Origin of the sequence: Halomonas sp. AOP25-F1-15 (assembly GCF_052378675.1) — a bacterium.
Taxonomy (GTDB): Bacteria; Pseudomonadota; Gammaproteobacteria; order Pseudomonadales; family Halomonadaceae; genus Vreelandella; species Vreelandella casei.
Map to the genome: position 1 here is coordinate 57672 of NZ_JBQSXV010000004.1, position 57671 is coordinate 115342.

General features: G+C 54.2%; 52 protein-coding genes and 1 pseudogene (2 of these 53 cut by a window edge). 30 read left to right on the forward strand and 23 right to left on the reverse strand.

Annotated elements, in window-relative coordinates:
* Both ACT3TF_RS08625 and ACT3TF_RS08630 read right to left on the reverse strand, forming a co-directional pair.
* A protein-coding gene (locus ACT3TF_RS08625; protein ID WP_444624525.1) for a DUF4401 domain-containing protein crosses the window boundary here: on the reverse strand, window positions 1-402 show its beginning. Its footprint begins 726 nt before the window's first position; only the first 402 of its 1128 coding nucleotides appear in the window; its start codon is at window positions 400-402; the stop codon falls past the left edge of the window.
* Window positions 366-1340: a DUF2157 domain-containing protein gene (locus ACT3TF_RS08630; RefSeq protein WP_444624524.1), complete on the reverse strand. Its 975-nt coding sequence runs from the start codon at window positions 1338-1340 to the stop codon at window positions 366-368. The genes ACT3TF_RS08625 and ACT3TF_RS08630 overlap by 37 nt, the downstream gene beginning before the upstream one ends.
* 230 nt (window positions 1341-1570) lie before the next feature.
* On the opposite strand from ACT3TF_RS08630, the gene ACT3TF_RS08635 reads away from it, so the two are divergent.
* Window positions 1571-2425, forward strand: coding sequence for a sulfurtransferase (locus ACT3TF_RS08635; RefSeq protein WP_096281881.1), 855 nt, complete (start codon window positions 1571-1573; stop codon window positions 2423-2425).
* Window positions 2426-2483: 58 nt separating this feature from the next.
* On the opposite strand, the gene ACT3TF_RS08640 is transcribed toward ACT3TF_RS08635, so the two are convergent.
* On the reverse strand, window positions 2484-4139 hold the full coding sequence (locus tag ACT3TF_RS08640) for an FMN-binding glutamate synthase family protein (RefSeq protein WP_096281882.1): 1656 nt from the start codon (window positions 4137-4139) through the stop codon (window positions 2484-2486).
* Between the two features lie 208 nt (window positions 4140-4347).
* Here ACT3TF_RS08640 and msrP point away from each other — a divergent pair, with 208 nt between their 5' ends.
* From msrP to ACT3TF_RS08655, 3 genes are all read left to right on the forward strand, one after another.
* Complete coding sequence (gene msrP / locus ACT3TF_RS08645; protein WP_096281883.1) at window positions 4348-5370, forward strand: protein-methionine-sulfoxide reductase catalytic subunit MsrP; 1023 nt, start codon at window positions 4348-4350, stop codon at window positions 5368-5370.
* Window positions 5370-5987, forward strand: a complete 618-nt coding sequence (gene msrQ / locus ACT3TF_RS08650) for a protein-methionine-sulfoxide reductase heme-binding subunit MsrQ (protein WP_096281884.1) — start codon at window positions 5370-5372, stop codon at window positions 5985-5987. The genes msrP and msrQ overlap by 1 nt, the downstream gene beginning before the upstream one ends.
* 104 nt (window positions 5988-6091) lie before the next feature.
* Entirely contained in the window at window positions 6092-7879 is a 1788-nt protein-coding gene (locus tag ACT3TF_RS08655) for a S8/S53 family peptidase (protein ID WP_096281885.1), read from the forward strand.
* A gap of 79 nt (window positions 7880-7958) precedes the next feature.
* Here the strand turns inward: ACT3TF_RS08655 and ACT3TF_RS08660 are convergent, their stop codons facing one another.
* Window positions 7959-8537 carry an NAD(P)H-dependent oxidoreductase gene (locus tag ACT3TF_RS08660; protein ID WP_096281886.1) on the reverse strand — a complete coding sequence of 193 codons (579 nt, stop codon included), beginning with the start codon at window positions 8535-8537 and terminating at the stop codon, window positions 7959-7961.
* A gap of 223 nt (window positions 8538-8760) precedes the next feature.
* On the opposite strand from ACT3TF_RS08660, the gene ACT3TF_RS08665 reads away from it, so the two are divergent.
* Window positions 8761-9663, forward strand: a complete 903-nt coding sequence (locus ACT3TF_RS08665) for a LysR substrate-binding domain-containing protein (RefSeq protein WP_096281887.1) — start codon at window positions 8761-8763, stop codon at window positions 9661-9663.
* 27 nt (window positions 9664-9690) lie between these two features.
* On the opposite strand, the gene ACT3TF_RS08670 is transcribed toward ACT3TF_RS08665, so the two are convergent.
* Window positions 9691-10428 carry a YoaK family protein gene (locus tag ACT3TF_RS08670; RefSeq protein ID WP_096281888.1) on the reverse strand — a complete coding sequence of 246 codons (738 nt, stop codon included), beginning with the start codon at window positions 10426-10428 and terminating at the stop codon, window positions 9691-9693.
* A gap of 281 nt (window positions 10429-10709) precedes the next feature.
* On the opposite strand from ACT3TF_RS08670, the gene ACT3TF_RS08675 reads away from it, so the two are divergent.
* The 3 genes from ACT3TF_RS08675 to ACT3TF_RS08685 are packed head-to-tail and all read left to right on the forward strand — an operon-like array spanning window position 10710 to window position 13885.
* Entirely contained in the window at window positions 10710-10928 is a 219-nt protein-coding gene (locus ACT3TF_RS08675) for a DUF1656 domain-containing protein (protein WP_096281889.1), read from the forward strand.
* Window positions 10928-11800, forward strand: coding sequence for an efflux RND transporter periplasmic adaptor subunit (locus ACT3TF_RS08680; RefSeq protein WP_096281890.1), 873 nt, complete (start codon window positions 10928-10930; stop codon window positions 11798-11800). Before ACT3TF_RS08675 ends, ACT3TF_RS08680 begins: the two co-directional genes overlap by 1 nt.
* 3 nt (window positions 11801-11803) lie before the next feature.
* A complete protein-coding gene (locus ACT3TF_RS08685; protein WP_444624519.1) occupies window positions 11804-13885 on the forward strand; it encodes an FUSC family protein in 2082 nt (693 codons plus the stop codon).
* Window positions 13886-13895: 10 nt separating this feature from the next.
* Here ACT3TF_RS08685 and ACT3TF_RS08690 read toward each other — a convergent pair whose 3' ends face one another.
* The 3 genes from ACT3TF_RS08690 to ACT3TF_RS08700 all read right to left on the reverse strand — a co-directional run bounded on the left by ACT3TF_RS08690 (window position 13896) and on the right by ACT3TF_RS08700 (window position 17264).
* The gene (locus ACT3TF_RS08690) at window positions 13896-14657 is read right to left on the reverse strand and encodes an ion transporter (protein ID WP_444672044.1); all 762 of its coding nucleotides are present in this window, start codon (window positions 14655-14657) and stop codon (window positions 13896-13898) included.
* Window positions 14658-14948: 291 nt separating this feature from the next.
* Window positions 14949-16454, reverse strand: coding sequence for a glycerol kinase GlpK (glpK, locus tag ACT3TF_RS08695; protein WP_096281893.1), 1506 nt, complete (start codon window positions 16452-16454; stop codon window positions 14949-14951).
* 87 nt (window positions 16455-16541) lie between these two features.
* A complete protein-coding gene (locus tag ACT3TF_RS08700) occupies window positions 16542-17264 on the reverse strand; it encodes an MIP/aquaporin family protein (RefSeq protein WP_096281894.1) in 723 nt (240 codons plus the stop codon).
* 524 nt (window positions 17265-17788) lie between these two features.
* On the opposite strand from ACT3TF_RS08700, the gene fhuE reads away from it, so the two are divergent.
* The 5 genes from fhuE to ACT3TF_RS08725 all read left to right on the forward strand — a co-directional run bounded on the left by fhuE (window position 17789) and on the right by ACT3TF_RS08725 (window position 23947).
* A complete protein-coding gene (fhuE, locus tag ACT3TF_RS08705) occupies window positions 17789-19966 on the forward strand; it encodes a ferric-rhodotorulic acid/ferric-coprogen receptor FhuE (RefSeq protein WP_255249113.1) in 2178 nt (725 codons plus the stop codon).
* A gap of 85 nt (window positions 19967-20051) precedes the next feature.
* Window positions 20052-21047: an iron-siderophore ABC transporter substrate-binding protein gene (locus tag ACT3TF_RS08710; protein ID WP_427046946.1), complete on the forward strand. Its 996-nt coding sequence runs from the start codon at window positions 20052-20054 to the stop codon at window positions 21045-21047.
* A 25-nt stretch (window positions 21048-21072) separates the two neighbouring features.
* Complete coding sequence (locus ACT3TF_RS08715) at window positions 21073-22101, forward strand: FecCD family ABC transporter permease (protein ID WP_255249114.1); 1029 nt, start codon at window positions 21073-21075, stop codon at window positions 22099-22101.
* Complete coding sequence (locus ACT3TF_RS08720; RefSeq protein ID WP_096281898.1) at window positions 22098-23141, forward strand: FecCD family ABC transporter permease; 1044 nt, start codon at window positions 22098-22100, stop codon at window positions 23139-23141. Before ACT3TF_RS08715 ends, ACT3TF_RS08720 begins: the two co-directional genes overlap by 4 nt.
* Window positions 23138-23947 (forward strand): ABC transporter ATP-binding protein, encoded by an 810-nt coding sequence (locus ACT3TF_RS08725; RefSeq protein WP_096281899.1) that lies wholly within the window; start codon window positions 23138-23140, stop codon window positions 23945-23947. The genes ACT3TF_RS08720 and ACT3TF_RS08725 overlap by 4 nt, the downstream gene beginning before the upstream one ends.
* A 15-nt stretch (window positions 23948-23962) precedes the next feature.
* Here ACT3TF_RS08725 and ACT3TF_RS08730 read toward each other — a convergent pair whose 3' ends face one another.
* Window positions 23963-25357, reverse strand: coding sequence for a YfcC family protein (locus ACT3TF_RS08730; RefSeq protein ID WP_217990295.1), 1395 nt, complete (start codon window positions 25355-25357; stop codon window positions 23963-23965).
* Window positions 25358-25430: 73 nt separating this feature from the next.
* The gene (locus tag ACT3TF_RS08735; protein ID WP_193063447.1) at window positions 25431-26555 is read right to left on the reverse strand and encodes a M20 family metallopeptidase; all 1125 of its coding nucleotides are present in this window, start codon (window positions 26553-26555) and stop codon (window positions 25431-25433) included.
* A gap of 180 nt (window positions 26556-26735) precedes the next feature.
* Here ACT3TF_RS08735 and ACT3TF_RS08740 point away from each other — a divergent pair, with 180 nt between their 5' ends.
* Window positions 26736-27671: a LysR family transcriptional regulator gene (locus ACT3TF_RS08740; RefSeq protein ID WP_441686605.1), complete on the forward strand. Its 936-nt coding sequence runs from the start codon at window positions 26736-26738 to the stop codon at window positions 27669-27671.
* Window positions 27672-27682: 11 nt separating this feature from the next.
* Here the strand turns inward: ACT3TF_RS08740 and ACT3TF_RS08745 are convergent, their stop codons facing one another.
* Together ACT3TF_RS08745 and ACT3TF_RS08750 are read right to left on the reverse strand one after the other, a co-directional pair.
* Window positions 27683-28009 carry a LysR substrate-binding domain-containing protein gene (locus tag ACT3TF_RS08745; protein ID WP_444672045.1) on the reverse strand — a complete coding sequence of 109 codons (327 nt, stop codon included), beginning with the start codon at window positions 28007-28009 and terminating at the stop codon, window positions 27683-27685.
* A gap of 58 nt (window positions 28010-28067) precedes the next feature.
* A pseudogene (locus ACT3TF_RS08750) lies at window positions 28068-28271 on the reverse strand (transposase); the annotation flags it as partial.
* A gap of 148 nt (window positions 28272-28419) precedes the next feature.
* Between ACT3TF_RS08750 and ACT3TF_RS08755 the strand changes: the two are divergent.
* Window positions 28420-29316, forward strand: coding sequence for a LysR family transcriptional regulator (locus ACT3TF_RS08755; protein WP_444672046.1), 897 nt, complete (start codon window positions 28420-28422; stop codon window positions 29314-29316).
* Window positions 29317-29335: 19 nt separating this feature from the next.
* On the opposite strand, the gene ACT3TF_RS08760 is transcribed toward ACT3TF_RS08755, so the two are convergent.
* Both ACT3TF_RS08760 and ACT3TF_RS08765 read right to left on the reverse strand, forming a co-directional pair.
* The gene (locus ACT3TF_RS08760; protein WP_444624511.1) at window positions 29336-30751 is read right to left on the reverse strand and encodes a YfcC family protein; all 1416 of its coding nucleotides are present in this window, start codon (window positions 30749-30751) and stop codon (window positions 29336-29338) included.
* A gap of 52 nt (window positions 30752-30803) precedes the next feature.
* A complete protein-coding gene (locus tag ACT3TF_RS08765; RefSeq protein ID WP_096281909.1) occupies window positions 30804-31985 on the reverse strand; it encodes a M24 family metallopeptidase in 1182 nt (393 codons plus the stop codon).
* 314 nt (window positions 31986-32299) lie between these two features.
* On the opposite strand from ACT3TF_RS08765, the gene ACT3TF_RS08770 reads away from it, so the two are divergent.
* The 4 genes from ACT3TF_RS08770 (at window position 32300) to ACT3TF_RS08785 (ending at window position 34974) form a co-directional block, all read left to right on the forward strand.
* Window positions 32300-32728, forward strand: coding sequence for a DUF2231 domain-containing protein (locus tag ACT3TF_RS08770; RefSeq protein WP_444672047.1), 429 nt, complete (start codon window positions 32300-32302; stop codon window positions 32726-32728).
* Window positions 32725-34029, forward strand: a complete 1305-nt coding sequence (locus ACT3TF_RS08775; RefSeq protein WP_441686788.1) for a PQQ-dependent sugar dehydrogenase — start codon at window positions 32725-32727, stop codon at window positions 34027-34029. Before ACT3TF_RS08770 ends, ACT3TF_RS08775 begins: the two co-directional genes overlap by 4 nt.
* Before the next feature lie 117 nt (window positions 34030-34146).
* Window positions 34147-34656 (forward strand): hypothetical protein, encoded by a 510-nt coding sequence (locus ACT3TF_RS08780; protein WP_193063439.1) that lies wholly within the window; start codon window positions 34147-34149, stop codon window positions 34654-34656.
* Window positions 34657-34677: 21 nt separating this feature from the next.
* Complete coding sequence (locus ACT3TF_RS08785; RefSeq protein ID WP_441686789.1) at window positions 34678-34974, forward strand: DUF1330 domain-containing protein; 297 nt, start codon at window positions 34678-34680, stop codon at window positions 34972-34974.
* 181 nt (window positions 34975-35155) lie between these two features.
* Here ACT3TF_RS08785 and ACT3TF_RS08790 read toward each other — a convergent pair whose 3' ends face one another.
* A complete protein-coding gene (locus ACT3TF_RS08790) occupies window positions 35156-35839 on the reverse strand; it encodes an IclR family transcriptional regulator (RefSeq protein WP_096281914.1) in 684 nt (227 codons plus the stop codon).
* Between the two features lie 168 nt (window positions 35840-36007).
* On the opposite strand from ACT3TF_RS08790, the gene ACT3TF_RS08795 reads away from it, so the two are divergent.
* The 7 genes from ACT3TF_RS08795 (at window position 36008) to ACT3TF_RS08825 (ending at window position 42778) form a co-directional block, all read left to right on the forward strand.
* Complete coding sequence (locus tag ACT3TF_RS08795) at window positions 36008-37225, forward strand: CaiB/BaiF CoA transferase family protein (RefSeq protein ID WP_441686491.1); 1218 nt, start codon at window positions 36008-36010, stop codon at window positions 37223-37225.
* Window positions 37222-38058, forward strand: coding sequence for a citryl-CoA lyase (locus ACT3TF_RS08800; protein WP_096281916.1), 837 nt, complete (start codon window positions 37222-37224; stop codon window positions 38056-38058). The genes ACT3TF_RS08795 and ACT3TF_RS08800 overlap by 4 nt, the downstream gene beginning before the upstream one ends.
* A complete protein-coding gene (locus tag ACT3TF_RS08805; protein WP_096281917.1) occupies window positions 38055-39026 on the forward strand; it encodes a hydroxyacid dehydrogenase in 972 nt (323 codons plus the stop codon). The genes ACT3TF_RS08800 and ACT3TF_RS08805 overlap by 4 nt, the downstream gene beginning before the upstream one ends.
* The gene (locus tag ACT3TF_RS08810) at window positions 39023-39724 is read left to right on the forward strand and encodes an RraA family protein (protein WP_444672048.1); all 702 of its coding nucleotides are present in this window, start codon (window positions 39023-39025) and stop codon (window positions 39722-39724) included. The genes ACT3TF_RS08805 and ACT3TF_RS08810 overlap by 4 nt, the downstream gene beginning before the upstream one ends.
* A 74-nt stretch (window positions 39725-39798) precedes the next feature.
* The gene (locus ACT3TF_RS08815; RefSeq protein ID WP_096281919.1) at window positions 39799-40770 is read left to right on the forward strand and encodes a Bug family tripartite tricarboxylate transporter substrate binding protein; all 972 of its coding nucleotides are present in this window, start codon (window positions 39799-39801) and stop codon (window positions 40768-40770) included.
* A gap of 53 nt (window positions 40771-40823) precedes the next feature.
* Window positions 40824-41276 carry a tripartite tricarboxylate transporter TctB family protein gene (locus ACT3TF_RS08820; protein ID WP_176483417.1) on the forward strand — a complete coding sequence of 151 codons (453 nt, stop codon included), beginning with the start codon at window positions 40824-40826 and terminating at the stop codon, window positions 41274-41276.
* Window positions 41276-42778 (forward strand): tripartite tricarboxylate transporter permease, encoded by a 1503-nt coding sequence (locus ACT3TF_RS08825; RefSeq protein ID WP_444672049.1) that lies wholly within the window; start codon window positions 41276-41278, stop codon window positions 42776-42778. Before ACT3TF_RS08820 ends, ACT3TF_RS08825 begins: the two co-directional genes overlap by 1 nt.
* Before the next feature lie 125 nt (window positions 42779-42903).
* On the opposite strand, the gene ACT3TF_RS08830 is transcribed toward ACT3TF_RS08825, so the two are convergent.
* The 4 genes from ACT3TF_RS08830 to ACT3TF_RS08845 form a co-directional block, all read right to left on the reverse strand.
* Entirely contained in the window at window positions 42904-44103 is a 1200-nt protein-coding gene (locus ACT3TF_RS08830; RefSeq protein WP_096281922.1) for a Bcr/CflA family efflux MFS transporter, read from the reverse strand.
* A gap of 294 nt (window positions 44104-44397) precedes the next feature.
* The gene (locus ACT3TF_RS08835) at window positions 44398-45912 is read right to left on the reverse strand and encodes an MFS transporter (protein WP_441686501.1); all 1515 of its coding nucleotides are present in this window, start codon (window positions 45910-45912) and stop codon (window positions 44398-44400) included.
* Between the two features lie 119 nt (window positions 45913-46031).
* Entirely contained in the window at window positions 46032-49151 is a 3120-nt protein-coding gene (locus ACT3TF_RS08840) for a multidrug efflux RND transporter permease subunit (protein ID WP_444672050.1), read from the reverse strand.
* 18 nt (window positions 49152-49169) lie between these two features.
* Window positions 49170-50330: an efflux RND transporter periplasmic adaptor subunit gene (locus tag ACT3TF_RS08845; RefSeq protein ID WP_444672051.1), complete on the reverse strand. Its 1161-nt coding sequence runs from the start codon at window positions 50328-50330 to the stop codon at window positions 49170-49172.
* 172 nt (window positions 50331-50502) lie between these two features.
* Between ACT3TF_RS08845 and ACT3TF_RS08850 the strand changes: the two genes are divergently transcribed.
* Window positions 50503-51261: a response regulator gene (locus ACT3TF_RS08850; RefSeq protein ID WP_444672052.1), complete on the forward strand. Its 759-nt coding sequence runs from the start codon at window positions 50503-50505 to the stop codon at window positions 51259-51261.
* A complete protein-coding gene (locus ACT3TF_RS08855; RefSeq protein WP_096281926.1) occupies window positions 51258-52337 on the forward strand; it encodes an ATP-binding protein in 1080 nt (359 codons plus the stop codon). Before ACT3TF_RS08850 ends, ACT3TF_RS08855 begins: the two co-directional genes overlap by 4 nt.
* Before the next feature lie 89 nt (window positions 52338-52426).
* Here the strand turns inward: ACT3TF_RS08855 and ACT3TF_RS08860 are convergent, their stop codons facing one another.
* A complete protein-coding gene (locus ACT3TF_RS08860; protein WP_096281927.1) occupies window positions 52427-53236 on the reverse strand; it encodes a sulfite exporter TauE/SafE family protein in 810 nt (269 codons plus the stop codon).
* A 50-nt stretch (window positions 53237-53286) separates the two neighbouring features.
* Between ACT3TF_RS08860 and ACT3TF_RS08865 the strand changes: the two genes are divergently transcribed.
* Complete coding sequence (locus tag ACT3TF_RS08865; RefSeq protein ID WP_444672053.1) at window positions 53287-54129, forward strand: AraC family transcriptional regulator; 843 nt, start codon at window positions 53287-53289, stop codon at window positions 54127-54129.
* A gap of 419 nt (window positions 54130-54548) precedes the next feature.
* Here the strand turns inward: ACT3TF_RS08865 and ACT3TF_RS08870 are convergent, their stop codons facing one another.
* The 3 genes from ACT3TF_RS08870 to ACT3TF_RS08880 all read right to left on the reverse strand — a co-directional run bounded on the left by ACT3TF_RS08870 (window position 54549) and on the right by ACT3TF_RS08880 (window position 57323).
* Window positions 54549-55499 carry a DUF808 domain-containing protein gene (locus ACT3TF_RS08870; protein ID WP_193063435.1) on the reverse strand — a complete coding sequence of 317 codons (951 nt, stop codon included), beginning with the start codon at window positions 55497-55499 and terminating at the stop codon, window positions 54549-54551.
* Window positions 55500-55594: 95 nt separating this feature from the next.
* Window positions 55595-56512, reverse strand: a complete 918-nt coding sequence (locus tag ACT3TF_RS08875) for a nucleotidyl transferase AbiEii/AbiGii toxin family protein (protein WP_096281930.1) — start codon at window positions 56510-56512, stop codon at window positions 55595-55597.
* Window positions 56502-57323 carry a type IV toxin-antitoxin system AbiEi family antitoxin domain-containing protein gene (locus ACT3TF_RS08880; protein ID WP_096281931.1) on the reverse strand — a complete coding sequence of 274 codons (822 nt, stop codon included), beginning with the start codon at window positions 57321-57323 and terminating at the stop codon, window positions 56502-56504. Before ACT3TF_RS08880 ends, ACT3TF_RS08875 begins: the two co-directional genes overlap by 11 nt.
* Window positions 57324-57629: 306 nt before the next feature.
* On the opposite strand from ACT3TF_RS08880, the gene ACT3TF_RS08885 reads away from it, so the two are divergent.
* A protein-coding gene (locus ACT3TF_RS08885; RefSeq protein WP_442347253.1) for a GFA family protein crosses the window boundary here: on the forward strand, window positions 57630-57671 show its beginning. The gene runs 219 nt beyond the window's last position; 42 of the gene's 261 nt are visible here — the first part of the coding sequence; it begins with the start codon at window positions 57630-57632; its stop codon lies off the right edge, out of view.

Consider the following 57671-nt stretch of genomic DNA (forward strand, 5'->3'; position numbering starts at 1 on the left):
ATAGGCAGCGTTATTCCAATGCTCGATGGCGGCCCAGCCCACTAGTAGCTGCCCGGCTAAGCTAATGGCGAGCGCCAGATGTTCGAGCACATCACTGTGAACTGCCCGCAGTAGCGCAAAAGCAGCGCCGATCAAAACGAGCCCCAGGCCCAACGATGCAGCGGCGCTCTCGACAATAAACACTCCGCCAATGGCGATAAAGCCCAGTAAAAAAAATGCCGCCAGCCAACCGGAAAAAGCCTGCAACACGCGCACAAACCACGGCGTTTCTAGCGTCGCCGGCAGCGTAGAAGCGTTTAACACAATGCCTGACTGGGTCAGCTTGGCTTTTAAACTATTTGTTTGAGCATCGTCGGCTCTGCGCATCATTGCCATGTCTCCCGGTGTAGCCGTTTCAGCCATATGACAGCCCCGGCGCCCATCGCTAGCACCGCGACGGCCATAAGCAACAAACTTCCTGCCTGCCACTCACCTTCCCACAGCCAGTATCGAGCAAGCAGCCACGTGGCCACGGCAATCACTGAGACGCAGCCGCCTGCGATCATGAACAGATCCGGCTGCCAGTGGCGATAACCGGTATACAGCGCCACAAGCCAGAGAGGATAAATCACCAGCACTGACGACCACATCGGCTGCATCTCGGCAATCAGGGACATCAATAGCAGCGTGATCGGTACCCCGCTGCCCACCGCGAGCAAGCGAGCGGCCCAACGACCTTCACCCCAACGCCCGGAATAAGCGCCCCACTCCCAGAAGATCAATGCAAGGGTATTGATCCCCAACAACCCCCACAGCGCAGCGTCACTGTTTGCCAGGGCGCCAAACGGCCCACCCCAAGTACGAAAATAAAGCCCGATGGCAAGATTGAGCAGCCCTAACCACAGAACCCAAAGTAGCTCAAAACGTGCCACCCAGACCCAGGGCAACGTTAGCAACGCCCAGGTAAAGAACAGCTGCCAGGGGTCAGCACCGGTTTGGTACACCTGACCAAACAGCGCTAGCAGTACACCCACTAACAAAGTGGCCGACGTTAGCGCCACACGCTGTAAGGTCAGGCGAGTCTTGGCCCACACGGCGATACCTACCGCCAGCAACACCGCGGCTTGCACCACGCCAAAGCGCAGCCAACGCTCCATCTCGAGCCAGTTATAAGCAATAAAAAACAACACCGCAAAGGCTAGCGCCAGCCCGCCTAGCCACAGCAGTAATCGATCAACAAAGATCGCCCAGTCACGGGGCGATGGCCTCAACCCAGCAGCCTCAATAGCGTGTGTCACCTGCTCTGGCGGTATGACGCTCTGCTCAATTAACGACACCAGTTCACGGCGTGAAGAAGCCATGGCATTCCTTGGGAAGGTAGAGAAGTTAGCACTCAACAATGCCGATCGGTCAGCATAGCCTGACCATAGACGCTAACGCGCGCGAGCGAAAGAGGCCGTCAGTGCCATTGATGCGTACTTAGGATTAACAATGAAAGAAGGAAGCACTATAAGGTTTTACGTCTTCCAGGCCCACGCCTTATAAGAAATGCAGTAGGATCAATGTTCGACTTATTTTTCAGGAGCCCGCTATGTCCCTCGCACAGCTAATTAGCCCACTTGCTCTAGGCCAAAAGCAACAGCAGCCCGGCCTGGTGATTCTGGATTGCCGCTTTGCTTTGGAAAACCCGGGCTATGGGCAGCAAAGTTATGCCGCGGGGCATATCGCCGGGGCGCATTTCGCTGACCTGAACCGCGACCTGAGCTCGCCGGTTATCCCGGGAGTGACCGGCCGTCATCCCTTACCGGACCCCGCACAGCTGGTTGATCGCCTGCGAGACTGGGGCATTGATAACGACGCTACCATCGTGCTTTATGACGATGGCACCGGTGCCTATGCCGCCCGGGCGTGGTGGCTGCTGGCGTGGCTGGGTAAGCGAGATGGCGTGTTCATTCTTGATGGCGGCTTGAACGCCTGGCTCGCCGTCGGCCTGCCCTTGAGCCAGGATTCACCGCAGAGTGTTCCCGGGCATTTCAGCGGTCAGCCAGATAACCGCCTGCTGCTGGAGGCCAAGCAACTACAGCAGCGCCTTGGCCAGCCGAACCTCACCTTACTGGATGCCCGAGGCTTGCCACGCTTTCGAGGTGATGTAGAGCCTATCGACCCGGTAGCCGGGCATATCCCCGGCGCGCAATGCGCGGCGTTTACCGACAACCTGGGCAGCGACGGACGTTTTTTGCCCGTGCCGCAGCTCAAGCAGCGTTTTGCCGAGAAGCTTGGCGGGCGCTCACCGGAAGCGTTGGTGGCCTATTGCGGCTCTGGCGTAACCGCCTGCCATAACCTGTTTGCCCTTTGCCTGGCAGGTTACCCTCTGGCCAGCCTGTACGCAGGTTCCTGGAGCGAATGGATCACCGACCCTCAACGGGCTATCGCTACCGGCGACTAAATCCTCACTCCCAACGCTAAACGCAGGTGAGCACTCGGAAACCCAGTAGCCATAGCTGTCACTCCAACTTAGTAAAGCGCAGCCGCTCTATCGCCGGGGGCGGCAAGAAAGAGTCCGCTCGGGCATCTTCCCAATAGTGCTTAAACACGGTGTGCTCACATTTAGAATGCAGTAGCTCATTGGGTTTCAAGAACGTAAAGACCTGATCGTAGGACTGAATCTCATTTTCCGATACGCGGCGGATGATATGTTCTGGCCCCAGCTCACTCGGGTGGGTGAGCCCTGCCGCCCCTAGCATTTCCGCCAGCGCTTTTAGCGTATTGCGGTGGAAGTGATATACCCGCTCCGTTTTGTCAGCAATATCCAAATGACGGCTGCGCTTAGGATCCTGGGTTGCCACGCCGCTTGGGCACTTATCGGAGTGACAGTTGAGCGCCTGAATACAGCCCAGTGAAAACATAAAGCCCCTGGCGGCATTGCACCAGTCGGCCCCCAGCGCCAACGTGCGGGCAATATTAAAACCCGATGTGATTTTGCCAGCAGCACCGATGCGAATTTCCTCGCGCAGCCCAGCCCCAACAAGCGTGTTGTGCACTAGCGTCACGGCTTCGGTGAGCGGCACGCCCATACGGTTAATAAATTCTAACGGCGCGGCACCGGTTCCCCCTTCGCCGCCATCCACCACAATAAAATCAGGCCGCTCACCGGTCTCCAGCATGGCCTTTACAATCGCAAACCACTCCCAGGGGTGGCCAATTGCCAGCTTAAACCCAACCGGCTTGCCGCCGGAAAGCGCACGTAGGCGGGCAATAAATTCCATCAGCTCTAGCGGTGAAGAGAAGGCGGTGTGAGCGGCGGGAGAAATCACATCCTGGCCCATGGGCACTTCCCTGGCCTCGGCAATTTCTGCGGTCACTTTAGCCGCCGGCAGTATGCCACCATGGCCGGGCTTGGCTCCCTGCGACAGCTTTATTTCGATCATTTTGACCTGATCATCGCTGGCGTTGGCGGCAAACCGTTCCTCGTTAAACGAGCCATCGTCGTGGCGGCAGCCGAAATAGCCGGAGCCGATTTCCCAGACTAAATCGCCACCGTGAATGCGATGATAGCGGGAAATCGACCCTTCACCGGTGTCGTGATAGAAGCCCCCTTTGCAGGCGCCCGCATTCAGCGCTTCGATGGCATTGCCTGAAAGCGAGCCAAAGCTCATCGCCGAAATATTAAGCACGCTAGCAAAATAAGGCTGACTACAGCGGCTACCGCCTACTCGAACCCGAAAGTCAGCGTCTTCAATTGCATAGGGCAGCAGCGAATGATTGATCCACTCATGGCCCGGTTTATACATATCCAACAGTGAGCCGAAAGGCTTCTTATCGCTCTCATTTTTAGAGCGCTGATACACCACGGCACGCTGCTCGCGGGAGAACGGGCGTTCGTCCAAATCCGACTGAATAAAGTACTGGCGTATTTCAGGGCCAATGGATTCCAAGGTATATCGAATGTGGGCCAAGATTGGGTAATTACGGCTGACCGTTCGCCGTGTTTGGCGCATGTCGTGCAAGCCTAGCCAAGCAAGAAGGCCAAAAAGTGCCACGCCCACTAGCCATACAAGCGAAAATACTAAGCCAATCAGCGAGATGACCAGTAGGATCACGCATGCAACAAAGGCGGCATTGCGCAAAGGAATGCGGGTTAATCCCCGAGCTTCTATCATGAGAACACAAACTCCTTATCAACCGTCTGCAAAAGGGTATGACGGCCTAGGTAGCATATCGGAGCAAGGTAGCGGCTCACCAGCCCAACTCGCTCTATTTAATGGAGAGGATTAGTATAAGTTTTGGTGAACTTACCACACTAAGTAATATCCAATGCAGCATTCACTACCCACGCTGTGCGCAAGCTTTTCCTAGCGGAGGCATCATATGCTTATAAAAATTGCCAAACCCAGTGATTTACACGAATCCGATGTAACGCCGGAGTCTATTTACCTTTCACGTCGTCGCTTTATGGGTGGCATGGCGGGCCTAGGCGCGGGGATTGCTCTGGCGGGACAAAAAGCTTACGCCAATGCCGCTGACTATTCTGATGTGCCCGACGGCAGTGCACCGCCCTGGTTAAGCGAAAAGATTAGCCAAACTGAGTGGCGCGCAGTCACCCCAAGCGATCCTGAAAAAGACATTATCGCCCCCTTTGAGGATGTCAGCAGCTATAACAATTTTTTCGAATTCGGTTCGGGAAAAAGTGACCCAGCCCGTCATGCAGGCAGCTTAGAAACTCAGCCCTGGAGCGTGGTGGTCGACGGTGAAGTTAACAACGGCGGGCGCTTTACGCTTGAAGACTTCGCCAAGCCGTCGCAGTTTGAAGAGCGTATTTACCGCCTGCGCTGCGTCGAGGCGTGGTCGATGGTCATTCCCTGGTTAGGCATTCCCCTAGCCGAGATAATCAAGCGCGCCGATCCTACCAGCAAAGCAAAATACGTGCGTTTTGAAACGCTGGTAGACCCGGATCAGATGCCAGGGCAGCGCTCGTCGTTCTCGCTGATTGACTGGCCCTACGTGGAAGGTCTGCGTTTAGACGAGGCCATGAACCCGCTCACGTTACTGGCGATGGGCATGTATGGCCGCGAACTGCCTAATCAAAACGGCGCCCCCTTACGATTAGTGGTGCCATGGAAATATGGCTTTAAGAGCATCAAATCGATTGTGCGCATTTCGTTAGTTGAAGAGCAGCCGGTCAACTCCTGGCAGGAGATTGCCGCCAACGAATACGGCTTCTACGCTAACGTGAACCCACAGGTTGACCACCCACGCTGGAGCCAAGCCTCCGAACGGCGGCTGCCCAACAGCCTGTTCAGCCCGAACCATATTGATACGCTTATGTTTAACGGCTACGCGGACGAAGTTGCCGAGATGTATGCGGGATTGGATTTAAGGGCTAATTACTGATGGCAGCACCGCGCATATGGCTTGTTTGGCGCATTGGCGTTTTCTTGGCGGCATTAACACCGCTACTGTTTTGGGGCTGGCAAGTCGCCAATAACGCTGCTGGCCCTGAGCCCGGGCGTTACCTGCTACTCAACATCGGCATTGGCGCACTGTGGATGCTGCTGCTCACGCTAAGCCTCACGCCTCTCACCAAGCTGACCCGTTGGAAAGGCTTTGCACTCATTCGGCGCCAGCTAGGCTTATGGACACTGGCCTACGCCACGCTGCATTTGCTCAGCTATGCGCTATTTATTCTGGGGCTTAACTGGGCGCTGCTAGGCAGCGAAATTGTCAAACGGCCCTACATTATTGTGGGCATGATCGCGCTAACCGGCCTTGCCGTGCTGGGTGCGACTTCCAACCGCTGGGCGATGAAACGCCTAGGCAAGCGCTGGAAACCATTGCACAAATTCTCTTACGCTATTTTAGCATTGGCACTGCTGCACTTCTTTTGGATAGTGCGCGCCGATCTGCGCGAATGGGCCATCTATGCCGCCGTTGCTGCATTGATAATGGCCACCCGCCTACCGCCTGTTGCTCGCACCCTGCCTAAGTTTCGTCAGCGGTTTAGCCGTTAAATACCCTTGACAAGGTAAGCTCTTGCAGGCTGGGTTCATGTTCAGTTCACCTAATGCCGTTATGCTATGGGCAGACAGTCTAATACCGTATTGGAGTAGTAATAATGGCCGTAAAATATTTAGGCGCTACCCGTCGGGTAATAGCGTTAGGATCGCTATTGCTCGCAGCTGACGCAAGCGCGGAGCAGTCTATAGGTGATGAACAACCTTTGCGCGTTGAACAACTGCAGCGCTGTGGCGATCTTTTACAGCAAGATATTCAAGAGTTCTGCCTGAACGTCAGCGGGCTTGATAACAGCGATTTTCAGGTAAAGCTGAACGGAATACCGCTTCAGGCCGAAAACCTTGATCACACGGATGAAAATATACGTGTCCGCATCACCAGCGCCGACACACAAAGCGGCCCGCTGTGGTTTGAGCAACACGACCAAGCGAGCAACCCGGTATGGATAAGCCTCAAAGGCAGTCACGTGGTAGCGGCCACGGACCAAGAGCTGGCGGAGAACATGGATGGCCTGACCACCTACGTGGATCTGGTCAGCGTGATTATTGAAGAAAGCTACGAAGGTGCCGAAGAAGCCCAGCGATTAGCAGAAAAGTACGGTGCAGAGGTGGTCGGTATAATCCCGCCGCTTAACACCTACCAGCTGCGCCTTCCGGTCAGCAACTTAGATGCACGCGATGCGCTAGTACTCAGGCTAGGCAGTGAAGTCAGCGTCGATGCGGTGGTGGTCGAAGAATCAGGCGCAGAAGAAAGCGTTGAGAGCGAGACCGATGAGCTGCCCGCAGCCGACGACCAGGACTGGGCGTCAAATCGCTTTTTAGACGCGGTAAATTATTATAAGCGGCGCCTGCCACGTCAGGGCGGCGATATCGAGACTCAGCCCATTCGCATTGGCGTCATCGAGCGGGAAGTAGACTTCGACGCACCGGATTTTGCCGACTACCTGGGCGACTGTCGCACGGACTCTCTTAGAACCTGTGTCTATGCACGCGATGCCGTCGCGCCCGACGGGCATGGCACAACGGTTGCCGGCGTCTTTGCCGCCGCCTGGAATGAAGGCGGCAATAGCGGCTTTCTACGCGGGCTAGACTCGGTAGGCCCAGGCTTCGATGTGATTGTTGACCGCAATTCGGATGCGGGCATTACCGCCAATATCGCCGCGTCGGTCAATCTGGTGGAAGACGGTGTACGCGTACTCAACTGGAGCTGGGGCATTCATCGAGTGGGGGCCATCGATATTGACGGAGAAGAAGTCGACTCGCTGGTGCGTTCCGGTATCGCCATGAGCGGCTATGAGGAGCTACTCGAAGAATTCTTCTTATGGCTACGCCGCGAACATCCCGACGTGGTAGTCGTCAACTCAGCGGGTAACGCCTCGTCGTTTTCTGGAAGTGATGATTATCGTCTACCGTCCTCTTTCGTGACCGACCAGCTGTTTGTGGTGGGTGGTCATCAGCAAGGCGATCAAGAACTGCAGGTTGACGACCCTGGTTACGTGGTCAAACGCGACGCGTCGAATATTGATATGCGCGTCGACATAACGGCAGCCGCCTGCGTTAGAGGCTCTTCTCTGATAGAGGGAGAGCAAGGCCCTGCCCATTGCGGCACCTCTTACGCAACGCCCCTGGTGGCCGGTTTATTGGCAGCCATGATGTCGATAGACCCCGCTCTTACACCGGCGCAATTGCGCATGCTATTGCGTCGTAGCGCTATGACCATCGGTGAAGAGTACGATTTCGAACCGACCGATGCCGATGACCTCACCGCGCCGATACTGCCATCGGAACGTGCTAATGAACTCGATCACCCGGATATCGGCCTGTCAGCCAGGTTAGACATGTACAAAGCGCTAGACCTCACCGTTCAGAGCTTGGACCGAGAGCGCTGAGCTGAGCTAGTCAAGAGGAGGCAAGACAAGCCACACGATCCAGACAAGCCCACCTTACGAGGTGGGCTTTAACTTATGTTTAGCCAAAAACTGTGCGCAGATGGCGGCGATAAGCATCGGTATCACGCTCAACGTTAGGCACTTTCATCACATCGTTGGCAATAAACGTCGGCAGCGCCGCTAAGCCGATAAACTCCTGCGATTTATGAAACGGAAAGTACACCCCATCCACTCCTCGCCCTTCAAAGAAGTTACCCGGCGCTTCGAATGCTTCCAAAGGCGCGTTCCAGGTCAACGACAGCATATAGCGGCGCCCCTGCAGTAAGCCTCCGCTGCCGTACTGCTTGCTAGGATCTTGGCGCGAACGGCCATCGCTGGCGTAGAGTGAACCGTGCCCCGCAGTAAACACTTCATCAATATAGCGCTTGACGATCCAGGGGGCGCCCATCCACCAGCCAGGCATTTGATACACAATCGTATCGGCCCACAAATAGCTCTGCACCTCGGCATCTGCATTATAACCTTGGTCAATCACTGTCTCGCGCACCTCATGCCCCAACGCCTGCAATGTACTCACTGCCACGCTTTGCAGCGTATTATTGAGTTCACCGCCAGAGTGAGCGAACGCTTTTCCGCCATTAATCAGTAAAATCTTCATTGCTTGAATTCCTAAATAATTACCTAGCAACTTGGCTATATAATATAGCTAAGCAGCATAGCTAGAGCTGCATATGGCGCGTATTGTGAGATCAAAAGAGATGGAAAAGAAGCCGTGCTGGGTCAAAATACTTTTGATTTAAAATCAACAATACTGATAACGTTATCGACTCATCTCAAAACAACAGATAAAGATCGAGATGCCTGATTAATGAGCCTCCCATATGAAAAGCACCCTTGAAGAACAGCAGGCATTTGTCACAGTGGTCGAAAGCGGCTCAATCACTAACGCCGCGGAACGGCTCGGCATTACGGTCTCTGGCGTTAGCCGTGCGCTTAATCGCCTAGAGCGAAAGCTCGGCACTACCTTGCTGCGCCGAACCACGCGTCGTTTGGAGCTCACAGAGGAAGGCGAGACGTTCTTGGGGCACTGCCGCCACATTCTGGCGGCCGTGGACGAGGCTGAAGAAGCAATGCTGGATCGCCATAGCCAGCCCAAGGGCAGGCTGAGGATCAACGCAGCCCCTAGCTTTATGCAGTTCGTGATTGTGCCGGTGATTGGCAAGTTTCGTGCTCGCTATCCTGGTATTACACTAGCGCTCGACACTCATGACCGGTTTGTCGACCTGCTAGAACAACGGGTTGATCTGGCCATCCGTATCGGCGAGTTGGAAGATTCCTCGCTTCATGCACGCTTACTCGGCTACAGCCCACTGCGCATTCTGGCAAGCCCCGCCTACCTTGAATACCATGGCGCACCGCAAAGCATTGATGATCTCAAACAGCACAGCCTGCTGGGCTTTAATCAGCTCGATCATCTCAATCGCTGGCCGCTGCGTCACGCCGATGGGGCACTCTTGGCTATTACCCCAACGCTTGCGGCCTCTAGCGGCAGCACGTTAGTGGAGCTGGCCGTAGCGGGCGAAGGCATCGTGTGTTTAGCCGACTTTATGACCATTACGCCGCGCCAGAAAGGCACCCTCGTTGAAGTGCTTCCCAACCACATTGAGCTACAGACCCAAACCGTCAATGCCGTTTACTACCGCCAAGCCACGCTTTCACAGCGTACGCGGCTGTTTATGGACTTCTTAGCAGAGCAATTACCGGGGACGTATTTACAGCGCTGAACGCAACAATTGCGATGCCATTTAACGTTAAGCTTTTCTGGCGACCATCAGCTTGCTGGCCATACGCACCGTCATAACAATGGCGCTCAAGGCAACGACGATCAAAAAAACACCTAGCGCCAACATCGCGTGGAAGCCGAATAAATCAAACAACACTAATCCGGCCAGACACCCGCTAAGGAATGAAAAAATCGTCGTTAAATGCGTGTGCAGCTGCTTTTGAAAAAAACGCCGGTCGAGCCCCTTATCGCGTGAAACAAATGACGACAAGAACGAGCCTAGTGCAATGCCAACATCCGTCAACGTGCCGGTCACGTGAGTGGATCTCACTCGCCCATTCGACAGCTGAGTTGAGGTGGAGTTGTGTACTCCCATCAGAAAGCCCAGGGTTATCAGTATTTCCCCATTGAAGCGTACCGAGTAAAACAAAATTTCAAACACCGACACTGCGGTTAATGCCACACCTTCCGCCAGGAGAATCAAGCAAAAGATTGTTCTGAATTTTTGCCCAGCAATCACGGCAACCCGCGCAAGGCCACCGCCTATCACAAATGCCAGAAGCAGAGCGGCTAGAAACAAAAAGCCATACGTATCTGAGCTAGCCACCTCACTCGATATTTGCGAGGCATTGCCACTCATATGCGAAGGGAGAAAACCAAAGGCGCCCAAGGCCATGGCGTTGAGAATACCGGCGGCCGTCGCTAACACCAGTGCCAGATAACGATCTTCGGTATGGGATCGAGCTTTCTTCTTTTTAATCAGCACAAATCTTTTCCACCATTTTGAAGTAGACAAAATAAGACGTTAAGACTAAAGCATAACTCTTAAAACGTTAATGAAACTTGAACGATTCTCTAACGCCCTACGCTGATGGTTATTGTGCTTCCCAAGCGTGCAGTGGAAAACTCAGCTTATGCTCTATCACGCTAAGGGAAAAATTGGTGTAATCTTTCTATACTGGCAGGTGGAAAAACCGCCCAACGTGCGTGATTCACCTCGCTACACTCATCGCTATTTATGTTGCTTCCAGGCCATTTAAGGATGTTATGGGTCTTCAAGAAATCGCTTTTGGTGGCATTTACCTCAGCCCACTGCTGATTTACGCATTGATTGGGTTTGTCGCAACGCTAGTGACACGCTCCCTGCTCCACTGGGCAGTCGGGCAGTATGCGCTGTGGTACGAGGCCTGGTTCGATATCTCGCTTTTTGTCATCTTTACGGCAGCCACCACCTTCATTTTTACCATTTTGCTTGAGAGCCCTTAATGCGCCCTTCGCTTCGTATTCTGCTGACCCTTATTATTGTCGCGATTGCCATTGCCGCCGGTGCCTGGCTATGGCGCTACTATCTGTACACTCCCTGGACCCGCGACGCCCGCGTACACGCCGAAGTGATCACCATTGCCCCCGATGTTTCCGGCTGGGTGCGTACCCTTGACGTTGCGGACACCGATTACGTAGCGCAAGGCGATGCGCTGTTTGATATCGATGAAACGCGCTATCAGTCTGCCGTCGACAGCGCCCAAGCCACGGTGGACCATCGCCAGGCAACGCTTGAGTTAAACCGCGCGGAAGAGGGCCGACGCAACCAATTAAGCAATAGCCGGGCGATTAGTGCCGAAAATCAGCAGATTGCACAAATTAATTCGCGTATTGCCGCCGCTGACTTAGAACAAGCCCAGGCGCAATTAGCCAGCGCCCAGCTTGATTTAGCACGCACAAAGCTTACAGCCCCCGTCAGCGGGCACGTACTTAACGTACATCTCACCACAGGCAACTACGTGAATCGCGGCACGCCGGTGATGGCACTGATAGCCGACAACTCTTACTACGTCGTCGGTTACTTCGAAGAAACCAAAATGACATCGATCAACGTTGGCGATCCGGTCAATGTCATCCTGATGAACGGTGATACTCATTTAGACGGTCGGGTTGCGGGCATTGGCCGCGGCATTGCCGATAGCAACACCAGCCTTAACCCGCAGTTGCTACCCCAGGTAGCGCCGACGTTTAACTGGGTGCGCCTGGCGCAGCGTATCCCCGTTCGCATTACGTTAAACGAAGTGCCTGATGAGATGCTGCTGAGCGTGGGTATGACGGCAACCGTGCGCGTTCGCCCTGCCGCGCAGCCTGAGTAAGTCATGTCGCCGTTTCTGCAAACCTACCTGACGCCCAACGCCACGGCGGTGAAGTTCGCCATCAAGACCACGCTTGCAATGATGCTTGCGCTCTACATTGCGCTATTGTTCGATTTAGAACGCCCCTACTGGGCGCTAATTTCCGCGGCCTTTCTGCAAATTCGTCCGATGAGCGGCATGGTGGTCGAAAAAGGCATCTGCCAGCTTGTCGGCACTTTTATTGGTGCTGTAGCGGGCATTGTAATCATGGCATTCTTCGCTCAAGCCCGCATACCCGCACTTATCACGTTGACTAGCTGGATTATGCTATGCACCTATGTTGGCTCGCTATGGCGTAATAACTATACCTATGGCTGCCTGATGGCGGCCGTCACCGCGATGCTGATCGTAGTTATTTCCAGCGGTAGCACGCCCGCGGGAATTTTCGATATCGCGGTGGCGCGCCTATCCGAGCTAGGGCTGGGCGCGGTCTGCGCCATGTTAGTTAGCTCGCTGCTATGGCCATCCCATGTGGGAACGCATCTTGCCACCCAGGCCGACAGCGTGATCAACGAAGCCTTTGAGCATGCCGCCCTGCGCCTGGAAGCTAGCGACGATATTTCCGCCATGCAGAAGGCTCTTCGAGGTAGCTTAGGCCCGTTAACCTTACTAGAAACCGATAGCCAAGCTGCGCGTTTTGAAGGCCCTATTGGCCCGGGGCGGGTACGCGCGACCCATGTGCTAACGCGCCGCACCCTGCGCTTTTTCGCCAATTTACAGGCACTCCATCAACTTATGCACGACCACGCCGACCGGCTTGACCCACAAAGCCTTCAGTTGGCATGTCGCGTTGCGCAGGGTTTTCGTGATGCAGAACACGTCAAAGGCGTCATTGAGGCCAGAAAAGCGCTTCAAGCGCTGCGTCATGAGGTCCATGAAAGCGATGATGAAAGCAGCTTAGCACCGCTAGACCGCCGCCTTCGATTAGGGCTACGTGAATCAATTGGCCACGCTATGGTCATGCTCGATGCCCGTGAAGCCATAGCCTCGCCAGGACGCTATAAATTACGTTCATCGCAGCTAGCCTGGCACCGCGATCACCTTGCCGCTAGCATTAATGCCATACGCTCAGGGCTGGTGTTTTCGCTGCTGGCGACCTTTTGGATTGTCACTGCCTGGCAGAGCGCGATGATTGCGATGATGCTAGGCACTCTGTTTTCGGCTTTCTTCGCCAGTCGTGACAACCCGATAGCGATTACCATGATGTTTTATAAGGGCATGCTGGCCGCCATTCCCAGCGCTTTTCTATTTGGCCATGTGCTGCTTTCTCAGGCCAATAGCTTTCCGTTACTCGCACTCATTTTCGGAACACCGCTATTTTTAGGCCTGTTAGGGGCCACGAATATGGCGACCATGGGGTACTGCCTCGCCTTTACTATTTTCAACATCCTATTGACGATGCCCGGCAATGGTATGGACTTCTCGTTTGATAGTTTTGCCAACCGAGCCATCTCGGTGATTATCGGCCTTAGCTGCGTCGTCATGGCCTTTCGTCTGCTCCCAGGCCTGGGCACTCAGCTGAGACGACGACGCCTGATAAAAGCGATCTCCAAAGATATCCATGCGCTGAGACGAAACTCCATTCGCGACGCCGAAACCCGCTTCAGCGGCCACATGGCGGACCGTCTACTGCATCTAGCACAGCACGATGACATGCTGCCCGAAGAGCAGCGCCACCTATTCATTCTTGGCCTTACCGGGCTCGATCTCGGCACCGCCACGCTAAGGCTGCGCGACCGGCTAGACGATGCCCCGCATCCGCAGATCCGCCAAGCGCATCAAAACCTTCTGCGCACACTCGCTACCGGTTTTGAGCACAGCGCTACCGGCCACCAGCCACAAGGCATTCGCGAGGCAGGAAAAGAGCTGGATGCAGCGATTACAACCTACGGCAATGTACCCGCCGACCGCCGCATCCTGCTGGAAGGCCTGATTGAACGGTTGGAGCTCTCGCTTGAGCGTCTGGCGCGCATCATGGCAGAGCGGCCGCATCTTAAGCGTGATAACAGCTTACAAACGAAGACGACACAGGCGGCTCAAAAGTAGCTGTGTGTAGCTATTTTTTGGCATCTGATGATTTTTTCTGCAATGCATCGCTAAACGCGGCGGCTAGAATACCGGTGGGCATGGCGATGATACCGATGCCTGCCACGGCGGTTAGGCCCGCAAAGAACTTCCCAAGCGCCGTGATAGGCGTTACGTCGCCATAGCCAACGGTGGTTAGCGTGGCGATGCTCCACCACAATGCGCGCGGCACGCTGCCAAACGCCTCGGGCTGCGCGGCGGCTTCCACCACGTAAAGACAGCAGGATGAAAATAGTAGCAGCAACCCCGCCACGCCCGCGCTTAGCAAAAGCTCATGAGAACGGGACTTTAACGCGTCAGCCAATGACACCCAAGCCTGGCTAAACCGCCCCAGCCGGGCGAGACGCAGCATGCGCGCTAAGCGTAAGAGCCGCAGCAGGAAGGCGTTGTTGTGGGTCATAAAACCCAAGAAGTAAGGCAAGATGGCGATTAGGTCCACCAGCGCCCAGAACGTAAACATATAGCGAAGCCGACCACCGAATCCGCGATAGCGCGGGTCTTCACCCATGGCATAAAGCCGTAACAGATACTCAACCGTAAAGATCACAACAAACGCGGTCTCAAGTACAGAGAATAGCCCCGGTGCTCGTTGGCGAAGTGTGGGTTCGGTCTCTAAAATGGCCGCGAAAGAGGCAGCCAAAATCAGCGCGCAAATCACCTTATTGAGCAGCGACAGCCCAAGCTGCTGACGGGCTTCCGCCGCCAACTGACGGTATAAAATAGCTCTATTCATACCTTCGCTCCAACAGTCGTCGGTTGACGTAAATCAATCGAGAGATGACCACCTTAGCATGCATGTTCGGACGCTTATTCCTTGGATACAAGGCGTAGATCACCAATGGAGGCCAGCGCAGTTTGAATGGTTCTTATGCTGTTCTCGCTACGTGATATGTGAATTATGCTATCGGCGCCTCCAGCCGGACTCTTTATAGATCATTATTAATACAATATTGAATACCTTTTTCGCAAAAGCCCCCAGCCTGGGCCGGGGGCTTGTAAAACACTTGAGCCTAACGCGTTAAGCTTAGGAGTCTACGTGAAACGCCATGGTGGCGTTTACCGCCTTCTTCCAACCTGCATAGAGCTCATCGCGCTTTTCGTCTTTCATCTGCGGCGTAAAGCGCCGCTCTAGCGCCCACTGCTTGACGATCTCATCGCGTGATTTCCAAAATCCTACGGCGAGTCCGGCGAGATAAGCCGCCCCAAGCGCAGTGGTCTCGTTTACCTCGCAACGCAGTACGTCGACCCCCAGGATATCGGCCTGGAACTGGGCAAGAAAATCATTGGAGATCGCCCCGCCATCGGTGCGAAGCTCAGTCAGCGCAATGTCAGCATCAGCCTGCATGGCTTTGAGGACATCGGCACTTTGATACGCAAGCGACTCCACCGCCGCACGCACAAAGTGCTCTTTCTGGGTTCCCCGAGAGAGCCCAAACATGGCACCGCGCACGTTGGAGTTCCAGTAAGGTGCCCCTAAACCGGTAAAGGCAGGCACCATATAAACGCCGTCATTATCTTTAGCGCGTGTGGCATACGCTTCTGAATCCGAAGCTTTTCCCAGCATTCTCAGGCCATCACGCAGCCACTGAATCACTGAGCCCGCCACAAACACGCTGCCTTCCAAGGCGTACTCCAGCGTGCCATCCACTTCCCACGCCACGGTGGTAAGCAGGCCGTTTTTAGAGGGCGTGGCGTGGGTGCCGGTATTCATTAGCGTAAAGCAGCCGGTGCCATACGTATTTTTTGCCATACCTGGCTCAAAACAGGCCTGACCAAACAGAGCCGCATTCTGGTCGCCGGCGATACCCGCAATCGGCACCTCTTGGCCCATCAGGAACTTAGGCAGTATGTTGCCGTAGATCTCACTGCTGGACTTAACCTCGGGAAGCATCGACTCCGGGACACCGAACAGTTCAAGAAGCTCCGGGTCCCACTGCCGATCACGAATATTAAACAGCATCGTACGCGAAGCGTTACTGACATCGGTGACATGCACGGCACCGCCCGTCAGGTTCCACACCAACCATGAATCTATGGTGCCGAAAAGCAGATCGCCCTTCTCCGCTTTCTCCTTAACACCCGCCACGTTCTCAAATAACCACTTCAACTTAGTGGCAGAGAAATAAGCGTCAATGACCAGCCCGGTTTTATCGCGAATCATATCGGCGTGGCCTGCTTCACGCAGCTCATCGCAGATCTCGGCAGAGTGGCGCGACTGCCAAACAATGGCGTTATGGACGGCCTGCCCGGTGTTTTTGTCCCACACCACGGTGGTTTCACGCTGATTGGTAATACCGATGGAGGCGATCTCGGCAACATCAATACCACTGTTGTTAATCACCTCCGTTAAGGTGGTCAGCACGCTGGTCATGATCTCGCGAGGACAGTGTTCAACCCAGCCAGGGCGCGTAAAAATCTGCTCAAACTCGTGCTGCGCCACGCTGACTATCCGGCCGTCATGGTCAAATAGCATCGCCCGCGAGCTAGTGGTGCCTTGATCAATAGCGAGAACGTAGTTTTTCTGGCTCATGAAATGCCTCTCAATCGTTAACGTTAAGTGATTGTTTTAAAAAATCAGCAGGCTGCCTTAATAAATGCTGACTTAATAAACTCTGACTTAATAAACATAGGCGGCAAGCCCAGCAAGGACACTGCCGATAGCGGGCCCTAGGATTGGCACCCATGCGTAGGACCAGTTGCTTGTCCCTTTATGTTTAATGGGAAGTAGCGCGTGAGCAATACGCGGCCCCAAATCTCGGGCGGGGTTGATTGCATAGCCTGTTGGCCCGCCTAGCGAAGCGCCAATCGACACTACCAGCAGTGCTACGGCCAGCGGGCCAAGCCCTGACGGCGTATGGCCAAACATGATAATGACAAATATAAGCACAAAGGTACCAATGATCTCGGTCACCAGATTCCACCCGTAGGAGGGAATTGCCGGGCCTGTAGAGAACGTTGCTAATATGCTTGAAGCATCCTCAGTGTCATCGTAATGCTTTTTATAGGCTAGGTAACAAACGACTGCGCCCAGCCAGGCACCGATGATTTCAGCCGTAAAATAGGCGGCGGTGGTAGCAACGTTGATAGGAATGCCGGGCGCGTATTCAGTTGCCGGGCCTACAAGCAGTCCAAGGGTAACGGCAGGGTTAATATGGGCACCGGTGTCAAAGGCGACGTAAACCGCGCAAAAAACCGCCAACCCCCAACCAAAGAAGATAACGATACCATCGCTGCCATTACCGTTGGTTTTGTTCAACAGCACGTTAGCCACCACCCCACACCCCAAGAGCGTTAATACCGCTGTACCGGCTATTTCATGTAGAAAAATTGTTCCAAGCATTGTCACCCCGCCGCCCTTTTTGCCCCAGCTCGCTTTTATTGAAAGCAGCCAATGTTGTATTTCGAAAATATTTTTCTTTTTGGCATCCTATAGCGGGTATTAAAAAAAACAATATAAAAAAAACAACGCCTTTCAAATAACCACATATGCAGTTGATTTTAAAGGAATACAAAGAGCGATAGACATTAGTTTAATATGGAGTTTACATTGTTAATAGTCATCATTAATTCACATAGGCAGCAAATCCTGTCAAATAACGAACATTTTATGATGCAGTTGTTTCCGGCTCGTTACCGTTAAGCCCACGTAATTTATAGGCGCAATTGATAGCTAATATCCTGCAGGAATGGCTAATAGCCTACCGTCAGCATCAAATACTAAGAATTCTCATACACATTTACATTTACGAATCATTTTTATATGATCACCCCGTTATTGAACGATATAAAACTAATGAGCGAGCGCCGCCAAGGCGTGACTAAAGGGATCATATGAAAACGTCGTCACTTCATGTTTTAGATTGCATGCAACATTCTGTGCCTAGCCATTTAACGGCCTCTTTCTCCTTGCGAAGCGCTACCTTCACCGCACTTATCGCGGGCTCTCTATTTGCTTCGAGCAGCGCATTGGCTCAGTCGGGTTCCGCCAACGATGCCGAATCGCTAGGCACCGTGACAGTGACCGGCACCAATTTATATGAGAACGTTGGCTATACGCGGCGCACCACTAGCGCAGGCACAGGCTTAACGCTGAGTCAGAAAGAGCTGCCACAAGCCATCAGCATCGTCACCGAGCAGCGTATTCAGGATCAAAATCTGGCCACCATCGAAGACGTCTTGAGAAACACCACCGGCATTTCAGTGCGCAATGTTGATAGTGACCGCGTCAGCTTTGCAGCGCGCGGCTTTCGCATCAATAGCTTTCAGTACGACGGCATTCCGACGCTCAATACCGATAACCGCTGGTACTTCGGCGAAGGCCGGCTGAATACGGCGATCTACGACCGCGTTGAGGTGATTCGCGGCGCTAACGGGCTCGTTAGCGGTTCGGGAAACCCGGGGGCATCGGTTAACTTTGTGCGTAAGCACGCTGACAGCCGCGAGTTTACTGGTTCGGTTTCCGGCACGCTGGGCAGTTGGGATCAGCAAGGTACCACCGTTGATCTCACCACACCGCTAACGGCTTCAGGCAATGTGCGTGCGCGGTTTATCGGCGGTTACGAGGAGGGCGGCGCCCACCTTGATCGCCAGGACAAGCGCCGCACGTTCGGTTACGGGATTATCGACGCCGATGTGACCGATGCCACCACGCTTTCGATAGGCTTTGATTACCAGGATAGCCATACCTCCTCGCCCACCTGGGGCGGTTTACCGCTATGGTTCAGCAACGGTACGCCCACCAACTACTCACGTTCATTTAGCGTCGCACCAGACTGGTCCTACTACGATTTCGAGTCTGAGAAAGTCTTCGCTGAAATCAGCCACCGTTTCGACAACGACTGGCAAGTGCGCGTCGTGGGCACGCATGAAAAAACCGATATGGATGGCAAGAAGGCTTACCCTTACGTAGAGGCAACGCTGCCGGATCAAATGGATGGTAGCGGAGTGGACTTCTTTACCGGATGGAACCGTGGGCACCGTGAAGTCGACTCTGTAGACGTCCAGGCCAGCGGCCCGTTTGCACTATTAGGTCGTGAGCATGAACTTGTCATCGGCGGCAGCTACAGCGACCAAACCAACGACTACGAAAGCACCTTCATCTCTGGCTTTGACGTTGATGATTTAAACCATTGGGATGGCTCGGCCCCGAACGAAGGTTGGCCTGAATTCACCCCTTCTGAAGCTTCCAGCACCCGTCAGAAAGCCGTTTATACTGCCTCGCGCTTTTCGCTAGCTGATCCGCTAACGCTGATTGTGGGCGCACGCTATACAGAGTGGGATGGGATGACGCTATTCCGCAGCCTGGATAGCCAGAGCAAGTACGAAGTCACGCCGTATGGCGGCTTAGTGTTTGATTTTAATGATACCTACTCGGCCTTTGCCAGCTACACCGAAATTTTTGAGCCCCAGAACTATCGCGATGCTGACGGTACCTACCTAGATCCGGTCGTGGGCAAAAACTACGAAACCGGCCTCAAGGCTGCGTGGTTCAATGGTCTGCTCAACGGCTCTTTCTCCGTGTTTCGTATCGAGCAGGACAACGTTGCTGCGGCCCTGCCAATGGTGGGCCCTGGCCAAACCGAGACGTTTTATTCTGCCGCTGACGGCGTAGTGAGTGAAGGGTTTGAAATGGAGCTGAGCGGCGCGGTGACCGAGGACCTTAATATGACCGTCGGCTACTCCCACTTCACTGCAACGTCCGACGATGACTCGTTCAACATTAATCAGCCGCGTTCGCTGTTCAACCTCTTCGCCAGCTATAACGTACCGCAACTACGCGAGCTGACCCTCGGCGGTGGCGTTAACTGGCAGAGCAGCCTCTTCGCCGGTGACCTTACTACCCCGCCCGGAATACCCAACGAGTTCGAGCAGAGTAGCTATACGCTGGCCAACCTGTTTGGCCGCTACCAGTTCACGCCGGACCTGTCGCTTCAGGTTAACGTCAAGAATCTGTTCGATGAGAAGTACTACAGCAATGTGGGTGGCTACGGCGTTTACGGCGAACCCGCAAGCATCTCCTCAACACTGCGCTACGCGTTCTAATTGACGCACGCGCTGTCAGCCACTGATGGCTACATGGCCGCCTTGAACACCGTTTGAGGCGGCCATCTTATTCATTTGGAGCGTCATGATGACCTGGTTACTGAGTAGTAAAACGCTCGGCCTTGCGATGATTGCAACACTCGCTTTGAACTCAACACTGGCTACCGCCCAAGAATATCCGCTTGAAATTGAGCACGCCCTGGGCACAACCGTGCTGACCCAAAAGCCTGAGCGGATCGCGACGGTGGCCTGGGCAAACCATGAGATACCGCTTTCTCTTGGCGTTGTGCCGGTTGGCTTTGCTGCCGCAGGCTTTGGTGACGATGACAACTCTGGCCTGCTTCCTTGGGTAGAAGCACATTTTGCAGAGATTGATGCTCCGCTTCCGGCGCTGTTCGACGAAGGTGACGGAATTGATTTCGAAGCCGTTGCCGCCAGCCAGCCCGATGTCATTCTTGCCGCGTACTCAGGGCTCAGCCAATCCGACTATGACACCTTGAGTCAGATAGCGCCGGTCGTCGCCTACACCGAAGGCCCCTGGGCCACCGATTGGCGCGATATGATTCTGCTCAATAGCGCGGGCATGGGCATGGCTGAAGAAGGTGAGGCGCTGGTCGAACGTCTTGAGACAACCATTGCCGATACCGCCGCCGCCCATACCGAGCTTGAAGGTAAAACGGCGATGTTCGTGACCCACCTTGATCCCACTAACCTTGGGCGTATCTCTTTTTACAACGACAACGATGCGCGCGTGCAGTTTTTTCATGATTTAGGGATGGTCTCGCCAGCGATCGTCAAACAGAACTCACCGCCCGGCAAATACTCAGGCGAAATCAGTTCTGAGCTGATTGATGAGCTCAACGATGTGGATATTCTCGTCACCTACGGTGGCCAAGCGCTGGTTGATCAGCTCGAAGCCCACCCGCTAACGTCCCGACTCCCGGCCGTTGAAAACGGCGCCATTGTGCTGCTGGGCAATACACCGCTGGGCGCTGCGGCCAACCCTACCCCGATGTCGATCCCTTGGTTATTAGACGATTATGCTGACCTACTCTCAGAAGCCGCACGTCAGTCAGACTAACGGTGTCACGGCGCCTGGCGATAGGATGGCGACGGATGACAGTACGCTCCTTAGGCAGCGCCAACTGAGTAAGCGGTTAGCGGCGGGTATAGCGTTGCTAGCGTTACTGGCCCTGGCGGTGATGCTTTCCGTGGCCTTTGGCACCCGTGATGTTGGCTGGCCAGAAATAGCGGCGGCGTTGAGCGGACAGGTCGAAAGCATCGGAGATGCCGCCGTGGCCAATCGCATTCCGCGCACGCTGCTGGCAATGCTTGCCGGGGCCGCGCTGGGCGTTTCGGGCGGCGTTATGCAGGGCCTGACGCGCAACCCGCTTGCTGACCCCGGCCTGTTAGGCGTGAACGCCGGAGCGGCGCTGGCCATTGTGATTGGCATCGCCTGGTTTGGGATTGATGAAACGACTGCCTATATCTGGACCGCGATTGCGGGCGCCGGGCTAACGGCCGTTGCGGTTTACGCCATTGCGAGCCTCTCCCGCGGTGGCGCCACGCCGCTGCGGCTAGCGCTTGCCGGCGCTGCCACCACGGCGGCGTTGAGCTCGCTGGCCACAGCGGTCATCTTGCCGCGTAACGATATTGCCGGACTGGTGCAGTCTTGGCTGGTGGGGGGAGTCGGCGGCGCCACTCATGATCAAATAGTGCCAGTGCTGCCCTTTTTACTAGTAGGATTTGTGATCACCCTGCTGGCGGCACGCAAGCTCAACCTACTAGCGCTTGGGGATGATACGGCCGCAGGGCTGGGTGAAAAAATCGCCGTCGCTCGGGCTATGTCCGCGATCGGTGCGGTACTGCTCTGCGGCGCTATTACGGCGGTCTGCGGCCCGATTGGCTTCGTCGGCCTAGTCGTGCCGCACGCCTGCCGACTGCTGGTCGGCGGTGATTATCGCTGGCTGCTGCCCTTCTCTGCTCTGGCCGGTGCCGTACTCCTCACGCTGTCTGATGTCGTTGGGCGCTTAATAGTGCAACCATCGGAGCTAGATGTAGGTATTGTGACGGCGTTTATTGGCGCCCCCGTGTTTATCTGGATTGTACGTAACCGAAAAGTAGGGTCGCTATGACCGGCCAGACGCTTCCCGTAACGGCTGAGTTCGGTCGAATGCGCCAAGCACAGGCCAAACACCGCCGGCGCATGATGGCGGTTCTGGTCGTTTTGTTACTAGCAGGCGTGGCGTTGACGCTAACGCTGGGGCAGTCCTTTACCCCGCTGATGACCGTACTGCGTGTTCTTGGCGGTGCGGAAATCCCTGGAGCAGGCTTTACCGTGCGTGAATTACGCCTACCGCGGGCGGTCATTTCGGTACTGACCGGGGCTTGCTTTGGCCTCGGCGGCGTCGCCTTTCAAACGATGCTACGCAACCCGCTCGCCAGTCCCGACATTATTGGCATCAGCACGGGGGCCAGTACCGGCGCCGTTTTCGCTATCGTGGTGCTATCAATGAGCGGCCCGGCCGTTTCCATGGTGGCAATTGGCGCTGGGCTGGGCGTTGCCCTGTTGATCTATGCGCTCTCTTGGCAACAGGGCGTCACCGGCGGACGCTTGATTCTCATCGGCATTGGCCTTGCCGCCATGCTGCAAAGCGTCACTGCCTACCTGCTAATGCGCGCACCCAGCTGGACGCTGCAAGAAGCACTGCGCTGGATGACCGGCAGTGTCAACGGCGCGCAGCTTGACCAGGCGCTACCGCTATTCATCGCGCTTGTTCTCTTCGGCGGGCTGCTGCTAAGCCGTAGCCGTGACCTTGAAACCATGCGCATGGGGGATGATATAGCGGCAGGTTTAGGGGTTCGTTTAGCCGTTACGCGTATCACTATCGTCGTTTGTGCCGTGGCCCTGGTGGCTTTCGCGACGTCAGTTTCCGGCCCCATCGCGTTCGTCGCCTTTCTTTCCGGCCCCATTGCCGCGCGCCTGTTTGGTCGAAACGGCTCACTGCTGATCCCCTCTGCGCTGGTGGGCGCCCTATTAGTATTGCTAGGCGATTACGCAGGTCAGTTTCTGCTGCCCGCACGCTACCCGGTCGGCATTGTCACCGGGGTGTTGGGCGCCCCTTACCTTATTTATTTAATTATTCGCGACAATAAAAGCAGAGGCTCTTTATGAACGCTTCCTCGTTACTCGCCCAGGGCTTGGTGGCCGGCTACGGGGAGCGCCCCGTGCTCAATAATGTCAGCCTCACCGTTTGTGCCGGCCATACCACGGCCATTGTTGGTGCCAACGCCTGCGGGAAATCGACCCTGTTACGCGTGCTCTCGCGGCTGCTAGCTCCTACCCAGGGTGACGTATTGCTCGATGGCAATGCTATTCATAAGCTACCCACGCGACGCCTGGCGCAACAGCTGGGCTTTTTGCCGCAATCCCCTATCGCACCAGAAGGCATTACCGTGCTGGATCTGGTCAGCCGCGGCCGTCACCCCCATCAAGGGCTGTTTAAACGCTGGAATGCGAACGATGATGCCGCCGTCGCGGAGGCCTTGAGGGCCACCCACATGACCGCGCTTGCCGATGCCCCAGTAGAAGAACTTTCGGGCGGGCAGCGCCAGCGGGCCTGGATCGCCATGGCGCTTGCGCAGCAAACGAATGTACTGCTACTCGATGAGCCGACCACCTTTCTCGACATCAATCATCAAATTGAAGTGCTCGATCTGTTGACTGATCTCAATCAGGCGCGAGGTACCACCGTGGTGATGGTGCTGCATGAACTCAACCTAGCTGCCCGCTACGCCGACAGACTTGTAGCGATGGCCAAGGGGCAGGTTTACGCGGTGGGGCCGCCGGAGCAGATACTCACCGAGCAGATGGTGCGGGAGGTGTTTGGCCTAGAGAGCCGGGTCATTGAAGACCCGGTCAGCGGCAAGCCCATGATGATTCCACTAGGGCGCCACGGTAAGGTGCGCGACGCCAGATGATCTCGCTTTGAATATTTAAAAGGGGCCGTAATTAATCAATACTGCGATGATCACAAAGGCGATACCGACTAACGTCCAGAGGCATACTAAAGGGAACGCAAAACGTACCCAGTTACTCCACGGAACACCGCCGACGGCCAGTACGGACATCAAAACACCCGACGTAGGCGTAATGATATTGGTAATGCCATCGCCAAGTTTGAACGCGATAACAGCCGTTTGGCGTGTAATGTCGAGCATGTCTGCCAACGGAGTAAGAATAGGCATTACCACCGCTGCCTGCCCACTTCCTGAGGGGACTAAAAAGTTAAAGAACAGATTGAACACGAATATCGCCAACGCCCCTAACATGGATGGCAAGGTGCTGAGCGGTACAAAGATGGAATTGACCACCGTGTCCAGAATCATCCCCTCTTCCATCAGTACCGTGATGCCTTTAGCGATGCCAATAATAAAAGCGCCATACAGCATTCCCTGGGCACCTTTCATGAACATCCGCACAAACTGATTGGGCGAAAACCGAGCAAGTACCGCGCTACCGATACCGTTAATCATGAAAATAGCGGAAAGCTCATTAACGCCCCAGCCCAGCCGCAAAGAGCCGTAAATAAATACGCCCAAACAGGCGACAAAGAAGCTTAAAATTACGATATGCAGGCGTGTAAAAGTTAGATTTTCATCATCAGCACCTACCGCCTCCGTGCTAAACGGCTGGCTACCCATCAAGCTTCGGCTTGGGTCGTCGCTAATTCGTTTGATATAGCGGCAAACATAGGTAATGGTGACTGTGAGCAGGACAAAGAAAAGGACAACTCTCAATGGCGCCCCCGAAAAGAGCGGGAGCCCTGCAATAGACTGAGCAATACCCAACGTGATGGGGTCGAAAACAGCGGCTGCGGAACCTGAGAAATAGCCAAGATAGACAATCGCGATGCCCGCAATAGCATCTAACTTAAGCGCTCGCGCTAAGACGATACCGAGAGGTATAAAAGCGATAACCGCATTCGATCCAACGCCAATCGCTGATACCACGCCAAATACAAACGACACGACGATAGCCAGCAAGTACTTGTGGCCTCTAGTTTTATCAACCAGCCTTTTGATACCCGCATTGATAGCCCCGGTAGACTCGACAACCGCAATGGCACCCCCCATCACCAATACGAGCGCAATTAAGTTCGCTGAGCTGACAAAACCGTTCTGAATCGAAAGAAAGATATCAAAAAAATTCAGGCCGCTGGATTCGACCATATGAAAGCTGCCGGGGATAACGGTTGGACGGCCTTCCGTCGTTCGTTCGAATGCCCCGGCAGGAATGAAAAAACTTAACAACCAAGCGATTAGTAAAAGCCCAAACAGAATGACAAAGGCATCGGGCATAGTGAACTTTTGTAATGATTTAGTCTTCACGTATTCGTTTCCTGACTGTTTTTCTAAGTATGTTCAGTACGTTATTAAGCGAACGCCGAGAGTTCTCTCGTCGTTAAACTTGACGTATCAGCTCGGCTAGCATGCAGGTACGCGGCACCACCGTCTCGATTTCGATATGCTCATATTCAGCATGCGGAGCGGCTCCTGTAGCCCCCAAACCATCCAGGGTAGGAATACCTTTAGCGGCCGCAAAATTGCCATCGCTACCGCCGCCTACCGAGGCTTCTTTTAGCTCAAAGCCAAGCTCACCCGCTGCCTTTTGGGCTATCAAAAATAGCTTTTCCGTTGCTTGCGTACGTTCCATCGGTGGGCGCGTCATGTCACCTGTCACCTTTAACGTTGCTTCAGAGTGGTGAGGCTGGCAGTTATAAATCGCATTCTGTAGTCGTTCTCCTTCATCTAGAGCGGACACTCTTACGTCAATACCTATTTCTGCCGTCTCCGGCACGACGTTAAGTGGCCCGCCGCCCTGAACCATGCCGACATTAACCGTCGTCCCGCGGGAAGTATCGGCTAAGCTATGCAGGTACTGAACTTGATGAGCAAGCTCTTCAATCGCGTTCACACCGTCTTCTGGGTTATTACCCGCATGGGCCGCTCTACCCGTAATATGCATGTAAAAGCGTCCCGAGCCTTTACGAGCAGTCTTCAACGCGCTGCCTGTAGCGGTGGCCGGCTCAACGACAAGCACGACATCACTAGCGACAGATTCCTGTTCGATACGCTCACGGGACGTGGGACTTCCCAACTCTTCATCACTGGTGCAGAGAAAGCGAATGCGTGCACTGGGTAACTGGTTTAGCTCGTTTAATGCTTTAACAGCCCAAACCGCCTGCACAAGGCCAGCCTTCATATCGAGAATTCCCGGGCCGTAAAACTTGTCTTCTTCACGTCGAATAGAAAGCCGCCCGATATCCCAGACCGTGTCAAAATGCCCAAGAATGAGTATCTGGCGCTTGCCCTCACCTATGGTAAAGCCGAGGTGATCGCCTTTCTCGGCCTGTGGGTAAACATCCGGCTGGCAGTTGAGCCTATCCAGAAATAACTGGCTCAACGTTTGTCCGCACGCATCGACAGCCGCTTTATCATTCGAGGGCGACTCAGCTCTTACCAGTTTTTCAATATCGTCCAAAATGAATCGTTGATTTGCGTGCAAATAATCGTGGATAGTTTTCATACAACCTCATCACTGTCGATAACAAGCCGACGCGTCGTTGAAAGCCTTAAATACGGCGCGCTGCTCTATTGGTAATCATCAGTATGTGGTCGCCTCACAGTAGAAAGAATAAGAAGCAAGCAACATAATCGTTGCCTTGAAAGCAACTGTTATACATTAGTGCCAACAGGGGCAATGCCAATGAGAGAGCAACAAATAGGCCAGGAAATCACCGAAAATAGGCTGGCCTATCTTTATGAGGTCGCCATGCAGGGTGGCATTAGAGCAGCCGCTGAAGCGATAGGCGTCAATCCATCCGCGGTTAGTCGTCAGGTAGCGATACTTGAGCGCTACTTACAAATTCCATTACTTGAAAAACAGGGCAGAAACGTAGTGGTTACCCAAGCGGGTAAACTTTTGATAGAGCATCACAGAGAGATGCTTTACCGTCGGCGCCAGCTAGCCGAGACGTTACAAGATATGCGCCACTTGCGCCGTGGCAGCGTTAGCCTTCGCGTTGGACAAGGTATGATCAGTGAGTTCGTGAAAGGGCCACTAGCGCAATTTAGTGCGGATTACCCTGATGTGTTTGTCGATATTCACTCGGGCAACATGAGTGAAACCATCAACATGATATTGCGCGGAAAAGTTGACATGGCGATTAGCTTTGGGCCGCTAGGCGACCCGCCGGTCATGGTTCGCAGCTTTAACCGTGGGCCTATTTGCGCGATCCTCCCGCCGGATCATGCGCTTGCAACGCTGGAATCCATCACACTTGAAACGTTGGCAGCCCAACGGTTAGTTTTTATGGCAGAGCAGTTCGGCATTCAGCTTTACATCAATGAGATGTTTCGTGAACAGCAGCTGGCGCCACTGCCTGCCTATCAATGTAATCATTTTTCGACGGCAGCGGCTTTAGTGATGTCAGGGTTAGGCATTGCTTTTATGACGCGGCCGTTAGCTCGGCATTTAGTTGAGCGCGGTGACATTGTGGCAATTCCAATTGACCACCCGCTCTCCTATACCGCGACCTGTCACCTTGTCCGTAGCCAAGGGCGCAGATTCACACCTGCGGCGGAGCATCTTTGGAAAGTCCTGGTTAACTCGATGCAGTCTCAGTCAATTTGGCGCGAATAACGGCTGGCAGCTTACGTAGCCGACCGACCCACGATAGGCGCATGCTGATCCATCAACTCCACCACCCAGTCGATGAATACGCGCAGCTTAGCGCTGACGTGACGATTCGGTGGAAATGCGACGTACATCGGCATCGGTGCCAGGTGCCACTCGTCAAACAAGCGAACCAGCTCCCCGCGGGACACGTGCTCCTTGGCCATGTAATCCGGGAGCCAAAGCACGCCGAGCCCCGCCAGCCCTGCGGCAAGTCCAGCATTCCCGTCGTCGACCGAAATCACATAACGCCCTTTCACTGAGAGATGCTCACCGTGGCGGTACATGGCATAAGGAAAGTCCAAGCCCGCGCGCGACCACCTGAAACCGACGATGTACAGTGATTGATTTAAGTCACAAACGAAGCTTCTTTAATCGCGTATTTTCAGTTTCGAGTTCTTTGAGCCGCTTGGCATCAGGCACGCTCATGCCGCCAAACTTGCTGCGCCAAAGGTAATAGCTGGCTTCCGAGAAACCATGCCGACGGCATAGCTCCTTGATGGGCAGTCCCGCTTCGTCTTCGCCCAGGAAACCAATGATTTGCTCTTCGCTAGAACGCTTATTCATGTCCAATCTCCTAACGCATAGGATCGGACTCTAAAGTGTAGCGCTACTCAATCAGGGGGGGCATCGCTCGTGTCACTGCGCTACCCGACCGATGAAGGTATTATAATCAGCAACCAGGCTAGCGTTGAACGACAACCGAGAGAACATCATGGAACTGAGACACTTACGATACTTTATCGTGGTAGCGGAGCAGCTGCATTTCAGGCGCGCCGCTAAGTTACTCAATATTTCTCAGCCGCCGTTAAGTAATCAAATAAAATATCTTGAAGAAGAGATTGGCGTTCAGTTGCTCATTAGGAATAATAAAGAAGTTAAGATTACACCGGCAGGTCAACATTTTTTAGAAGCAGCTAGAGCATGCATTGCCAATTTAGATAAAGAAATCGAGTTCACTCAAAGAATCGCTCAAGGAAAAGAAGGTGCCATTTCAATCGGATTTAGTGGCACCATGTCGTTTCACCTTATCCCCATCATTGTTAAAGATTTCAAGCGACACCACCCTGGGGTCGATATACGCTTGCAGCAATTAACCACCTATGACCAGATCGTAGGGCTTATCCATGGCACAATCGATATCGGCTTCCTGGTTTCCCCTGTGGCCGATAAAAGAATCGAGAGTCTCGTCATATTGGAGGAGCGCTTCATTGCCTGCCTGCCCAAAAGCCACCACTTGGCGGATGCCGATCACATTATCGACGTGAGCGTACTTTGCGATGAAAACTGGGTGATGACACCTAGAAGCGCGGGGCATGGTTACTACGATGCCATCATGTCACTCTGCAAAGACCATGGCTTTATGCCCAACGTCATTCAAACCGCCCAAGAGCAGCAAACACTGGTCGCCTTGGTCGCCGCTGAAATGGGCATTACGCTACTCCCCCATTCCGCCAAATACATTAAAAATGAACATGTGGTGTATAAGGACATCAGCTCAGATGTCAAAAAAATCAGTTCGATGGCCTGGAATCCCAACCTATTAACCGATACAGCAGGCTTTTTTATTCAGTATATAAAGCAGGGACTCAAGGCAGGCACGATCGAATAACCGAGCGTGCCTACCGACGTTAAAATGGACCGAGATTGATCGCGACTGCGATGCCAAGCGCTATAGCACCAATGGCCATCCAAATTAACAGCAAGGGAAAGACGAACTTGAGCCACTTGACCCAAGGCACTCCGCCAATCGCTATACTGGCCATCAAAATACCCGAAGTAGGCGTAATGATATTGGTAAACCCATCACCAAAATTATAGGCCAACACAGCCACTTGCCGAGTCAAGCCAATCGTATCTGCCAACGGTGCCATAACAGGCATCACAATAGCTGCCTGGCCACTTGCAGAGCTAATAATCAGATTGAAAGCCAAGTTAAAGGCATACATTCCCCACGCCGCAAATATGCTGGATAATGGCTGCAGTAAAATAGCCATTGAGTTGACGATAGTATCCAACACATTGGCGTCACTAAGCACGACGACAATGGCTCGGGCCAGACCCACAATCAAGGCCGCATACAGCATGCCCTGCGCTCCTTTTACAAAAAGCGTCACATACTGATTAGCCGATATCTTTTCGATGACAGCGGTCCCCAGGCTTATTACCAGGAACAGCGCCGCCATTTCATTAAGGCCCCAACCTAGATTAAACACACCCACAATGTAACCGACCATACAGGTCGTGAAATAACCCAGTACCACCTTATGTTTACTGTTGAATTCATCTGGAATCGTATTGGTATTTTCAACTTCCGCAGGAAACGGGATAGCTCCAAGCACAGACCGGCTGGGATCTTTTGAAATTTTCGAAATGTAATGACATAAGTACAGGACAGTAGACGCTAAAATACAAAGATAAACGAGAAAACGAAACCAAAGGCCGCTAAAAACCGGGAGTCCTGCTATCTCTTGCCCAAACCCGGTCGTGATAGGGTCCAGCCCCCCAATCGTATAGCCTGCATAAGCCCCTAGGTAGATAATAGCGACGCCCGCTATCGCGTCGAGTTTGAATGCTTTCGCAATAATGATGCCAATAGGAATAAAGGCGATAACTGCGGTTTGTAACGCCCCAATAAAGCCCGCAGCTGAAAAGGCGATCGATACAACAACGATCAACGCATACTTCCTATCACGTGTTTTTTTGATCAGTTGCATTATTCCCGCTTGAATGGCGCCAGTATAATCCAAGATGGCAAAAGCGCCGCCTATCGTCAGCACAAGAAATATGATGCCCGCCGAGTCGGTTAGGCCTGACTGTATCGAAAGAAAAAAATCGTAAAGCGTGGTCGGGGTAGATGGAAGCGATACATAGCTGTCTGGCACCACCATCGCAACGCTGCCTTCGGTGGTACGTTCAAAGCTTCCTGCAGGAATAAACCACGTCGAGATAGACGCTACCACCAACATCGCAAAAAGAATCACATAAGAATCAGGTAAGCTTTTCTTCTTTTTAAGTGCCTGCGTATCAGGTTCTATTTTTTTCATTTTTATCTCCCTAAAAATTATAAGGGCAAGGTAAATAGCCTTGCCCTATTTGTTAACCGATAATTAACGACTCAAAATCTCTGGGGAAATAAGTAATCATATCCATGCCATCTTCCGTTACCACGATAGTATCGGAGTGTCTAAAAGCACCCAAGCCTTCAACATACAGCCCAGGCTCAACCGAAAAGACCATGCCAGCTTGCAGAAGAGTGTGATCGCCTAGATCAAAAAACGGCGCTTCATGGTTTAAAAGCCCCATATTGTGACCGGTATGATGTTTAACGTATTGCGTTAGTCCATTATCTTTAAAGTACCGTTGCACTTCTTGCTCCACGGTTGAAGCAGGAATGCCCGGCTTGATGTTTTTGAAAGCCACTTCCTGCGCCTCATACATGTGCTGGAAGAACTCCTCCTGCACCTTAGACGCCTCTTCAATGAACATGGTGCGTTCCAGTTCACTCTTGTAGCCCCACACATCACAGGCTGCCTGAGAAACGACGTTATAGCCTTTCTTGAACAGGGCGTTCTGGTTTTGCGAATGAGGAAAAGCGGAGTGCGGGCCAATCTGTCCACGGTAGAACGCATGCGCAGGCGAACCGTAGGGCCGGTACCCAGCGCCCAAGGTTTCAAACATCGCCTTGGTTGCCTCCTGCGTGGCGCGGCTTTCCGCTTCCATTTCCCGCCCGCCTGCCAGGGTATATTTAGCAAGCAAGCTATGAGCGAGATTCCCCCAGCGCGCCGACTCTTTAATTAACTCGATTTCAGTCGTCGACTTGATATAACGCTGTTCTTCGACGACGCCCTTAATAGATACCTTCTTAGCAAACGACACTAACGCCGTAATGGCGGGGCCAGCGTATCCCTTGGCAGAACCATAACCTTCAGCATCGACGCCAACGCTTAAAGCGCTGAAATTTTTATCTTGCAGCACCTGCTTGAGATACTCCATCGGATGCGTAATACCCGGGTACTCAGGATAATCGAACGTATCGGTAATAACGGCGTATTCTCGCGCATGCTCAACTTCCATTTTAGGAACAAACAGACTAAATGCGCCCTTCCCATCCACAATAAGAGCCATGGGCCTTTCTGAAGGACGAAAGTTAAACCCAGTGAGATAGAAAATATCGGTAACGCTAAAGAGCAAGGCAGCATCACAGCCCTTATTCTTTAAATTAGTTAAAAAAGTTTCTTGTCTACCTTTAATTTCTGAAACGGAAATTTCCAAAATCATGCTCAAGCTCCTGAGAAAGTCACTTCAAGAAGCTATCAGCGCCTTCCAGTAGGGGTAAAATACTAAGTTAATGTCGCTCGATATCTTTTAGATATCAAAGATAGTTGCGTTTGGTTCCCTGTTAGACTATCTCCGTGATTTATCGACGATGAATGGAGGTAGGCCGCCGCTCCCCCAGCTTCACTTTGGTCAGAATGCCATGCGTCAACTATACTGCGCACTAACGAATATGACGTCGTTCCCTGACGTGTTTTGGCACGAGCAGCTAACATTTCAGGTACATCCATTAGCTTGATCAGCATAAGGAGATTGCCGTGATAGCCACCGCCGACCGCACTTATCGACGCGGGTTACATCCGCTTCATGCCGTACTGCTTGCCGGAATGATTCCCCTTTTCCTGGGCGCCGCGCTGAGCGATTACGCCTACTCATCGAACTTCCATATACAGTGGAGCACCTTTTCTTCCTGGCTTATTGCAGGAGGGCTCGTTTTCAACGGCTTGGCGTTGCTCGCCGCCCTTATTGGCCTATTCAGCGCTGACGGCCGTCGTGGCCTTTCGCTGATTTACGTTGCCCTGCTGCTGGTCACGTGGTTCGTTGGTTTTATTAACGCGCTGGTTCATGCACGAGATGCCTGGGCCATGATGCCGACCGGCTTAATTCTTTCGATCGTTGTTACCGTGCTGGCTTGCGCGGCGACTTTGGTCGGTTTCTCACGTCTCAGCGCCGAGGGTAAGCCATGAAAGTGTCTAATCTCGTTTATGTCAGCACGCTTTCGGTGTTACTGGGAGCCAGTGGCAGCAGCGTCGCTCAATCGGAACAGCCGTATGGCGCTAACCCGACGCTGCCCGAGCCGCAGCGCGGGCTGTTGCCTAACATGACCGTGCCTGAACAAGCAGAATGGGGCGATCAACAGCCCATCGTACCCGAAGGCTATTCGATCACGGCGATCGCCACCGATCTGAAAGTACCGCGCCAGACTATCGTGCTCCCTAATGGCGACATTCTGGTGGCAGAAGGCAAAGGCGGCGGTGAAGCGCCAAAATCAAGGCCGAAGGATTTTATCGCTGGATTAATTCAGGCACGCGGCACCACCTCGGTTGAGAGTGGTAATCGGCTAACGCTGCTGCGTGACGCTGACGGTGACGGCACCTATGAAGAGCAAACGGTGTTTGCCGAGAATCTCAACGCGCCTTACGGGCTAGCATTGGTGGATGACAACATTTACGTCGCCAACCAAGATGCGCTTGTCCGTTTCGACTATGAGGAAGGCCAGACCGAAGCCAGCGGCCCACCAGAAGTCGTGACACTGCTTCCGTCGGCGATTAATCACCACTGGACCAAATCACTGACCGCCAGCGCTAACGGGCGCTTTCTTTATGTTGGTATTGGCTCCAATAGCAATATCACCGAGCGTGGCATGGAAGCCGAGGTCGACCGCGCTGAAATCTGGGAAATTAACGCGAGGACCGGTGCTCATCGCGCTTACGCCACCGGCGTGCGCAACCCCACGGCGCTGACCATTCAGCCAGAAACCAATCAGCTTTGGGCAGTGGCGAACGAGCGCGATGAACTCGGCCCAGACTTAGTGCCTGACTATCTCACCTCCATTCAGGAAGGCGGCTTCTATGGCTGGCCTTACAGCTATTGGGGGCAGAACGTCGATACGCGCGTTCAACCGCAAGACCCTGACAAAGTTGCATCCGCGATTGCGCCGGACTACAGCCTTGGCTCGCACAGAGCGCCACTGGGCGTTACTTTCTCCACGCCTGAAATGGGTGATGAGTTCGCTGAGGGCGCGTTTGTCGGCGAACACGGTAGTTGGAACAGCTCAGACCCGGTTGGCTACAAGGTGGTCTTTGTGCCCTTCAGTGACGGCAGCCCTTCCGGCGACCCGATTGATTTCGTTTCCGGTTTTCTCACCGAAGATGGCCAAACCCGCGGTAGGCCAGTGGGTGTCACCATTGACCCTGCGGGCGCCCTTATTATCGCTGATGACCTAACGAATGCCATTTGGCGCGTAACGTACGACGGTAATGAGTAACGCTATTCTCTAGTGGGATGAATAAGGCGGCAGCCGATATGGCTGCTGCTTTTCCCGATGGAAAAAAATCGCAGTAGCGATTGATCATCAACGCTGTTTCTTTACAGAGGGCCTTATATGATCGAATCATTAGAAGAGCTCGAAAAAGTTAAAAAGTCCTGTTACTCAATGGTAACAAAGAGCTCAACGCTTTCAGCGGGCGCTGCCGTTATCCCCATCCCAGGCCTGGATTTGGGGTCGGACGTGACCCTTCTGCTAAGGCTCATTCCGAAGATCAATGATAAATTTGGTTTAAAGCCTGAGCAGATTGAAAACTTGGATACAGAATCCAAGATAATGGTCATGACGGCGATCTCCAATGTAGGCAGCAAGATGGCCGGGAAGTACATCACGAAAAAACTGGTTCTATCGCTGCTTCAAAAGATGGGCGTCAAGATGGTCGCAAAAGGGACGACCAAGTTCGTACCCTTCATCGGCAGCGCTGTGGCTGGCGGTATTAGCTTCACGTCCATGAAGTACATAGGCAACCGCCATATCGAAGATTGCTACCAAATTGCTCTAGCAACGTTGGAAGAAAAGCGGCTAGAGCAAGAAATCGTGATCGAGCCTGAAACCGAGCAGCACTAACCGCTACGTAAGGATAATGTAATGCCCGCTTATGTCGTACTCACCCGAGAACACACTCACGACGCCCAGGAAATGGAGCAATACGCCACAAAGGCCAAAGCGGCCCGCGAAGGCCACGACCCACAGCCGCTCGCCTTCTACGGTGACGTTGAAGTAATGGAAGGCAGCTCAATGGAAGGCGCTGTGATTCTGCGCTTTCCCGATATGGCCGCCGCCCGCGCCTGGTACCAAAGCCCCGCCTACCAGGAAGCCCGCAAGCACCGCTTCCTAGGGGCTGATTACCGCGTGTTTATTGTTGATGGGGTTGAAGAGGCCTAAAGCCTTTTTGCAGCAACGCTTAGAAACAGAAAGGGCCATTCGTGGTTTAACGAACGGCCCTTTCTGTTACCTGCGTTACTATTTTCTTTACTTTCCACCCAAAAAATTTCGCTTCAAACGATAGCCTGAATATCTTTTTGTCTATCACAGCAAGCAGCCAAAGAGCAGGCCCCTTCACTATCTAAGGCATGGTCTCACGCAAGGCGTCACAGCTCGCTTGGAGTAGTGCGACTGTTGATTCGACCTTTTCATCGGTTAGCCGGGTAATTAACGCAGAAACGGATATTGAGCCTCGCATTACTCCATGCCGATCAAGTACAGGTAGTGCTATGGCAGCAACATCCGGGTCCCGCTCGCCCTTTGAGAAGGCATAGCCTTTAGCACGGATATCGTCATAAAACGCGCCTTCTTCCCCATTAAACGCCAAAAGAACGCGGCCTGTCGCACCCCGGTCGATAGGTAGTAGCGCGCCTTCATCCAGATGATGCCGAGCAGGCTTTGGCGAGTTAAGCCGATAAAGGCACATGCGCTGGCTACCCAAGCGGATAAAGAACGATGCCGTTTCCTGAGTTTGCTCTACCAGGTGAGCCAGCTGTGGGCGAATCAGCTCACCCATATCGCCGGTATGGCGGAATAGATTCCCTAGCCGCCACAGGCTGGGGCCTAAAGCATAGGTGCCATCGCCTTCACGCACGATATAGCCAAAGCGCTCCAAAGATCCTATCAGCCGAAGGATAGTGCTTTTATACAGCCCGGTACGCTCCGCTAACGTAACGAGCGATAGCGATCTCTCCTGATCCGTAAACGCTTCCAGGATCGTTAAAGCACGCTCAACAGCTTCTACTCGATTTTGCTTTTGGACCAAGCTACACCTCCATTCGCACTTAGTTCTACCTGACAGAACATATAAATTTTAAAATAGAACAGATTTGACATGCCAAAAACGTTCTGCCATAAAGAACACCATTATGCCTGACAGAACAAAAAGGAACCATTATGGTGCTCATCAAAATTACAGCATTCGGCAAGCCCCATGTCTGATTTGTTAGAAGGGATTCGGGTACTGGATCTAACCAATGTACTTGCTGGTCCTTATTGCTGCTATCAGTTAGCTCAGCAAGGTGCCGATGTCATCAAAGTTGAGCAGCCCGGCAGTGGAGATTTGGCCCGCCAGCTAGGAGCCGACCCCGAACTAAATGCCCAGCTGATGGGGGTTTCATTTCTCGCCCAAAATGCCGGCAAGCGCTCGATCGAACTCAACTTAAAATCCGACCAAGGTAAGCAGGCTTTTCGCAAACTGGTACAGACCGCCGATGTACTGGTCGAAAACTTTCGCCCTGGCGTAATGGACCGACTTGGCCTTGGCCATGAGAGCCTGCAAGCGCTTAATCCACGCCTGATCTACTGTGCTATTTCAGGTTTTGGACAAACCGGCCCACTGGCGAAAAACCCTGCTTACGATCAGATCATCCAGGGTCTTTCCGGAGTAATGAGTGTGACAGGCGATGAAACGTCTGCACCACTGCGCGTTGGCTACCCCGTTTGCGACACCATCGGTGGTATGACCGCAGCTTTCGCCATTTCAAGCGCTTTGGTCGGACGGCATAAAACCGGGCACGGTGAGGTCATTGATGTATCCATGCTGGAATCGATGATGGGCACTATGGGCTGGGTGGTGTCCAACTGGCTGACGTGTGGCATTGAGCCACTTCCTATGGGAAACCAAAATACAACGGCGGCACCATCCGGCACCTTCCGTACTGGTGATGGTTTGTTGAACATCGCAGCGAATAAGCAAGAACAGTTCGAGATTCTGTGTCAGTTGATTGAGCGCGTGGACTTGATATCCGACCCACGTTTTCAACTGCGCGAAGAACGCAAGCGTCATCGTAACGCTCTAACCACCGAGCTGGAAACCGCCTTACAAACCGCCTCTGCTGAGCAGTGGGCAACACGCATGAATGCCCATGGCATACCTGCAGGAGAAGTGCTCACCGTTCCCCAGGCGCTTCGCCACCCCCAAGTAAAAGAGCGCGAATTAACACGCACTTTCCCAAATGTTATCGGCCAGACAAACCTTTCAGTCGTGCGCTCAGGTTTTCGCCTGGGCAGCGGCGACCCTGAACCCAAAACTCCGCCTCCCACATTGGGTCAGGACACCGATGCGATTCTTGCAGAGCTCGGCTATGACGCTGCCGCACGCGCCGCCTTCACTCATCCAGACATAACAACCAAAGAGACGGAAAAATGAATGAAGAGAACCGCCGTACCGCCGGTGAAGACTGGTGGTCTACCGATATCATAGAAATGCACCCCGGCATAATCCGCTACCACGGCTACGCTATTGAGGATCTGATTGGCAAGGTCGGCTTCCCGGAAATGATCTGGTTGATGCTACGTGGCGATCTACCCAGTGCAGCCCAAGCCTCTCTGTTAAGCACGGTACTGATGAGCGCCATTGACCACGGGCCACAAGCGCCATCTATCGCCATTGCGCGCATAGCCTCCACCTGTGGTGTAGGCATCAACAACGCCATGGCTTCTGCAGCCAACGTACTAGGCGATGTACATGGCGGGGCGGGCGAGCAGTGCGTGGCGCTATATAACGCTATCCAGGCACGCTGTGAAGCTGGTGAGGATATTACCTCCGCCACTCATACCGAGCTTGCCAAGCTTAAAGAACGTGGCGTGCGCTATATCCCAGGATTCGGGCATCGCTTCCATCCCAAAGACCCGCGTGCTCCAAAATTGATGGAGGTTCTACGCGCCACTGCCGACAACAGCATCAATACGCATTTTGCCGATATTGCAGAAGAAGTTGAGCGCCAGATATCCCAAGGCCGCAGTCGCGTAATTCCAATGAATGTGGATGGTGCAACCGGCGCTATTTATGCAGCACTAGGATTTCCACCAGCGCTATGTCGTGGTCTGTTCGTGCTATCTCGTTCGGTAGGCATCATGAGCCATGCCTGGGAACAGATGCAGCGACCTGAGCGCAATAAAGGCCCACTCCCCCGCACCGAAACCTGGACCTATACCGGCCATGCTCCCCGTAGTGTTGAGCAGGAAGGCGACCAGCCATGAGTTATACGATTCTGGTGACAGCCCCACGCCTGGCTGATGAAGGCAGGGATGTGCTGGAGCAAGCAGGCTGCCGCCTGCTATTCATCCCCAAAGGGGAGGAAGATAGCCTGGGTGAGATAATGGCCAGCCAGCCCATTGACGCCGTCATCGCACGCACGCTCACGCTGAACAAAGCAACCATTGCATCCTGCCAAGGGCTGCGCACGATATCCCGCCATGGCGTAGGCCATGACGCGGTAGATATTCAAGCAGCGGCTGAGCTGGGCATTCCTGTAACAGTCGTCGGTGATACCAACGCGCAATCAGTCGCTGAGCTAGCCATAGGCCTGATGATCACCGTGGCGCGTAATGTCTCGGATCTGGGCCAACGTATCAGTGCCGGAGAATGGCCGCGACAAACTCCTGGCTTACAGCTTTCAGGCCGCGTGCTGGGACTGGTGGGTTGCGGCACCATCGCACGCCATGTCGCCCGAATGGCCAATGCCATTGGTATGCGCGTCATCGCCTATGACCCCGCTCTTGAAGCCATGCCAGAAGGTATTTTTAAGGCGGCTAGCCTAGACGACCTGCTAACCAGTAGCGATGTGCTCTCTCTGCACTGCCCGCTGCTGCCCTCTACCCAAAACCTAATTGATGCCGCAGCACTCGCGAAGCTCCACTCGGGTGCCATTGTGATCAATACCGCACGCGGTGGGCTCATTGATGAGAATGCCCTGGCCGACGCCATCATGGCTGGCCGTCTAAAGGGCGCAGGACTGGATACCTTGAACATTGAGCCTCCTCCCGAAAATCATCCTCTTCTGCGCTTACCCCAAGTGGTACTCACTCCACATGTAGGCGGCAATAGCGATGCAGCGCTAGCACTGACTGCCCGTGCCGCTGCCGAAAATGCCTTGGCACTGCTGGCAGGGCATCCCCCTGCGCATGGACGCATCGTCAACGAACACTTACTGGAGATAACTCAATGAGCACGACTCTTGATGGCGAAAACTGGCCTGCTGGCTTTGCTGTTCAACCACGTCAAACCACGCTAACGCAAAAGCTGCTGACCGCCTTTAAGCAAGTGCCTGTCGCTCATGCAGGCGATGTGATGGGGCGCCATACGGGCGCAGTAGGACTTAGCGCTTATCACAACGACCTTGGGCTCACCATGTGTGGTACGGCTATTACGGTACGTACCCGCCCAGGTGACAACCTCATGGTGCACGTCGCAATACAACGCGCCCAACCAGGCGACATTATCGTTATCGACGGGGGCGGCGACCTTTCCACCGCGGTGATCGGTGGCCTGATGCGCACAACAGCGATTGCCCGCCAACTGGGTGGCTTCGTAATTGATGGCGCGCTGCGCGACGTCGCTGAATGGGCCGAAGGCATTTTACCCGTTTACGCCCGCGGCCATGTTCACCGTGGCCCCAGCAAGGACGGCCCTGGCCAGATAAATACGCCCATTTCATGTGCAGGCATGACAGTGATGCCTGGCGACTTAATTCTGGGTGACGCTGACGGCGTTATCGCTATCCCCGCCAGTGAAGCCGAGGCGCTTTTAAGCCTGTGTCAGTCCCAGGCAGAGCAAGAAGCGCGCATACGTGCGCAGAATGAAACCGGCAAGATCGACCGCGAGCGCTTCGATTCCATCCTGCGTAAGAAAGGCTGTCCGCTTTAGCTACTACGTCAGCATACAACGTTACTTCAGCACACAACAATAAGCCGTACGACAACATAAACAAGGAACACGCTATGAAAAACAACGCCTTAAAATCTATCGCCTGCGCTGCATTGCTTATACTTCCGGCTGTAGGAATGGCCCAATCCTATCCCAAAGGATCCATCGACTTTATTGTGCCCTTCTCCGCCGGTGGAGGTACCGATTTTGCCTCACGCGTACTAACGGAGAAGCTCTCCGAGCAGCAAGGATGGAACTTCGTTATTGAGAACCGAGGCGGAGCGGGCGGCAACATCGGCCTTTCACAACTCGCTCGTGCTAAAAATGATGGGCAGGTGATGGGCATGGGGCAAACGTCTAACATGGCGATTAACCCGACACTTTACGCCAGCATTCCCTATGACTCATTGAATGATTTTACGCCTATTGCGCTAATTAGTTCTCAACCCATGGTTCTAGCCGTTAACCAGAACTCGGCCTACGAAGATTTTGAATCTTTAGTCGCCGCCGCCAGAGAAAACCCCGGCAAAGTGTCCATGAGTACGCCCGGCTCTGGCACGGTAAGTCACCTGTCAATGGAAGTATTTAGCGACCAAGCAGACGTAGAGTTCATGCATGTACCCTACCCCGGTGCGGCCCAAGCAGTAACGGACGCCATTGGCGGGCATGTGGACTTTGTTACTGCCAGCCTTCCCAGCTTATTGTCGCATATCCGATCAGGCTCATTAAAAGCGTTAGCGGTTACCTCGGCTGAGCGTAACGCGGCGCTACCCGATGTTCCCTCGATAGCCGAATTAGGCTATGAAGGTTTTGAAGCCTCCGATTGGAAAGCGGTGGTCGGTCCTGCCGGTCTTCCTGACGATGTAGTCGCAACGTTTAACGCCGCTATCAATCAGGCCCTTCAGGATGAGCGCCTGATCGAAACGATAGAGAGCGAAGGCAGTACGGTAGAGGGCGGCTCTGCTGATGAACTTGAGGCTTATCTGCAGGCCGAGTATGAGCGTTGGGCTGAAGCCGTCAGCACCTCGGGCGCGACAGTGGAGTGATCATTTAAGGCCGGGCATTTACTTATTTGCTCGGCCTTATGGGAGACATCATTATGCTAAATCGCGATATTGTTGACATTATTACGGGAATGGCACTGGCAGCCCTTGGCCTTATCATTGCCGCCTATGCTTCTACGCATTATAACCTGGGGACACTTCAGCGCATGGGGCCTGGCATGGTTCCTATGGGCATAGGATTGATTATTGCCCTACTGGGAATAATGCTTTCCATTGGAGGCGCATCGCGCCCGCGTTTTCCGATGCCTAGCATTGAATGGCGTCCACTGACTGCAATCCTCGGCGGAATCTTGCTCTTCTCTCTCGCCGTACCACGTGTTGGCTTAGTGCCTGCAATTTTCCTGTTAACACTGATCACTTCGCTTGCCGATAAGCAGCTGCGAATTAAGACGGTTTTGGCACTCATCGCCTTTCTCATCCTGGCAGCCATTTTGATCTTCCGCTTGGCACTTGGCATGAACATACCGATCTTCAGGTGGGCATTCTAATGGACTTTTTTGGCAATCTTTCGCTTGGCCTGCATACGGCGCTTTCACTTAGCAATCTGTTTTACTGCTTTGTTGGCGTGTTTCTAGGAACATTACTTGGCGTTATACCTGGTGTTGGCGTTTTAGCAGCCATTTCCATGTTGTTTCCCATAACGTTTCATATGGAAGTGACATCAGCACTCATAATGCTGGCGGGAATATGGTACGGCACGAGTTACGGTGGCAGCACGGCGTCTATCCTGCTTAACGTGCCAGGCACGCCTGCCAATGCGGTGGTCTGTTTGGATGGCTACCCTATGGCGCAAAAAGGTCGTGGTGCCGTTGCCCTCTTTATGACTACAGTGGCCTCTTTCGTTGGCGGCTCCATCGGCATCGTCATCCTGACGCTATTCGCACCAGTGATAGCACAATATGCACTGAGCATGGGCCCCGCTGAGTACTTCTCATTAATGCTGCTTGGGCTGATTGCGGCGACCGGTATTGCTGATGGCTCGGCAGTCAAAGGGTTCGTCATGGTCATGCTAGGTATTTTCCTGGGCAGTATCGGTACCGACGTTTACACAGGCACACAACGTTTTGCTTTTGGTATCCCGGAACTCGGTGATGGCATTAGCCTTGTAGCGCTTGCCATGGGGGTGTTTGGGGTTGCGGAACTCATTATTAGCGTTGGCAGTGTTAAGGCAAACCGCTTTAAATCGTCTGACCTCACGCTACGCGCCATGAAACCTACACGGGATGACATGCGACGTTCGTGGCTCCCGATGCTGCGTGGCTCAAGCATCGGCTCATTCTTTGGCGCCCTACCGGGAACAGGCCCCTCACTCGCTGCCTTCATCGCTTATGCGGTGGAAAAGCGCTCATCCAAAGATCCAAGCCGATTTGGTAAAGGGGCAATTGAAGGCATCATGGCTCCAGAATCCGCCAATAACGCAGCTGACCAAACGTCTTTCATCCCAACTCTGGCCTTGGGTATACCCGGCAGCCCGACAATGGCATTAATGTTAGGTGCGCTCATCATCCATGGCGTTACGCCAGGGCCCGGCTTGATGACAGAGGAGCCCAGCCTTTTTTGGGGGTTGGTCATGAGCTTCTGGATCGGCAATATTATGCTGGTCATTCTTAACGTCCCCCTTATTGGAATATGGGTGCGCCTGCTTGCCGTTCCTTATCATCTTCTTTTTCCAGTCGTATTGATGTTCATTTGTCTGGGCACCTACAGCGTCAATAACAGTGCCTTTGATGTGCTACTGGTGATGATCTTCGGTGCCCTGGGCGTTTTAATGCGCAAACTGGCTTTCCCTGCAGCGCCCCTCATTTTGGGTTTTGTACTAGGGCCGATGATGGAGGACAACTTCCGCCGCGCCATGCTGCTCTCATCGGGTGATTTTGCGACCTTCATTAATAGGCCTATTAGCGCAACCATCCTCTCCATTGCTGCCTTTATCATGCTATGGAGCTTTTTTTCCACGCTTAAAGCACGCCGCGCGCTTACTCAAGGCTAAAGATTACCGCGTGTTTATTGTTGATGGTATTGAAGAAGCGTAAAGAGCAAACACCCCGCCTTTAAAAGCGGGGTGTTTGCATTTTCAGCCTTAATGGCCAAACACGTAAGGGTTTGCCGCCTGATCTAGGGCGCCTCGACGGCGGCACGCCCTTTGATGATAGAGCGGCCAAGCATCAGATACGCCACCAAACCACAGGCGGCCATGGCCAGAATGACCGCTTCAAGCGAATGCGGCAACATGGCGGACAATGCGCTCAGCAGCCCGGCAACACCGAACTGGGCGGCCCCCAGAAGCGCGGCGGCCGTTCCACCACTGGTGGGAAAGTACTCCAAAAAGCAGGCCTGGATATTCGGTGAGATCGCCCCCACCGTGCCGATGGTCAGCATCATGGCGGCCAGGAAAGCGTACATTGACCAGTCCATGAAGGCAGCCATCAGCAGCAAGAGTATGCCGACCGCCTGACAGCCCGTCGCCAACTGCAGAATGCGCAGCGACGGCAGCCTGGAAAGTAGAACACGATTGAGAATATTGAAGATAAGCATCGCGACGATGTTCGCCGCAAACAGCACCGAAAAGCTTGAGGGCGACTGTTCGAAATGCCCCTGATAGATAAATGACGCATAGGTGATGAACATCATTAGGGTAGAAAAAGATGCGGCCTGCCAAACGATGAACGGTAGCGCCTGCTTTGTCGACAGTACCAGCTTGTAACGCGCCAGCAGGCTCATCTTAGGGCTTTTCACTCGAGACACCTTGCCCGTGCCGGTAAACAGCACCCGCACCAGCAACGGCACCAGCAGCACCGCGTATACCGCCAAGGCGAAAAAAATAGTGTGCCAGGAGCCTATTGATAGAATCGCGCTGCCCACGCTCGGGGCAATGCCCGGTGCCAACACCATGATAAAGCCCATCATCGAGAACAGTTTCGCGGCGTCGCGGCCCGCCACCCGGTCGCGCACCAGTGCCGGCACAGATACCAAAGTAAAACCGGCGCCAAGAGCCTGAACGGCCCGCCCGACGAGCAGCATGTTCAAGGAATCCGACATGCCGATGACGATGCTTGAAAGCGCAAAAATCGCCAGCCCGCTCATCAGCACCCGCTGTCGCCCGAAACGGTCTGAAAGCGCACCGCCGATCAACTGCCCCACCGCCATCGCGAATACATACACGGAAACGCTTAGCGATACCGCCTGCTGAGAAATACCCAGCGATTCGCCGATGACCGGAAAGGCCGGCAGATACGTATCCATGGAAAACGGGCCCAGCATCATGGTCATTGCCAGGCTCAGCACCACAATGAAGGGCGTTTTAGATTGGGTCATAGAAGCTCGCGGTCAAAGGGCGTAATGATAGACAACCTTAGGTATATGATACCGAGTGTCGCTATCAAGGCAATCATGAGGTATACGCTACTGGACGGTAATCGACAAAACACGCCGGCAGTCTCAATCACCGGTAGGCGGCTCACTAGCAGGGCTGCGAAGGTAAGGCGACTGTTGATCAACTGTTCGATGGGCGGGACACATAGATGGGGCCACCATGGCAGCCCGCAACATTTACTTTAGCAGCTAATGCCGTGGCTAGTAACGCATGGATATGCCGGAATCCGACCACCATCACTCGTGCGCTCCTGGCTTGTCTTGGTAGCCACCCAGCATTAGAAACACCACCACCGACAGCAAAGCGATGAGAATTGCAGCAGTGGTTAGCAAGATAGAGTGCGTGGTAGAGAATGCCGCCTTCGCGGCATTGATGAGTGCCTCCGCCTGATCTGCGGCCAGCCCTTGTGCCACAACGATGCTGTCGCTGATTGAGCGTGCGGCCTGTGCACCGAGGGCTGGATCCAAGGGTGACGGCAGCGCGATGGTGTTGGTGTACACGCTGGCCATGAAAACCCCGAACAGGGTGATGCCGAGCCCGCTGCCCAATTCATAGCCAGTGGCTTCCAAAGAGCCTGCAGCCCCTCCTTTACTGGCGTCCACTGCCCCCATAATAGCAATCGAAGAAGCGGTCAGACCGATGCTAAGAGTTAACCCCAGCACGGCCAACGCTGTTGGTACGGTCCAGTCAGGTGCGTGGAAGTCAGCATGTGCCATATAGGCCAAAGCAGCTGCCGCGAACGCCATCGACATACTAGCAACCAGCCGCAAGCCAAACCGGTTGGACAAGTAACCGGCAACGGGCCCACCGACTGCTGCGGCCGCCATGATAGGCACCATGAAAAGGCCGGCCTGCAGCGGCGTCTTGCCCAGCACATATTGGAGCTCTTGCGCCAGCGTCAGCTCGACGCCTGCCAGTGCGCCAGAAGCCACTAACGCCATCACCATGCCAGCGACGATGGCCGGATGGCGAAATAGCGATAAGTCCAGCATCGGCACCGGCGAGCGCAACTGGATACGTGTAAACCAAGCCAGCATCACTAATCCCAGGGAGAGCACTAATCCAGCCCGCCACAGCGGCTGTCCCGCTCCCATCCCAGACTTGGTGCCATAGACCACCGCGATGATGCCAACAAGCAGGATCAGGGCCTGACCGAACGCCCATTTGCCGGGTGTCGTAGCCTCGCGGCGCGGCAGCAGTGCATAGGCGACCGGCGCAACCACTAACATGATGGGCACATTGATGAGGAATACCGAACCCCACCAGTAATGTTCCAGCAAGGCGCCACCAATCAATGGGCCCACTGCTGCGCCTGCGGCCCCCACCGTTCCCCATAAGCCAAGCGCCATCGCACGCTCGCGCTCGTCTTCGAAGGTTTTGCGTATGACGCCCAGAACACAGGGCATGATCATCGATCCGCCAATGGCGAGCAGCACTCGGGCACCAATCAACTGGGCGGGTGTCGTTGAGAAAGCCGCCAGTAGTGACGCCACCCCGAACACGAAAAGCCCGGTCAGCAACACACGGCGTGTACCGACGCGGTCAGCCAGGGTGCCCATCGGCACCAGCATGCCCGCCATCAACAACGGATAAATATCGATGATCCACAGCACCTCAGTACCAGTGGCACCCAGTGCTGGCGTCAGCACAGGTACCGCGACGTGCAGAATCGTCATGTCGATGACAACAGGCAGGAACGCCAGCATGACGGCAAACAGCACTAGCCAACGTTGTGGGATAGCAGAAAGCATTAGACACTTAACTCCTAAATAATGGATGTAACTTCCAACGCTGCCACTGGCAGGACGGCTGGCACAGAGAGCGCCGACAGCGTTAGCACGACAGGCAAAAGCCTGTCACCGCATGGCCATTAAGGTGCCTTGCCGTTATGAGCTCTCCAGCCACTAACTCGCTCCTGAAGGCCCATTACGAAAACGAAGAACACCGGGACGAAGAGGATGACCAGCAGCGTCCCACTGACCATACCGCCGAACACCCCCGTACCTATCGCATGCTGAGTTTTGGCGCTGGCGCCAAACGCGACCATCAACGGCACTACCCCCAAACCGAAAGCGAGTGAGGTCATAAGAATCGGACGCAGGCGCAGGCTGGCGGCTTCCACCGCGGCCTCCATCAGCCCCTTACCTTGCCCACGCAACTGTTTTGCGAACTCAACGATCAGAATCGCATTTTTCGCAGACAATCCGATCACGGTGACCATACCGACTTTGAAGAAAACATCGTTAGGCAGGTCACGCAGCAACATGGCGGCCACCGCCCCCAGCAACCCCAGCGGGACAACCAGTATGACCGATAGCGGAATGGTCCAGCTTTCGTAGAGAGCGGCTAACACCAGAAACACCGCCAGGATTGACAGCGCAACAAGCATGGGTGCCTGGGCAGCGGACTGGCGCTCCTGAAGGGACTGCCCCGTCCAGGCCACGGCGAAGCCGGGCGTAAGTTGCTGCGCCAGACGCTCCATTTCAGCCATCGCGTCACCGGTGGAGGCGCCCGCAGCCGCACTCCCGGAAATGCTGGTGGCGGGATAGCCCAGATAGCGCACCATTTGTAGCGGTGTTTCGTCCCACACTGGGGTAACTACCTCTGACATGGACACCATGCCTCCCCTGCTATTACGCACGTGAAGCTTGAGCACGTCGCCGACCTGCATGCGTGCCGACGCATCCGCTTGCATAATCACCTGCTGCATCCGCCCCTCATTCGGGAAATCGTTAATGTATGACGACCCCATCGCAGTCGACAGAATTTCGCTAATGTTGGCGAACGATACCCCGAGCGCTTCGGCTTTTTGACGATCAATATCAAGACGAATGCTCGCACCTTCCGGAAGGCCGTCGGAATAGACGTCGCTGACCACCTTGCTCTGCGCCGCCAGTTCCAGCAGCGTCGTCTCGGCAGCCTTAAGGGCGGCCGCCCCCTGGTTGCGTCGATCCTGCAAGAACATCGTAAAGCCGGACTTGGTACCCAATTCATCAATGGCCGGCGGCAACATGCTCATCACCGTCCCTTCGTTTAGTTGACTCATTGCCTGCTGAACCCCTTCCGCTTCACTCGCCGCCGTGGCGCCGTCGCGTTGCCCCCACTCCTTTAGCGTGGTGAACGTCAGCGCCGTATTCGCGCCGGATCCCGAGAATCCAAACCCCAAAATAGACATATTGCCATCCACTGCAGGGCGCGCCATGACGTAAGACTCATACGCCTTGACGATATCCAAGGTACGCTCAGTGGTCGCATTGGCGGGCAACTGGATACTGGTCATGAAATAGCCTTGATCCTCTTCCGGCAAAAAAGCCGAAGGTAACTGGCGCAAAGCGATCACCAGCACGCCTACGATGACCACAAACACCAACATGAATCGACCGCTGCGAGCGACGAGTCGCCCCACACGCGATTCGTAACGGGCGGTCATGCTTTTAAGCGCCCGGTTGAACCAGCCGAAAAAGCCGCTTTTGTCGTGGTGACCCGGCTTAATGGGCTTGAGAAGGGTTGCACATAGCGCCGGTGTCAACGTCAACGCCAGAAACGCTGAGAACAAAATCGAGACCACCATCGTCAGCGCGAATTGCTTATAGATCACACCGACCGAACCACTTGAGAAAGCCATCGGGATAAACACCACCGTCAATACCAGAGTGATACCCACCACCGCGCCAGTGATTTCCTTCATTGCCTTGATAGTGGCGTCCTTTGGCGACAGTCCCTCTTTGGCCATGATGCGCTCAACGTTTTCGACCACCACGATCGCGTCATCGACGATGATGCCAATCGCTAACACCATACCGAACATCGTCAAAACATTGATTGAGAAACCTGCCAGCAGCATCACCGTGAAGGTTCCCAACAACGCAATCGGCGCGACCAGTGCGGGAATCAGCGTGTAACGGATGTTCTGTAGAAACAGCAACATCACCAGGAAAACCAGTACCATCGCCTCGATGAGGGTATGGATGACCTTCTCGATAGAAATTTTAACGAACGGGGCCGTATTAAAGGGGATCGATGAACTCATGCCCGCGGGTAGAGCCTCATTTAACTCAGCCAAACGCGCCTGCACACTTTCCGCCGTGCGGACAGCGTTGGCACCGGGAGCCAGCTGTATAGCCGCCGCGGTCGCTGGCTGGCCATTCTCACGATTGGAGAAGCCGTAGGATTGGGCACCCAACTCGACTCGCGCCACATCGCCCAGCACCACGTTGGAGCCGTCGACATTAGTGCGAAGTACGATAGCGGCGAACGCTTCCGGCGTATTCAATTGCCCCTGTGCGGTCAACAACGAGGACACCTTTTGGCCTGGTAACGCCGGAGACGCACCGATGCTACCCGGCACAATCTGTGCGTTCTGCTCCATAATCGCGGTCGAGAGATCATTCACCGACAAGCCGAAAGCCATCAGCATCTCCGGCTCTATCCAGATTCGCATCGCCTGCTCAGCACCGAACAACTGAACACGACCGACACCGTCAATACGGCGCAGCTCTTCGACGATATTGCGCGCCATATAATCGTTCAGGGCAAGCTCATCAAAGCGCCCATCCTCAGAATTCAGCCCCACGATCATCAGAAAACTGGATGACGCTGACTCTACGCTCAGCCCATCCTGACGCACCACCTGTGGTAACCGAGGTTCGACTGCCTTGAGTCTATTCTGCACATCCACTTGGGCCAGCTCTGGATTCGTCCCGGGCTTGAATGTGGCGATGACAGAAGCCGATCCAGAAGCGTCGGCCGACGACTCGAAGTACAGCAGGTTCTTGACGCTGGATAGTTCGCGTTCGATGAGACTGAGCACCGCATCGTTCATGGTCTGCGGTGTGGCGCCGGGATACGTTGCGGTGATGGTCACCGAAGGGGGTGCTACCGAGGGGTAGTGAGCAACCGGCAACTGCGGAATGGCGAGCACGCCCAACAGGATGATAAACAGCGCGACCACCCATGCGAAGACTGGGCGCTGGATGAAGAACTGGGGCATTGCGGATACTCCTAGAACTTAGTGAGAGGATGCCGCTGAGGCGTTGAGAGGCATAGGCATGTTCCAATCAGTCGCGCTGACCTCGCCCCCATCCGCCAGTCGCTCTATACCCTCGACGACGACCTTCTGCCCTTCTGTCACTCCCGTTTTCACCCGATAACGACCGTTCGCCAATTCACCAAGCTCAACTGAGACCATCACCGCCTTGTCGCCGGCACCAATCAACCACACGTAAGGCTTACCGCCAATGCGCACCACGGACTGTTGCGGCACCGTCAACGCAGCGCCATAGCTTGCATACGGCACGCGGGCACGTACAAACATACCGGGCAACAGGCGCCGTTCAGGGTTGTCTACGAGGACTCGCAGTAAAATGTCACCTGTACTGGTGTCCACATTGATTCCCGAAAAAAGAAGGTGTCCAGTCACATCGTAGGGTGTGCCGTTGCTGCCGAGGATAGTGACCGGTAAGCCACTGTCGAGGGAGGGTTGCGCCGCCATCGCGTCTTGAAGCGAGTCGAGCGAGGAAGCCGAGCGCTGAACATCGACATAGACTTTATCGATCTGCTGAACACGGGCCATGGGCGTACTATCGCTGCTGGCCACCAGCGCTCCCTCCGTTACCAACGCCTGATCAATTCGGCCTGCAATGGGGGACGCCACCGTGGAGAATTCCAAGTCAAGGCGGCGGCGCGACAGCGTGGCACGCGCTTGGGCCACCTCAGCGGCGGCTTGCTGACTGTTGGAGACGGCATCGTCATACGCCTGGCGACTCACCGACTGCCCCCTGACCAGCGACTCCAACCGGGCTGACTGCGAACGGGCATGCGCAAGCTCGGCTTCAGCCTTCTGCAAAGCGGCTTCTGCCGTTTCCACCTCCGCGCGAAACGGCGCTGGGTTGATTTCGAATAGTGACTGCCCCGCACTCACGTCGGTTCCTTGTTCGAAAAGGCGGCGTTGGACAATCCCGCTGATCTGCGGACGAATTTCCGCCACTTGAAAAGGCACGACCCGAGCCGGCAAGTCTTCGGTCAGCTCCAATCTAACAGGCTCCAAAGTCACAACAGAGACTCGGGCAGGAGGCGGCGCGACTGCTTGCTCAACTGGACCGCAGGCGGTTAGCACGGTTAGCAGCAAGGCACAGAAGCCACCGTTACGGTAAAAGGGGCCGATCGTCATGGATAGTTCCTTCAGGCATAGTCCTTCATGCATAGCTCTTCATGAATAGCTCTTCATGCACAGCTCTTGCAGAAATAGACAAATATTTGCCTACTAATAGAATTGAAGGGGACTATATCGCTGTAGCGTGGTATTCACGTCGACGGTATGTGTAGATATGATGGAGAATACAATGAATGTTTCATTAGGCACTTACATGTCCAAGACTCATCAGTCGCCCAGCTCTTCTCCTGCCCTACAAGCACTGGTTCTCATAGTCGAAGACGAGCCTGAGATCGCTGATATTCTTCAGGCTTATCTGAAACGAGCAGGCCTCCGAACCATCTACGCAGAAGATGGACGCAAAGCATTGGAAATGCACTTGTCGATGAAACCCGATCTCGTCTTACTTGATGTAATGATGCCTAAAATGGATGGTTGGCAGGTGCTGTCAGAGGTTCGCCATCGTGGTGAGACGCCCGTCATCATGTTGACCGCCATGGATCAGGATATCGATAAACTGATGGGTTTGCGTTTTGGTGCCGATGACTACGTCGTCAAGCCGTTTAACCCTGCCGAGGTCGTCGCACGCACTCAGGCAGTGTTAAGGCGCACCATGGCTGATGCCAGCCACCAATCCCATGTACTTAGGGTTTTCCCCTTTGAGATCGACCTGGAACAACACGAAGCCTTCGTCCAAGTGGGTGGAGACTCGCACAGCCTTGCGTTGACGCTCACAGAATTCAGATTGCTGGCGCACCTTGCGCGCGCGCCCAAAAAAGTGTGCACCCGCGCTGAGCTGTTAGCCACCTGCCTACCCGAGGGCGAGGCGCTTGAGCGCACTGTCGACAGCCATATAAGTAAGCTGCGTAAAAAACTGGAAGACGTCGATGTGAGAGGCATACCCGTTGGTATACGTGGCGTTGGGTATCGGCTGTGGGGAACAGAATGAAACTCATCGGATTGAGCCGCACAATCGCGTTAACCATGGCAGCGATGGCTTTTGGGATAACGCTGCTAGTCGTGGTGACCTCTTATGTGTTCTATTTCATTGCCTTCCATTTTTGGCAGGGGTCGATTAACGATCCAAGCATGTTTCCGGCTGGGCCAGAGTGGGCTTGGCTCATTATCACAACGTTGATTGGTTTGACGTTCGCCGTGATAGTAGGTATTCACTTGGCGCGTCGCATTCTGGTACCCCTAAACTCCGTAACAGCAAGCATCCGTCGCGTCGCGCAAGGCGACCTGGACGCACGCGCCACTACGGGTGATCGCTCGTTAGGTGAGGCCGCTGTGTTAGCCAACGACTTCAATGCCTTGGCAGATCAATTACAGCGTATGTCCAAGGAAATGACTTTCTGGAACGCAGCTATTGCTCATGAGCTGCGTACACCGGTTACTATTTTACGCGGACGCCTGCAAGGCTTGGCAGAAGGCGTATTTCCCCCCGAAAAATCCCAGTTTCTGAGTCTCCTTACCCAAATCGATGGCATGGCACAATTGATTGAAGACCTTCGCGCCGTAAGCTTAGCCGAAAGCGGTCATCTGAACCTTGAGATCAAGCAATGTGACCTTTCTGCTGAAATTGAATCAGTCGTTGAGTTTTGTAGGCATGCTCTGAATGCATCAAAACATTATCCAATCTTTGATCTGCAATCGGGCACCGTGTACTGCGACCCAGTTCGTATCCGTCAGGCGTTGCTTGCGTTGCTGGAAAACGTTCGCCAGCATGCATCACCAGGGTCGCTTATCATCGAAACGCGCCAGGATGATGGGTGGTGTGTTTTACGTGTTATAGATACCGGCCCAGGCATACCGCAGGAATATGCTTCTCAGATTTTCAAGGCATTTCGGCATGCGCGAGACGTTGACAGTGGTATGCCAAGAGACAAGCAAGGAAGTGGACTCGGATTGGCGGTAGTCGCGGCGATTGCAAGAGCCCACCATGGCGAGGCCAGATGCTACCCCTCTGATGAAGGTGGATCTTGTTTCGAATTGCGCTGGCCCACCCCATCACATAGTGCGTGATTTTTGAATGAACCAGCTTCTCATCTTTTAAGCCCTGCGCCCTATAAAGACCCGACCCACAAAACAGGCATCTCCCAAGTAAGCACCGCTCAACGCACGCAAACCATCACTACAAGCACCATGGTCAGCAGTAGCAGATACACCCTGGAATGAATACGATCAGGAATGCGCCCGATCCAGGTCGATGCTAAGCGGATACCGAGCCACGAGCCCACCGCCAGTACCAACAAGGCGCCCAGATCCACATAACCGGCATACCAGCCCCCCCACGCGGGGTGATTTGCCGACAGCAACACATACGTCGCGCTGCCACTCACCGCCATGGGCAACGACAACGGATTGGCCATGGCAGTGGCCGCCGTCATACTCGCGCCTCTACGACGCATGAGCGGTACGGTCATTACACTACCGCCCACGCCTAGCAAGGCAGCCACTGCACCAATCAATGTCCCCGTCATCGCCGTTACCCCACGCCCCATAGGACGCACATCACTCTCCGACTGATGCAGAAAACCAGGCCGCAGAACGGCATCCGCAATCGTGATGCTCAGATAGCCGATGAATGCCCAGCGCACCCACTCGCCACTTAACGACACGGCAGCCGCCGCGCCAAGCACAGCGCCCACGGCGATATAGCCGACCAGCGGTCGCACCAGGTGCCATCGCACGGTCTTCCGTTGATGGTGGCGCCATGTGGACAGGGAAGCAGCAAACACCATCAACGCCGTCGAGGTAGCCACTGCAATATGCATGGCCGCCTGACCGATACCACTATCCGGCCCATGGACGGTAATCAGCTGGATATACAGCAAAGGAACCACCACGAACCCACCACCAAAACCGAACAACACGGTGGTCACTCCCGCCAACCCGCCACAAACTAGCAATACGCTATACACCGGCACTCTCCTGATGAAACGAAACAGCAGGCACTATATGCTGGCGAGGTTTGGCCGACATTCGTCATTCGGACAACCATCAACGCGTTTCAGCCAGGTTCACGCTTATGCTCAATACGCCGCTGTCAGAGGTGGATCATGTAGCAAGACCCGTGGTGGCCATCGGTACTGACTACTGTTCCGGCACCCTCCTCGACTTTCATACCCACCGCCGCGCCCAGTTTCTCTATGGCATGACCGGCGTGATGGAAGTCAATACGGATGACGGCACCTGGATGGTGCCGCCTTACAGCGGCGTCTGGCTACCGGCGGGCAAGCGCCATCAAGTGCGCATGAACGAGGTGAGCACCCGAAGTCTGTATATCGAGCCCCACGTCGCACCACGCGCTTCGCCCAGCTGCGAGGTGCTGGTCGTGACACCCCTCCTACATCACTTGCTGCTGGCTTCCGCCCACATCCCCGCACTCTATGAGGAAAACGGCCGCGACGGCGCCCTGGCGCAACTACTTCTCTACGAACTGGAACAGGCTCAGGCCCTGCCACTGTTTGCGCCCCTCCCTCATGACCTTCCGCTCGCCAGCCTGTGCAGAGCATTCCTCGGCCAGCCGAACATTCACTCCCTTCCCGAAAAGTGGGCTCAGCAGTTGCATTGCAGTCAACGCACTTTCAATCGCCTGTTCCGCCAGCAAACCGGACTCTCCTTTGGCGTATGGCGCCAGCAGGCCTGCCTGATGGCGGCTATTCCCAGGCTGCTATCCGGCAGCTCCGTTACCCGAACCGCACTGGAACTTGGCTACGACAGCCCAGCCGCTTTCTCCAGCATGTTTCGCAAGGTGCTTGGCCAATCCCCTACCGCTTTCGTCCAAGCGACTAGCCGCCAACGGGAGGAGTAGCAAGCATAGTTTGTTCAGAGGTTAGCGAGATGTGCTGGTGCTTCCAGCAGGAATTGTGCATTCCAGCGTAGCGTCGGACGACGACTCCTACATGGTCGGCGCTTAGCCACCGGATCCACCGGAACAATATCCAGAAATAAAGCGCGGCGACCCCGCGCGGCTTGCGACAGCACAGGCGCGGGTGGCTTGCGTAGCCTTACCAAAAGAATCCCCGGTAGGCGGGCCACTGGCATCACTTTGGGGAAAGGGCTCTTAGAGAGCCAAGCTCTGCCCACGGCCTATTCGGATCACATATTGAGCCGATTAGGCTTTGTATTCGGCTCAAGATCATTTTCTAGAGTGATATGAGTGAACCGATACGCGAGTGAGTACAATATGGCGGGCATTCAGATGCCTGATACACACGTCACGGCCCGCACCTATTCGGAATGCGCCTTCTTGGAAGGAATGAAGTGCAGAATACCCACAACAACCGAGCCCACCAAAAAGCCAATCACCGCAGAGCACAGCGTATTGAAGCTCCAGCCCAGTATGCCGCCCAACGCACCGGTTGCCTCGCTAATGCTATGCTCAATATGGTGTACCCAATCATAGGGCGCGTTGAACCAACCCGTTCCATCGGCGCCCAGGTTGGCCATCAGGATATGCCCGCCCACCCATAGCATGGCGACGGTGCCCACAACCGCGATAGTCGCCAGCACCTTGGGCATAGCAGTCACCAGACCACGGCCCAGCTTCTGCACGCCCGAGCTATCCCGCTTAGCGAGTTTCAGGCCGAAATCATCCATTCTGACCAACAGCGCCACCACGCCATACACCAGAATAGTGATAACAAACGCAACCACGATCAGGCTCACCATCTGTGACCAGAACCCTTGATGCGCAACAGAAGAAAGCGCGATCACCATAATTTCGGCGGATAGAATCAGGTCAGTCCGCACGGCACCACTCACGATCTTCTTCTCGGCTTCCGGCCCCTTTTCCACCGAAGGTTTTTCTTCATCATGGCCCCCGGAGAGCTTATGCCAGACCTTCTCCGCGCCTTCAAAGGCCAGGTAGGTGCCCCCCACCATCAGAATGATCGGCAATAGCACGGGCAAAAAGTGGTTCAGCAGTAGCGCCACTGGCAGGATGAAAACCAGCTTATTGCGGATCGACCCCAGCGCGATCTGCTTCACAATCGCCAGTTCACGCTCCGCTGCCACCCCCTGCAAATATTGTGGCGTCACGGCCGTATCATCGACCACCACCCCGGCCGCCTTCGCCGTCGCACGCCCAGCAGCGGCACTCACATCATCCAGTGATGCTGCGGACAACTTCGCCAATGCGGCAATGTCGTCCAGTAATCCTATCAAGCCGCCTATGGCCATGGACGTTTCCTCCGTGAATAACAGTTAAAGATAGTAAAGCACATAGCGGGTGGGGCAAGTTGCCTCGTTTGCTTCAAGATTCCGATCTGTTCACCTTACCCTAGCAGCCCTTCCAGCTCATGACGTTGCTGAGCATGCTTGTCGGCATTTTCGTTTTTCAGCTTTTCCAGGTTGATAAGTTTCCAGCGTACGGCAGGCAGATCCGCCGCTCGAGGGCGATCAATAGCATCAAAATCGGGCGTACCGTCATGCAGGCTCATTAGGAATCGCTTGGTGTTCTCATCGAAGCGGGATTGAATATCTGCAATCAATCGGTTACGGGTGTCCAAGAGCTCTTGGAGACTGACAGAAGCTCTGGTCATTCCCTCAAATTCTTGAGTATAAGGCTGATCAAGTTTGATGAGATTCGGATTCAGCAACTCATGCGCGGGGCGCGGCGAGCTCGCAATATAGATCAGAAAAGTGCGAAATAGATCATCCGTTAGGCCTTCGTTATCGTAAAGCAGCTTCACATCATAAAGGTCGCGCGGATGCTGACGGTCAACGGCTGCGTTCAACTTACCGCCGAACAAATCTTCGAAGGAGACAATCTGCATCTCTGCATAGCCGAACTCATCCTCAACAGCTTCAGAGACGGAAAGCGTTTCAGGATCATGAACGACGCCGCGTGTAACTGGAGAGGTTTCGATCTTGATCTCTACGCCACCCATGCGGGCAAGAAGACGAGTGGCGCCACCGCCGCCGCCCTTGATACGTTGTGTTTTGGCACCAACGATACCGCCTTCAATGGCACACGCAATGCGATCCATAGCGTCGTTGATTTCGGAAAGGCTGTCATTCCTATCTTTAACCGGAAGGTAGGTCAGGTCGATATCGACCGACAAACGCGGAAGATCACGATAGAACAGGTTGATCGCTGTGCCTCCCTTCAGCGCGAATACATCTTCCTTCGCCACATGCGGAAGAATGCGCACAAGGAGTGCGACCTGCGCTTCATAGGTTTCACGCGCCATCTTCTGCCTCCGCCTTTACAAACGCTTCAGGCACCATAATCCGATAAAGTGGATGTATCTTGCCCCCTTTTACCAGTGCACGGTCGCCACTCCCAAGATTGAATGCTGCTGGATCAAGGCGCTTGCGCCAGGGATGGTCGTGGCGATCGGCAAAGACAAAGAACAGCCGCTTTACCTTGATCTTCTTGCAACTGTGCAGCAACGCCGACAGTAGTTTCGGCCGCAGTGTCGTCAAGCTCTCGAACACCATATCAAGGTTATGAAAACTCTCTTGGTCGGGCAACTCGTCCATGGCTTCCATAATCGCCCGTTCAGGTGCCGACATATTAAGCGTCCAGTCCCATGGCAGCGTGTCTTCGTCGTTGATATTGTTTCTGGCAAGCCCAAGTGACGGATCGGCGAACAGTAAGGTGCTGCGGGTGACGATGGGTGCGTTTAGTGGCAGTTTGCTGAGCCAGTTGGGTGTGACGTTGCCATATACCCAGATAGGCGCACTGCTACCCAGCCGCAGATAGTGATCGAAGCCCTGTTGGGTAAGTGCCGTTGTGCCACCGACATAGATGTCATAGCGCATCATATGCTGCATGGAGAGCAGGCAGGTTTTCCAATCGATTGTGGCCGACGTTGTTGCATTCGGCGCGGGGCGTCGGAAGACGCCGCGGTTAACGCGCTCCAGCCAGCCGTTATCGACGTATTTACGAGCAAGGAAACGGCTTACACCGTGGCGTTCAAGCCATGCGGTGTCGACCATGAATCCTGAAGGTATGGCTTCAAGCACTTTCTTTAGCTTTTCTTCTTTAAGTGTACTCATGGTTCACAAATTAGCACTTAACTAAATAATCTGTCATTAGTATCTTTAATAAAATCAAATTTTGTGTACTTTTAGCTCACCAATTATCTATCTTTTAAAGAACCACAGGAAGGCGATTTACCAGCTTAAGGCCCGCGCCTGCTTGTAGTCGCGATACGACTGGATTCCAGGAGCGCAGAGAAAACCCGACTCATCCAACAGTTCAATTTACGTCAGTTTGCCGGCATCAAATACATACGATACGGCAGCAAGACAAAACCAAAAGTGCCACCTACTTTAAATGTATGAATCTTCTGGAGATTAACAATGGTTCAACTAACGGGTGGCTGTCTCTGCGGTAAGATCCGA

Coding starts and splice junctions, on each gene's coding strand:
- ACT3TF_RS08630 (WP_444624524.1), bottom strand. CDS start 1,340: ATGGCTTCTTCACGCCGTGAACTGGTGTCGTTAATTGAGCAGAGCGTC.
- ACT3TF_RS08635 (WP_096281881.1), top strand. CDS start 1,571: ATGTCCCTCGCACAGCTAATTAGCCCACTTGCTCTAGGCCAAAAGCAA.
- ACT3TF_RS08640 (WP_096281882.1), bottom strand. CDS start 4,139: ATGATAGAAGCTCGGGGATTAACCCGCATTCCTTTGCGCAATGCCGCC.
- msrP (WP_096281883.1), top strand. CDS start 4,348: ATGCTTATAAAAATTGCCAAACCCAGTGATTTACACGAATCCGATGTA.
- msrQ (WP_096281884.1), top strand. CDS start 5,370: ATGGCAGCACCGCGCATATGGCTTGTTTGGCGCATTGGCGTTTTCTTG.
- ACT3TF_RS08655 (WP_096281885.1), top strand. CDS start 6,092: ATGGCCGTAAAATATTTAGGCGCTACCCGTCGGGTAATAGCGTTAGGA.
- ACT3TF_RS08660 (WP_096281886.1), bottom strand. CDS start 8,537: ATGAAGATTTTACTGATTAATGGCGGAAAAGCGTTCGCTCACTCTGGC.
- ACT3TF_RS08665 (WP_096281887.1), top strand. CDS start 8,761: ATGAAAAGCACCCTTGAAGAACAGCAGGCATTTGTCACAGTGGTCGAA.
- ACT3TF_RS08675 (WP_096281889.1), top strand. CDS start 10,710: ATGGGTCTTCAAGAAATCGCTTTTGGTGGCATTTACCTCAGCCCACTG.
- ACT3TF_RS08680 (WP_096281890.1), top strand. CDS start 10,928: ATGCGCCCTTCGCTTCGTATTCTGCTGACCCTTATTATTGTCGCGATT.
- ACT3TF_RS08685 (WP_444624519.1), top strand. CDS start 11,804: ATGTCGCCGTTTCTGCAAACCTACCTGACGCCCAACGCCACGGCGGTG.
- ACT3TF_RS08690 (WP_444672044.1), bottom strand. CDS start 14,657: ATGAATAGAGCTATTTTATACCGTCAGTTGGCGGCGGAAGCCCGTCAG.
- glpK (WP_096281893.1), bottom strand. CDS start 16,454: ATGAGCCAGAAAAACTACGTTCTCGCTATTGATCAAGGCACCACTAGC.
- ACT3TF_RS08700 (WP_096281894.1), bottom strand. CDS start 17,264: ATGCTTGGAACAATTTTTCTACATGAAATAGCCGGTACAGCGGTATTA.
- fhuE (WP_255249113.1), top strand. CDS start 17,789: ATGCAACATTCTGTGCCTAGCCATTTAACGGCCTCTTTCTCCTTGCGA.
- ACT3TF_RS08710 (WP_427046946.1), top strand. CDS start 20,052: ATGATGACCTGGTTACTGAGTAGTAAAACGCTCGGCCTTGCGATGATT.
- ACT3TF_RS08715 (WP_255249114.1), top strand. CDS start 21,073: ATGGCGACGGATGACAGTACGCTCCTTAGGCAGCGCCAACTGAGTAAG.
- ACT3TF_RS08720 (WP_096281898.1), top strand. CDS start 22,098: ATGACCGGCCAGACGCTTCCCGTAACGGCTGAGTTCGGTCGAATGCGC.
- ACT3TF_RS08725 (WP_096281899.1), top strand. CDS start 23,138: ATGAACGCTTCCTCGTTACTCGCCCAGGGCTTGGTGGCCGGCTACGGG.
- ACT3TF_RS08735 (WP_193063447.1), bottom strand. CDS start 26,555: ATGAAAACTATCCACGATTATTTGCACGCAAATCAACGATTCATTTTG.
- ACT3TF_RS08740 (WP_441686605.1), top strand. CDS start 26,736: ATGAGAGAGCAACAAATAGGCCAGGAAATCACCGAAAATAGGCTGGCC.
- ACT3TF_RS08755 (WP_444672046.1), top strand. CDS start 28,420: ATGGAACTGAGACACTTACGATACTTTATCGTGGTAGCGGAGCAGCTG.
- ACT3TF_RS08760 (WP_444624511.1), bottom strand. CDS start 30,751: ATGAAAAAAATAGAACCTGATACGCAGGCACTTAAAAAGAAGAAAAGC.
- ACT3TF_RS08765 (WP_096281909.1), bottom strand. CDS start 31,985: ATGATTTTGGAAATTTCCGTTTCAGAAATTAAAGGTAGACAAGAAACT.
- ACT3TF_RS08775 (WP_441686788.1), top strand. CDS start 32,725: ATGAAAGTGTCTAATCTCGTTTATGTCAGCACGCTTTCGGTGTTACTG.
- ACT3TF_RS08780 (WP_193063439.1), top strand. CDS start 34,147: ATGATCGAATCATTAGAAGAGCTCGAAAAAGTTAAAAAGTCCTGTTAC.
- ACT3TF_RS08785 (WP_441686789.1), top strand. CDS start 34,678: ATGCCCGCTTATGTCGTACTCACCCGAGAACACACTCACGACGCCCAG.
- ACT3TF_RS08795 (WP_441686491.1), top strand. CDS start 36,008: ATGTCTGATTTGTTAGAAGGGATTCGGGTACTGGATCTAACCAATGTA.
- ACT3TF_RS08800 (WP_096281916.1), top strand. CDS start 37,222: ATGAATGAAGAGAACCGCCGTACCGCCGGTGAAGACTGGTGGTCTACC.
- ACT3TF_RS08805 (WP_096281917.1), top strand. CDS start 38,055: ATGAGTTATACGATTCTGGTGACAGCCCCACGCCTGGCTGATGAAGGC.
- ACT3TF_RS08810 (WP_444672048.1), top strand. CDS start 39,023: ATGAGCACGACTCTTGATGGCGAAAACTGGCCTGCTGGCTTTGCTGTT.
- ACT3TF_RS08815 (WP_096281919.1), top strand. CDS start 39,799: ATGAAAAACAACGCCTTAAAATCTATCGCCTGCGCTGCATTGCTTATA.
- ACT3TF_RS08820 (WP_176483417.1), top strand. CDS start 40,824: ATGCTAAATCGCGATATTGTTGACATTATTACGGGAATGGCACTGGCA.
- ACT3TF_RS08825 (WP_444672049.1), top strand. CDS start 41,276: ATGGACTTTTTTGGCAATCTTTCGCTTGGCCTGCATACGGCGCTTTCA.
- ACT3TF_RS08830 (WP_096281922.1), bottom strand. CDS start 44,103: ATGACCCAATCTAAAACGCCCTTCATTGTGGTGCTGAGCCTGGCAATG.
- ACT3TF_RS08835 (WP_441686501.1), bottom strand. CDS start 45,912: ATGCTTTCTGCTATCCCACAACGTTGGCTAGTGCTGTTTGCCGTCATG.
- ACT3TF_RS08840 (WP_444672050.1), bottom strand. CDS start 49,151: ATGCCCCAGTTCTTCATCCAGCGCCCAGTCTTCGCATGGGTGGTCGCG.
- ACT3TF_RS08845 (WP_444672051.1), bottom strand. CDS start 50,330: ATGACGATCGGCCCCTTTTACCGTAACGGTGGCTTCTGTGCCTTGCTG.
- ACT3TF_RS08850 (WP_444672052.1), top strand. CDS start 50,503: ATGAATGTTTCATTAGGCACTTACATGTCCAAGACTCATCAGTCGCCC.
- ACT3TF_RS08855 (WP_096281926.1), top strand. CDS start 51,258: ATGAAACTCATCGGATTGAGCCGCACAATCGCGTTAACCATGGCAGCG.
- ACT3TF_RS08870 (WP_193063435.1), bottom strand. CDS start 55,499: ATGGCCATAGGCGGCTTGATAGGATTACTGGACGACATTGCCGCATTG.
- ACT3TF_RS08875 (WP_096281930.1), bottom strand. CDS start 56,512: ATGGCGCGTGAAACCTATGAAGCGCAGGTCGCACTCCTTGTGCGCATT.
- ACT3TF_RS08880 (WP_096281931.1), bottom strand. CDS start 57,323: ATGAGTACACTTAAAGAAGAAAAGCTAAAGAAAGTGCTTGAAGCCATA.